This is a genomic window from Texcoconibacillus texcoconensis (genome assembly GCF_014202575.1).
GTDB classification, from domain to species: Bacteria; Bacillota; Bacilli; order Bacillales; family Salisediminibacteriaceae; genus Texcoconibacillus; species Texcoconibacillus texcoconensis.
Window position 1 is genome coordinate 57,672 of sequence record NZ_JACHHB010000014.1, and the last position, 41,837, is coordinate 99,508.

At 44.3% G+C, this 41,837-nt stretch carries 37 protein-coding genes (1 of these 37 only partly in view); 10 read left to right on the top strand and 27 right to left on the bottom strand.

All coding sequences use genetic code 11. From position 1 onward, the window contains the following. On the bottom strand, positions 1-1,981 hold the 5' portion of the coding sequence (locus tag HNQ41_RS13695) for an S-layer homology domain-containing protein (protein ID WP_184664996.1). Its footprint begins 1,571 nt before the window's first position; only the first 1,981 of its 3,552 coding nucleotides appear in the window; the start codon lies at positions 1,979-1,981; its stop codon lies off the left edge, out of view. A 567-nt stretch (positions 1,982-2,548) separates the two neighbouring features. Here HNQ41_RS13695 and HNQ41_RS13700 point away from each other — a divergent pair. Next, positions 2,549-3,601, top strand: coding sequence for an NlpC/P60 family protein (locus HNQ41_RS13700; protein ID WP_184664997.1), 1,053 nt, complete (start codon positions 2,549-2,551; stop codon positions 3,599-3,601). 111 nt (positions 3,602-3,712) lie between these two features. Here the strand turns inward: HNQ41_RS13700 and HNQ41_RS13705 are convergent, their stop codons facing one another. Both HNQ41_RS13705 and HNQ41_RS13710 read right to left on the bottom strand, forming a co-directional pair. Next, positions 3,713-5,722 (bottom strand): S8 family peptidase, encoded by a 2,010-nt coding sequence (locus tag HNQ41_RS13705; protein WP_184664998.1) that lies wholly within the window; start codon positions 5,720-5,722, stop codon positions 3,713-3,715. A 369-nt stretch (positions 5,723-6,091) separates the two neighbouring features. Further along, positions 6,092-7,546, bottom strand: coding sequence for an N-acetylmuramoyl-L-alanine amidase (locus HNQ41_RS13710; RefSeq protein WP_184664999.1), 1,455 nt, complete (start codon positions 7,544-7,546; stop codon positions 6,092-6,094). A 247-nt stretch (positions 7,547-7,793) separates the two neighbouring features. On the opposite strand from HNQ41_RS13710, the gene HNQ41_RS13715 reads away from it, so the two are divergent. Further along, the gene (locus tag HNQ41_RS13715; RefSeq protein ID WP_184665000.1) at positions 7,794-9,140 is read left to right on the top strand and encodes a hypothetical protein; all 1,347 of its coding nucleotides are present in this window, start codon (positions 7,794-7,796) and stop codon (positions 9,138-9,140) included. A 120-nt stretch (positions 9,141-9,260) separates the two neighbouring features. Here HNQ41_RS13715 and HNQ41_RS13720 read toward each other — a convergent pair whose 3' ends face one another. Then, positions 9,261-10,280, bottom strand: a complete 1,020-nt coding sequence (locus HNQ41_RS13720) for a C40 family peptidase (protein ID WP_184665001.1) — start codon at positions 10,278-10,280, stop codon at positions 9,261-9,263. Positions 10,281-10,865: 585 nt separating this feature from the next. Between HNQ41_RS13720 and HNQ41_RS13725 the strand changes: the two genes are divergently transcribed. Then, positions 10,866-11,123, top strand: coding sequence for a YuzB family protein (locus HNQ41_RS13725; RefSeq protein WP_425506989.1), 258 nt, complete (start codon positions 10,866-10,868; stop codon positions 11,121-11,123). A gap of 91 nt (positions 11,124-11,214) precedes the next feature. Here the strand turns inward: HNQ41_RS13725 and HNQ41_RS13730 are convergent, their stop codons facing one another. Genes HNQ41_RS13730 through HNQ41_RS13740 form a run of 3 tightly spaced genes read right to left on the bottom strand, consistent with a single transcriptional unit; the run spans position 11,215 to position 13,563 of the window. Then, a complete protein-coding gene (locus HNQ41_RS13730) occupies positions 11,215-11,826 on the bottom strand; it encodes a hypothetical protein (RefSeq protein WP_184665002.1) in 612 nt (203 codons plus the stop codon). 54 nt (positions 11,827-11,880) lie between these two features. After that, entirely contained in the window at positions 11,881-12,858 is a 978-nt protein-coding gene (locus HNQ41_RS13735; protein ID WP_184665003.1) for an NERD domain-containing protein, read from the bottom strand. A gap of 42 nt (positions 12,859-12,900) precedes the next feature. Further along, positions 12,901-13,563, bottom strand: a complete 663-nt coding sequence (locus HNQ41_RS13740) for a ribosomal eL19 family protein (protein WP_184665004.1) — start codon at positions 13,561-13,563, stop codon at positions 12,901-12,903. Positions 13,564-13,681: 118 nt separating this feature from the next. Here HNQ41_RS13740 and HNQ41_RS13745 point away from each other — a divergent pair, with 118 nt between their 5' ends. From HNQ41_RS13745 to HNQ41_RS13760, 4 genes are all read left to right on the top strand, one after another. Continuing rightward, positions 13,682-14,638, top strand: a complete 957-nt coding sequence (locus HNQ41_RS13745; protein WP_184665005.1) for a calcium/sodium antiporter — start codon at positions 13,682-13,684, stop codon at positions 14,636-14,638. 264 nt (positions 14,639-14,902) lie between these two features. Next, a complete protein-coding gene (locus tag HNQ41_RS13750; protein ID WP_221301950.1) occupies positions 14,903-17,155 on the top strand; it encodes a BCCT family transporter in 2,253 nt (750 codons plus the stop codon). A gap of 203 nt (positions 17,156-17,358) precedes the next feature. Next, the gene (locus tag HNQ41_RS13755; protein WP_184665006.1) at positions 17,359-18,300 is read left to right on the top strand and encodes a hypothetical protein; all 942 of its coding nucleotides are present in this window, start codon (positions 17,359-17,361) and stop codon (positions 18,298-18,300) included. A 233-nt stretch (positions 18,301-18,533) separates the two neighbouring features. Beyond that, positions 18,534-18,995 (top strand): hypothetical protein, encoded by a 462-nt coding sequence (locus HNQ41_RS13760; protein WP_184665007.1) that lies wholly within the window; start codon positions 18,534-18,536, stop codon positions 18,993-18,995. A gap of 65 nt (positions 18,996-19,060) precedes the next feature. On the opposite strand, the gene HNQ41_RS13765 is transcribed toward HNQ41_RS13760, so the two are convergent. Together HNQ41_RS13765 and HNQ41_RS13770 are read right to left on the bottom strand one after the other, a co-directional pair. Beyond that, positions 19,061-19,861 carry a C40 family peptidase gene (locus HNQ41_RS13765; protein ID WP_184665008.1) on the bottom strand — a complete coding sequence of 267 codons (801 nt, stop codon included), beginning with the start codon at positions 19,859-19,861 and terminating at the stop codon, positions 19,061-19,063. A 508-nt stretch (positions 19,862-20,369) separates the two neighbouring features. After that, entirely contained in the window at positions 20,370-20,948 is a 579-nt protein-coding gene (locus tag HNQ41_RS13770; RefSeq protein ID WP_184665009.1) for a hypothetical protein, read from the bottom strand. Between the two features lie 54 nt (positions 20,949-21,002). On the opposite strand from HNQ41_RS13770, the gene HNQ41_RS13775 reads away from it, so the two are divergent. After that, a complete protein-coding gene (locus HNQ41_RS13775; RefSeq protein WP_184665010.1) occupies positions 21,003-21,194 on the top strand; it encodes a hypothetical protein in 192 nt (63 codons plus the stop codon). Positions 21,195-21,400: 206 nt separating this feature from the next. Continuing rightward, a complete protein-coding gene (locus HNQ41_RS13780; RefSeq protein ID WP_184665011.1) occupies positions 21,401-22,018 on the top strand; it encodes a hypothetical protein in 618 nt (205 codons plus the stop codon). A gap of 43 nt (positions 22,019-22,061) precedes the next feature. Here the strand turns inward: HNQ41_RS13780 and HNQ41_RS13785 are convergent, their stop codons facing one another. Continuing rightward, the gene (locus HNQ41_RS13785; RefSeq protein ID WP_184665012.1) at positions 22,062-22,622 is read right to left on the bottom strand and encodes a WxL domain-containing protein; all 561 of its coding nucleotides are present in this window, start codon (positions 22,620-22,622) and stop codon (positions 22,062-22,064) included. A 102-nt stretch (positions 22,623-22,724) separates the two neighbouring features. Then, a complete protein-coding gene (locus HNQ41_RS13790; RefSeq protein WP_184665013.1) occupies positions 22,725-23,744 on the bottom strand; it encodes a WxL protein peptidoglycan domain-containing protein in 1,020 nt (339 codons plus the stop codon). A 100-nt stretch (positions 23,745-23,844) separates the two neighbouring features. On the opposite strand from HNQ41_RS13790, the gene HNQ41_RS13795 reads away from it, so the two are divergent. Then, the gene (locus HNQ41_RS13795; RefSeq protein WP_184665014.1) at positions 23,845-24,618 is read left to right on the top strand and encodes a WxL domain-containing protein; all 774 of its coding nucleotides are present in this window, start codon (positions 23,845-23,847) and stop codon (positions 24,616-24,618) included. Positions 24,619-24,888: 270 nt separating this feature from the next. Here the strand turns inward: HNQ41_RS13795 and uvsE are convergent, their stop codons facing one another. From uvsE to spoIID, 16 genes are all read right to left on the bottom strand, one after another. Further along, positions 24,889-25,842 carry a UV DNA damage repair endonuclease UvsE gene (gene uvsE, locus HNQ41_RS13800; protein WP_184665015.1) on the bottom strand — a complete coding sequence of 318 codons (954 nt, stop codon included), beginning with the start codon at positions 25,840-25,842 and terminating at the stop codon, positions 24,889-24,891. Between the two features lie 270 nt (positions 25,843-26,112). Continuing rightward, on the bottom strand, positions 26,113-26,721 hold the full coding sequence (locus HNQ41_RS13805) for a hypothetical protein (RefSeq protein WP_184665016.1): 609 nt from the start codon (positions 26,719-26,721) through the stop codon (positions 26,113-26,115). Between the two features lie 119 nt (positions 26,722-26,840). Further along, a complete protein-coding gene (cypC, locus tag HNQ41_RS13810; RefSeq protein WP_184665017.1) occupies positions 26,841-28,097 on the bottom strand; it encodes a CYP152 family fatty-acid peroxygenase CypC in 1,257 nt (418 codons plus the stop codon). A gap of 538 nt (positions 28,098-28,635) precedes the next feature. Beyond that, positions 28,636-28,770, bottom strand: a complete 135-nt coding sequence (locus HNQ41_RS16835; protein ID WP_281394032.1) for a hypothetical protein — start codon at positions 28,768-28,770, stop codon at positions 28,636-28,638. An 84-nt stretch (positions 28,771-28,854) separates the two neighbouring features. Continuing rightward, positions 28,855-28,995: a hypothetical protein gene (locus tag HNQ41_RS13815; protein ID WP_184665018.1), complete on the bottom strand. Its 141-nt coding sequence runs from the start codon at positions 28,993-28,995 to the stop codon at positions 28,855-28,857. Between the two features lie 490 nt (positions 28,996-29,485). Further along, positions 29,486-29,806: a DNA primase gene (locus tag HNQ41_RS13820; RefSeq protein ID WP_184665019.1), complete on the bottom strand. Its 321-nt coding sequence runs from the start codon at positions 29,804-29,806 to the stop codon at positions 29,486-29,488. 289 nt (positions 29,807-30,095) lie between these two features. Beyond that, on the bottom strand, positions 30,096-31,805 hold the full coding sequence (locus tag HNQ41_RS13825) for a putative bifunctional diguanylate cyclase/phosphodiesterase (protein WP_184665020.1): 1,710 nt from the start codon (positions 31,803-31,805) through the stop codon (positions 30,096-30,098). A 159-nt stretch (positions 31,806-31,964) separates the two neighbouring features. Further along, on the bottom strand, positions 31,965-33,668 hold the full coding sequence (locus tag HNQ41_RS13830; RefSeq protein ID WP_184665021.1) for a putative bifunctional diguanylate cyclase/phosphodiesterase: 1,704 nt from the start codon (positions 33,666-33,668) through the stop codon (positions 31,965-31,967). 197 nt (positions 33,669-33,865) lie between these two features. Continuing rightward, positions 33,866-34,297 carry a 3-hydroxyacyl-ACP dehydratase FabZ gene (gene fabZ / locus HNQ41_RS13835; protein ID WP_184665022.1) on the bottom strand — a complete coding sequence of 144 codons (432 nt, stop codon included), beginning with the start codon at positions 34,295-34,297 and terminating at the stop codon, positions 33,866-33,868. Between the two features lie 121 nt (positions 34,298-34,418). Next, entirely contained in the window at positions 34,419-34,739 is a 321-nt protein-coding gene (locus HNQ41_RS13840; RefSeq protein ID WP_184665023.1) for a DNA-directed RNA polymerase subunit beta, read from the bottom strand. Between the two features lie 45 nt (positions 34,740-34,784). After that, complete coding sequence (locus HNQ41_RS13845; RefSeq protein WP_343043372.1) at positions 34,785-35,627, bottom strand: flagellar hook-basal body protein; 843 nt, start codon at positions 35,625-35,627, stop codon at positions 34,785-34,787. A gap of 176 nt (positions 35,628-35,803) precedes the next feature. Beyond that, positions 35,804-36,628, bottom strand: a complete 825-nt coding sequence (locus HNQ41_RS13850; protein ID WP_184665024.1) for a flagellar hook-basal body protein — start codon at positions 36,626-36,628, stop codon at positions 35,804-35,806. A 507-nt stretch (positions 36,629-37,135) separates the two neighbouring features. Further along, positions 37,136-38,140 (bottom strand): rod shape-determining protein, encoded by a 1,005-nt coding sequence (mreB, locus tag HNQ41_RS13855; RefSeq protein WP_184665025.1) that lies wholly within the window; start codon positions 38,138-38,140, stop codon positions 37,136-37,138. Between the two features lie 249 nt (positions 38,141-38,389). Continuing rightward, positions 38,390-38,674 carry a sporulation transcriptional regulator SpoIIID gene (gene spoIIID / locus HNQ41_RS13860; protein WP_184665026.1) on the bottom strand — a complete coding sequence of 95 codons (285 nt, stop codon included), beginning with the start codon at positions 38,672-38,674 and terminating at the stop codon, positions 38,390-38,392. Positions 38,675-39,206: 532 nt separating this feature from the next. Further along, positions 39,207-40,139: a stage II sporulation protein SpoIIQ gene (gene spoIIQ, locus HNQ41_RS13865; protein ID WP_184665027.1), complete on the bottom strand. Its 933-nt coding sequence runs from the start codon at positions 40,137-40,139 to the stop codon at positions 39,207-39,209. 347 nt (positions 40,140-40,486) lie between these two features. Next, positions 40,487-41,521 (bottom strand): stage II sporulation protein D, encoded by a 1,035-nt coding sequence (gene spoIID, locus HNQ41_RS13870; protein ID WP_184665028.1) that lies wholly within the window; start codon positions 41,519-41,521, stop codon positions 40,487-40,489. Between the last annotated feature and the right edge of the window lie 316 nt (positions 41,522-41,837).

Genomic DNA, 41,837 nt, shown 5'->3' on the forward strand with positions numbered 1-41,837 from the left:
TGTCATCAAATTCAACGACAATTGTTACGTCGTCTCCATCTTGATAGTACTTAACGTCAAAGTTGCTTGCATCTGGAGCTGTCACATCTTGCATTTCAAATGTAAAGTCCTCTTCGTCAAGCTCGTTACCAAGAGTGTCTTCTACATCTTCTACAGTGAGGACATGGTCACCATATGCATCATTATCGACCGTAACAACAACTGTGTCATAATGTGTATCTCCATCATCATCAACGTAGAAATCAACACTGTTGATAGATACATCGTCTCCATCTTCATCCACTAAAGAGTAGTTACTACGGTTGTCTCCAGCTTCATCTCCTGAATCAGCTAGATCTTTATCAAATTCAACTTTGAAGCTGTCCTGAGAATCTTCCTCTTGTTCAACAGAAGCAATTGTTGGCGCATCTTCATCAACAGTTACTTCAAAGCTAGTTGTAAGTTCATCTTCTTGAACGTTACCCCAGTTGTCCTCTAGAACCTCTTCTTCAATTGTTAGGTTTGCGGAACCTGATGGAAGAGTGTGGTCAGCATCAAACCATACATGAAGTTCTGAACCATCAATTTCTACTTTATCTGCTGTGTTTGAACTATTAGTGTGGTAGATTTTATCTAGAATACTAGCGTCTGCATCACCAGTCTCAATCTCTTCCTCACTAGAATCTTCAAAACTGATGTTTTCGTTGAATTGAACAACTACATACTGTTGATTTTCAGCATAAGCTTCTTCAATCACAGGAGGGTTCTCATCAATTGTTACATCAAGGTCAAATGTTGTAGATGGAACGTTAAGGCCTGCATAGTCAACTAGTTCCCCTCGTTCTACACTTACTTCATATTCACCATCTTCAAGTGAAGAAAGAAGTTCGATCGTTGCTACACGTTCACTATCATCAAAGCTCACGCTATCGATGATAAGTGTTGTGCCATTGTTAGTTTCAACAGTGAATGCATCGCCTTCGTCACTATTATCAACATCGATTGGCTCACTAAATACAACTTCGATTTCGTTTGTTCCAGTAACTTCAACTTCTTCAGCTGTTGGAACAGTTGTATCGAATAACTCGATCGTCGTTTCATACTCTTCTTCAAGAACCTCATCAGAAACTTTAACTGTTACTTGATCTTGGTTCTCTTTTGCATCATCAAGCGTCAAGCGAACATGATTACCGTCAACGACAGGATCAACATCGTCGTCAAGGTCTAATTCACTTCCATCTTCATCAAGAAGCTCGATCTCGTCTTCGATATCTTCAACATCTTCAACATCTTGGTTGAAGTAGATGTCAATTTCTTTAAGGTTAGTCGCACTTACTTCCGCAACTTCTAAAACGTCTACTTCTACATCAAGGCGCTCTTCTGGAGCTTCTGTTCTGTGGAAGAATGTAGCTGCTTCAGCGCGGTTTACTTCAGCGTCTGGTTTAAATTCTCCATCGCCATAACCTTGAACAATACCTAGGGAAGCTAGTGCTTTAACTGCTGCCTCTCCCCAGTGACCGTCAACGTCGTTTAGGTCTAGAATTGCAGCTTCGTTTTCCTCAAGCTCGTATGCTGCGACAACGATGTCAGCAAGCTCAGCACGAGTGATGTTGTTATCTGGACGGAATGTTCCGTCTTCGTAACCTTGGATATATCCAGCTTCAGCGACTGCTGCAACTTCTGCAGCAAACCACTCGTCGTCAACGTCAGAGAAGTCTGCATCTGCGTCTTCTTGAATGTCTAAGTTGAATGCACCAGCGATCATTGAAGCCGCTTGCGCACGAGTAAGTTGCTCATCTGGACGGAATGTTCCGTCTTCGTAACCTTCAATAATTCCTTTTTCTGCTGTGTAGTTTACACTATCCGCGAACCAGTCGCTTACTTGAACGTCAGAAATTTGTGCATCTGCTGCAGTCACTGCACCAGCACCTGTTGTTGCTACCAATGCCGTTGCGACAGAAGTAGCCAAAAACTTACGATAAGATTTTGGTTGATAAGCCATGTAACCATTTCCTCCTTTTAGGTATGTACGTTCTTTTACGTACGATATTCTATTTTCAGCATTACTAGACTGAGAGATTTCAGTCAAAATAATGCTAAAACTATTACAGTCCAATAATCACCTGCAAGATTAGTATAATTTCCTCAAAATGTATTGTCAACCTGAAGTGTAACAACGCACCCTTCTTTTACTAGTTGAGGAAATCAACTGTCCTGGTTCATGATATTGGAAACTAGTTATTTGCCATTCTACATTAATCGTCATTGTTTTCAAAGTGCTGTTGTAAAAAAATTAAATCACTTTTCATTCTTTATGACTTGAACTGACAGTGATGGCAAACGCTACTTCCTCGTTGTTTTACCTGCACTACTAATATCGGTTTCTTAACTGAAAGATTCATAGTACTTTCGTCTTGTTAATAAATGATAACTTCTGTTACACATTTGTAATCTCAATCACGTCCTCTCTATGGTAAACTATTCAAGGAAAACTGTTTCGATCATTTATACATAGAAAAATAGAAAACGCTTAAATTTCGACAATTCTACATAAGAAAGTGGGGATATTGTGAAAAAGGCTGCAACAGGGCTTATGGTGTCTGCCCTTCTTTTGACGACATTTCCTGAAGAAGGTTTCAGTGCTTCCCATGAAGTTGAAGACATCAGTGTCATTATCGATGAAGCAAAAACACACATTGGTACCCCCTATTCGTTCGGAGGTACTTCACCTAGTGGCTTTGATTGTTCAGGGTTTCTTTACTACACCTTCCAACAAGAAGGAATCACCATACCAAGAACAACATCCACCCAATATAACTATGGTGAAACCGTAAATCGTGATTCACTAGAAATTGGAGACATCGTCTTTTTTGAAACATACAAACCAGGTCCATCCCACTCAGGAATATATGTAGGCGGAAATGAATTTATTCATGCCTCTTCTTCAAATGGGATTACGATTAATAATTTAAATGAATCGTATTATAACCAACGCTACATAGGGGCTAAGCGCTTCGTTGAGGAAGTGGAAGTGGAAGTGGAAGAAGAGGAAGAACCAGAAGTTCTTGCTGACCTTCCGACAGGTGAGTACCACGACATCGACGAGGACCATTGGGCCCAAGAAAAAATTTATGAATTGAGTCAAGAAGGGATCATCCAAGGAACGTCGGATAGCTTTTTCCTCCCAGACGAAAACATCTCACGCGACCAAGCGGCTACGATATTTGACAAAGCGCTCGAGCTTGACGACGTAGATGTGGACGAGCTATCTTACAGTGACCTTGACGAAGATTACTGGGCTTTTGATCAGATTGCTACTGTAACGGAAGCGAGTATTCTTGAAGTATCAGAAGAAAATTTCCAGCCATTAGAACTTCTAACTCGTGAAGAAACAGCGATGGCGATCGACAACGCTTTCGACCTTCCTGAAGTCGAGAGTGAAGTGACGTTTACTGACCTTAACGAAGATGCTGATTCCTATGATGCAATTCAACGCGCAGCTGAAGCTGGCATCATCTCTGGTTATGTAGATCAAACATTTAAACCAGAAGAAGACGTGACACGTGCAGAGTTTGTTTCGTTAATCTATGAAGCTTGGAATCTCGATACTTCTAATGAATAAATAGTAGAATTACGAGTTTCTACATATTATATATTGTTTTTTGGTTACATTTACCACTGATGTTTTTAACCCCGCATGGCTCGAGGGCAATGCGGGGTTTTTTTATGTCCGTTATTCAGTTTTTTCACTCGTCATACGAGAAAATAAGGCACTCAATTCACTTCTACTCACTGAGCGTTCGGGACGATACGTGTCATCTTCGTACCCTTCCGCATAACCGTAAGCTGTGAGCATAGCGACTGCACCGGCGTAAAATTCATCGCCGTCGACATCTGTAAAGGAGTGTTGTTCAGCTGAGGTTACCTCTTCTAGTTCGAAAAACCTCATTAATAGTACAGCGAATTCACCACGACGAATCTCTTCATCAGGTCGAAACGTTTCATCTTCGTAGCCTGTAATGACTTCTTCATCGAAAGCCGCTTCAATCCAGCCTGATGCGTAATGCGTGTCTGCGACATCGTCAAAAGATGTCGCACGTGGGTCAATGTCTCCGTGCTTGTCGCGCATAAGGGTGACGGCTGCTTCCGCTCTCGTCATCGATTCATGTGGACGAAACGTTTCATCTTCATAACCTGTAATCGTGCCCGCATCAACGAGTGGTGCGAGTTCAGAGACATACCAATCATCGAGGTCGACGTCGATAAATTGTTTTGCGATATGTTCTCCGTTGGCATAGTCATAGACGATCGCTTCTTCTTCTGCTAATACCTTTTCTGAGACAACGTCTTTATCAGAATAGGCAGCGACTTCGTATTGGTAGGTACCAGATTCGACGCGTTCGCTATAGGATGGGTCTTTAATATTAGCGACCTCCTCTCCATCACGATAGATGTAATAACCAGCAACCTCGTTATCGTTCGGGTCGTCCCACTCGATTGTCACCTCATATTTGTTGGTTTTTCCATCCTCAGTTTCCCCATCAGATTTGTTTTCTTCTCCAGAAGGGTTGGTGTCGACCGTCACTGTGACATTTTCTACTTTCACTAGTGGTTGGGCGCCGAGTTCGATTGTTTCAGGGAATTCGATCACCCCATAACCGAGTTCATCATCGCGCGTATCTCCGTCTGGGTGCACGGCGTAGTCATGTAGTAAGGCGCGAATCTCGTCGCGTTCTTTTAACGGGTGCGCTTCTTGTAAAATCGCAAGCATGCCTGTGACGTGGGGTGCTGCGAGTGAGGTCCCGCTCGTCGTTTTGTAACCGGTGCCTTTGTCGATGCTATGAATGTGCTCTCCGGGAGCGGCGACTTCAATTTCTGGGCCGTGGGCCGAAAACGGTGAGCGTTCGCTCGTTTGTCCGATACTCGCCACTGCGATCACATCTTCATAAGCGGCTGGGTACTCAACCGTGTCGCCGAGCGCTGTCTCGTGGCCGTCATTTCCGCCTGCTGCGACGAGGAGTGATCCTTCTTCAGCTGCTGCTTCGATGGCAGCTTGAAAACTATTTGAGGTCATATTGCCTCCAACACTTAAATTGATGACGTCGACTTCTTGCTCAACAGCCCATTCGATGCCTTCAATAATGTGCGAGTAAAATCCATCTCCGTCATCATCCAATGCTTTGATTGCGTAGATGCTCGCTTCCGGGGCGATGCCGCGCATCCCTTCTCCCCTGTTTCCTGCAATGACCCCCGCGACATGGGAGCCGTGACCGTGGTCATCATTATAATCTTCGGTATAGTCGACTACGGAGATGCCCTTTTCGATATCGATATCAGGGTGTTCGGTGCTGATGCCTGTATCAATGACCGCGACGTCGATCCCCTCTCCTCGTAGATCGTGTTCCCAAGCGTGGTGGGCTTGGATGCGCTCAACACCCCAATCCGACCAATTTTCCGATACTTTTAGCGACTCATCACGCTCTACAGTCGTCACATCGTCTATTTGCGCGACTTGATCGGCTGCGGATGCTGTCATCGAAACGACGAGTGTATTAATGGAAGATAATTCGCTGTGAACAACCGCATCCAGCTCATGAAATATCGTTTCGTCTGGCTCTTCATGAAACATGACGAGAAAACGATCCGTCTCTGTATCGTCTGCGCTTACGAACAAAGTTGGTATTATTAGTGCAATAAAAATAAAAGCGATCAATATGTAGGAACGATCAGGTGGTTTCTGCAAATTTTTCCCTCCTTAAGGTTGCATAAAAGCTCCTCCACATTGGAGGAGCTTTTTTAAGGCTACAAGTTCTATTTAAGCTACGATTTAAATATTACAGCGATTCATTTAAAAAGGCAATCGCTAACTCCATTCCATTGTAAACCATAGTTTTTGAAAAAATCTTCCTTTAATATCGTTGCTTTTAATATAGAAATCAAGAAGATTTTAGTAAGACCAGCAGTTGAAATACACGAAGACTCCTGCGGGAAGTGAGACCCCGCAGAACAAAACAGTAGTGAAGTTCAAGGAGGCTCACTGGTCGCCCGCGGAAAGCGAAGTGTATTTCAACTGCGGTTCAGGTAGCAACAATTTATACGTAATAACCCTTCATTAATTGTGGTAATTGATGAACCCATCGAGCATCGCTTGGGCTGAATTTTCACGGAAGTCGCGGGTCTTCATGAGTTCAGCGTCACTAGGGCTTGTCATGAATCCGAGCTCAACGAGGATACTTGGCATCGTCGTTTCACGAATGACTTTGAAGTTCCCTTCTTTAACTCCGCGGTCATTTGTACCGAGTTTAGCTAGTAACTCTGTTTGCACATCGGTTGCTAATTGTTTACTGCCACTACTTGCATATGTTGCATTCCAGTATGTCTCCGTGCCGTTAGCATCTGGGTTTCCAGCTGCATTGGCGTGCACACTGACAAACGAATCCGCATTGTTATGATTCGTGAGCTCTACGCGGTCATCGAGGCTCGGGTACGTGTCACTTGTACGGGTCATGATCACATCGGCCCCTGCGTACGCCAGTTGTGCTTCGAGTCTGAGACTCACATCAAGAGCAATCTCTTTTTCTTCAAGTCCGTTAGCGATTGCGCCAGGGTCTCTTCCCCCATGACCTGCATCAACGACGATCGAAGTACCGTCGAGTTCGTCACCTGATAGGGCTGGGTCGTGGACGGTTACGTATTGTTTTGATATGTAGCCTTCGATGTCATCGATACGAATCTGTGCCCAACCGTCTTCAGTGTCGTGGATATCAACGCGATCATGGGTATTGATTTGCCCCACTGGCGTATGATTTGTCGACGGGTCTGGGCGGACGTTTAAGACGCTAGCACGGACGACGGTTCCTTCTGCGATCACGTCTTCGTTAACTTCTTCATTCTTCTCTTCTTCCTCTTTACTTTCCTCTTCTTCATTTTCATCATCGTTACTTCCTGAATCAGAGATATATTCCGCACGGTACTCTGGATACAACGTACGCGCAACGAATAATGAAAATTCTTCGCGCGTAATCGAGCGCTCAGGACGGTACGTCCCGTCTGGATAACCGATTGTAATACCACTTCCAGCGATAACATCTACCGCATCGGAAAAATAGTCGTCTTCATGAACATCATTAAATGAAAGTTCTTGCGTTTGTTCATAATCAAAGGCATCGTTTAAAATCTCCGCCATATCTCCACGCGTCAGTGAGTCATTGGGGGCAAAGCTTCCATTTGTGTGCCCTTGGATAATATCCATCTCAGCAATCGATGCGATGTAACCGGATGCATAATGACTTTCACTTACGTCTGGAAATGACGTATCTCGCTCTTCTCCATCAACGTCGTGTGCTCGTCCGATCATGACAGCTGCTTCCGCGCGGGTCACTTCATCACGGGGATAAAAGTAACCATCTGGATAGCCAGAGACGATCTCATCTTCTACAAGTGTATCTACTTCATCTATATCTATATCTGGAAACGTCGAATCTGCATGAACGGTTTCTGTATTGATGTTAAAAACGAGACTCAAAGCTAAGGGGACTGACAACGAAACGCTTGCAAATTTCTTCATAGTTCGCCTCCGAATGCTAAAATTTTTCTCTACCTTTCATAGTTTACCATATAATGAATAAAATCCTATGATACGTTTCGATCATTTTTTATATTTTCCTATTTAATTAGGGAATAACGGGTCTTCAGCTCAATCTATGTATGATTTTGTCGTAATATTTTAGCGGATTTTACTGGTGGTTTCCTTGACTTGATAGATTCGTACAGATATTGTAAGTAGCGGTACATTCACGTATGAGGGGGATTGGATGGTTTTAAAGTGGAGCGATCAAGGTTATCAAAAAGACGTTTATGATTTGGTCAAGGATTTTTGTTCCTCGGAAGATGCCCATGCGTTAAGTGAAGGGACAAAACGACCTGATGTTTACATATATGGAAAATGGTTGTTACAAACTTCATCTCAGATTGATGAGTACACATGGCGGCTTGGGCAGTTTGCGCTCATGCTCGGGATGTGGCGGGATATGATTAGTTCACGTGATGATGATGAGGCAAAGCGGCTTTATGATGAGGTGGCATCTATGAAAGATGACATTGATGATGAGCGGTTATTGTTGATTGCTGATTTGATTGAGGCGCGTTATTTATTGATGCTTAAAGAGACGGATCGGGCAATGGCGATTTTAAGCGACCGCGAGGTCGATGTGTTTGGGGAAGCTGCTACGCAACAGGGGGAGGTATACCCTACGGTCTACAGGTTGCACGAGGCAACGGGCGTGGGAGCGGACGAATTTCGGTCGAATGTGGATGTGGAAGCGGTTTATTATTTTTATAAGTATAGGGCTCTTGGCTACCAGTTATCGAATAACTTCACGCTTAGTTATGACGGATTCCTACGTGCGCAAGACGTTAGCCATCTTTTCTTATCCTCGGGGGTTGAGAAGGGGGATTTGAATTATTCTGTTGGTGTGACGGGGATGCGGAATCATGATTTGGTGCGGTGTGTGGAGTGTGGTGAGGTGGCTGTTGAGTTGTTTCGGCGTGCGCAGGTTTGGAGGCGTGTTGCGGATTCGTATGTTTTGCTTGGGTTGGTGTATAAGCGGTTGAATCGGTTTTTGGATGCGCATCGGGCGTTTGATTGGGCGCGTTCGTCTGGTGAGTGGCTTTGTGATCGTGATTTGTTGGGTCGTGTTTTTAATAATTTGGGTGAGTTGTATGAGAAGATGTTCAATGATGATGAGGCGGTTCGTTATTATATGAAGGCGTTTCATTTTAAGCGGAAGCAGGATCGGTTGGTGTCGGTATATTCGATTTTGTCGTTGTTGCGGCGGCAGGAGGAGTTTGCGAAGATGCGGCCGTGGGTTGATGTTGGTTTGCAGTTGTATGCGGAGTTGGGTGAGCATGATGTGTTGTATCCTTATTATTTGCACATCAAGTCATATGATTACCTGATTGCGGGGGATGAAGAGGTGTTTGTTGATTTTGTGGCGGATGTGGTGATTCCGTATTTTGAGGAGAAGTTGGATTATTATAATGTGGGTGTTTATGCGCGTGTGATTGGGCTTCGTTTTATGGAGATGGGTGATGCGGAGCGTGGTGCGCGTTATTTGATTTTGTCTCAGGAGTCTTTGGATAAGGTGAGTCATTTTCGTTAGTTTTGAGGCTGCAGATTGGTGCGGTCTTTTTTTTTGTGTTTTTTGAATGGTTTTTGAAGGCGAGTCTCGAAGAGGGTGATGCGTTAAAGACCCGGCTTTGTGGCCGGGTCTTTTTTGGGTTTATTCGATTTTGGAGGCGCGGTCGAGCATGGTTGCGAACTGGGCGCGTGTCGTGTCGTCTGCTGGGCCGAATGTTCCGTTCTGGTAGCCGAGGATGATTTCATTTTGTGAGACCGTGTTGATTTCGTCGATGGACCATTGGTCTTCGTCGAGGTCTGAGAATGATTCGCTCATGTCGATGGTTTCGTCGATTTCTAGTTCGGGCATCGCGCGGTATAGGATCGCGGCGATTTCTTCGCGGTTGATGTCTTCTTCGGGTCTGAAGGTTTCGTCTTTATACCCTTGCATGATGCCGGATTCTGTAACAGCTGCAATGGCTGATGCGCCTGAACGATCGGTGTCGACGTCACTGTAAGGCTGGTGTGGTGATCCTTCAAGATCGAAGTACCGGTCGATCATCATGGCTGCTTGTTCTCTTGTAATAGCGTCTCTTGGGGCGAATGTGCCGTCTGTTTTGCCTAGGATGATTTCTTGGTTGCTTAAGTTTTCGATTGCGTTTTGTGCCCAGTGGTCATTTGGGACGTCGATGTAAATGTATGATTCGCGGATTGCGATTTCTTTTTGTGTTGGTTCGTTGATGACGCGGCGTGTTGAGTGGTATTTTGGTCCCCAGTATGGGTTGTCGAGTGATGCGATGGACACGCCTGTGCTTGATTTTGCGCTGATGAATTGGTTGCCGCCGATGTACATGCCGGTGTGTGAGATGCCGGGTCTGTATGTGCCTGCGAATACGATGATGTCGCCTTTTTGTAGGTCGGCGCGGCTAACGTGTTCGCCGACGTTGGCTTGTTCGATTGTTGTGCGTGGCAGGTCGATGCCGATGCTGCTGTATATGTGTTGGAGGTAGCTTGAGCAGTCAAAGGCGGATGTTGTGTTTGTTGATGCGCCCATTTGGTATGGGGTGCCTATGTAGTTTTGGCTGTAGTTGACGATGTCGGTTTGGTCTACGGCGGCTGCGTGTGTTGTTAGTTGTGGGGCGAGGATGGCTGCGCCGACGATGCTGAGTACCCACTTTTTCATGGTGTGTCACCTCTTTGTTGGTTTTCGTGAGTAGGGTCTGACTGGGTTGGGTGTTGGGATTGATGGATTGTTTGGTTGTGATCGCTTGGTAGAATGGTAGATTTTGGTTGATAGATTGTGATTAGGTTGTGATTTATGTGATGTTCGGTATTGTTGATCTTTTAGTCATAGCGTGTTCCCTATCTTCACTATGGATATCCTATCATAATATGAGGGATTGTCCGATTACGTTTAAGTTACAAGTATGTAACAGGGTGACATGATTGTCACAACCTCGTTACGGGCAGGAAGGTGAGGTTTGTCGGGGTGCGGCTTGGTGTGGGTACTTCGGACATGTGTTCCGTTATTTTGTGAAAAATGGGGATTTTTTAAGGGGAAGCGGACATGAGTTCCGCTATTCGGTAATTTGAGGGTCTTTTTAGGGGGAATTTTAGCAAATAGCGGAATGTATGTCCGCATCATGCTCAAAAAAAGGCTTTTTTATACATATAACGGAACGTCTGTCCGTTCGGTTTAGTATTTGAATAATGAATGATGAGTTATGCGAAAATAGTGGATAGGTAAACTGATGTAAGGATGATTTGTATGGGCATGGGCATGGGTATGGTGATCGTTGAAATTTGTGAGAATAATGCGATGGCCGCGGTGGAGCTCGAGGAGCGGTTGGAAGAGCGGTTTCCTGAAGTTGCGGTGATGCAGTATGAGTGTTTGAATTTGTGTGGACTGTGCAGGATGCGACCGTATGCGCTTGTGAATGGTGAGCGTGTGTTCGGTAAGACGGTTGAGGATAGTTTTGAGGCGATTGCGTCGAAAATTGAGGATGAATTGAAGCAATTTGAATGAAGGACGTCGCGGATGCGGCGTTTTTTTTGTTTGAGTGGAGTGAGTGGATGGGGGTGGGCGGTTTTTCGGTGAGGTGGAGTGATTTTTTTGTTCAGCTGAGACGGTTTCCTTCAGGTGAACCGTTTTTTCGTTCAGGTGAGACGGTTTTTCCTTCAGGTGAGTCGATTTTTCCTTCAGGTGAACTGGTTTTTCCGTCAGGTAACCACTTTTTTCGTTCAGGTGAACCAATTTTTCGTTCAGGTGAACTACTTTTTCCTTCAGGTGAACTGATTTTTCCTTCAGGTGAACCGGTTTTTCCGTCAGGTGAGTCATTTTTTCCTTCAGGTGAGACGGTTTTTCCGTCAGGTGAATCATTTTTTCCTTCAGGTGAGACGGTTTTTCCGTCAGGTAGACTGTTTTTTCGTTCAGGTGAACTGTTTTTTCCTTCAGGTGAACCGGTTTTTCCTTCAGGTAGAGCGATTTTTCCTTCAGGTGAACGTTTTTCCGTCAGGTGAGACGGTTTTTCCGTCAGGTAGACTGTTTTTTCGTTCAGGTGAACTGTTTTTTCCTTCAGGTGAACCGGTTTTTCCGTCAGGTGAATCGTTTTTTCCTTCAGGTGAATCATTTTTTCCTTCAGGTAGACTGTTTTTTCGTTCAGGTGAACTGTTTTTTCCTTCAGGTGGAGCGATTTTTCCTTCAGGTGAACTGGTTCTCCGTCTTTCACTTACATAATAAAACCCCCGCGGTGGCGGGGATTCTGCATTGGTCTCTTCCTATTTTAATGTAGCAAATATTGTTGGAGGATTGGCGATGTGAGGAGGTCGTATGTTGCTCCTTTGGTGGTGCCTTGTTTGTGTGCCCCCAAAGAACGCATGATTCTGCGAGCGTGCTGAGTGTGTTTTATTCTCAAGAAGTCTTTGATTTGTCTTGAGGTGGTGATGCGGCCGTGGATCAGGGTGTAGTCTTGGATGGCTTGGATGTGGGCGGTGCGGGAGTGTTGGCGGCAGTGGGGGCAGATCCAGTGTTTGTTGGGTTTGCGCATGGCGGTGGTGCTGCAGGCTGGGCAGTGGACGCCGGTGATGATGTCGGGTGGTTGGATGTCATATGTGTGGAGGTTGTTGGTGTTGTATGTTGGTGTGAGGTGTTCGTTTTTTAGGTGGGTGGCGATGGTGTTGGGTTGGGGTTGGTTGTTGGCGTGGGCGGCGATGAGTTGATGGATGGTGTCGATGAAGTGGGTGTGGCGGATGATTTTTGGGTGCAGGACGCTGGCGTTGGAGATGATTGCGTTTTGGTGTGTGAGCACGACGAGGTGGTCGACGGCGGTGAGTGCGTGGCCGCGTTGTTTGAGCCAGGCTTGCAGTTGCCATTGTTGGTGCTTGGCTTGTTGGATCGGGTCTTGGAGCAGTTTTTCTGATGGTAGGTCGGTGCGGAGGAAATCGCCTGTTTCGGTGACTTGCAGTTTCCCGGTCCAGTTTTTGATTTCGATGATGAGGGCGAATTTTGGGAAGAGGATCAGTGTGTCGATTTGAAATTTGTTTCCGTTGTATCGGAGGGTGAGACCGTGGAGGATGCTGCAATCTTGGGGTTGGAGGAAGCGTAGGTAGTAGTCCATGGATTGTTCGCCGCGGTATCCGGAGGTGCGTCGTTGGTAATCGTCGTGGATGCGTTTGTAATCGGGGTGGTTTTCTGGGAGGCGGCGTGTCAATGTTTCGAGGACGCGGTTTGGGTGTGGGATTTGGCGTTGGAGAACGATCATTTTTGGGTGGCTCCTTTCGTTTGAGGTTTTGGTTGGTGGAGTCTATTGGGGGTACTGTTTATATTCGTTTTGACCTTGGGGATTCCTTGTGAACAATTTGTGACGGTTTGGGGTTTGGGGTTGAGGGTTTGAGTTAATCGGAACGGCGCGGATGCGGCGTTTCTTTTTTGGTGGGGTGGTTTTTCGGTGTGTTGAGATGATTTTTGGGTCAGGTGGAGCGATTTTTCGATGAGGTGAAGATGTTTTTCCTTCAGGTGAGACGTTTTTTCCTTCAGGTGAATCATTTTTTCGATCAGGTGGACTGTTTTTTCCTTCAGGTGAATCGGTTTTTCCTTCAGGTGAACTACTTTTTCCTTCAGGTGAGACGGTTTTTCCGTCAGGTGAGACGGCTTTTCCGTCAGGTGAGACGGCTTTTCCTTCAGGTGAACTGATTTTTCCGTCAGGTGAACTACTTTTTCCTTCAGGTGAGCTACTTTTTCCTTCAGGTGAGCTACTTTTTCCTTCAGGTGAGACAGTTTTTCCTTCAGGTGAGACGATTTTTCCTTCAGGTGAACTGGTTTTTCCTTCAGGTGAGACGATTTTTCCTTCAGGTGAACTGGTTTTTCCTTCAGGTGAGACGATTTTTCCTTCAGGTGAACTGTTTTTTCGGTCAGGTGAGACGATTTTTCCTTCAGGTGAACTATTTTTTCCTTCAGGTAAACTCATTTTTCCTTCAGGTTCGTTCTTTTTCTCTATTCATGTCTGGTTGACATAGTTTGTTGTTGTTTTGTGCACCTTATCGAATGATATTGATTTTATTTCATTTTAGTCGGGGTGTTTAATGATGGTTTATGTACTTTTGATTCTTGGGTTTGGGTTGTTGATGAAGGGTGCGGATTATTTTGTTGATGGGTCGGCGAATGTTGCGAAGTTGTTGAAGATATCGCCGCTTCTAGTTGGGTTGACGATTGTTGCTTTTGGAACGGGGGCGCCTGAGGCGACGGTGAGTATTATTGCTGCGTTGGAAGGCAATGTGGAGATGACGCTTGGGAATGTTGTTGGGAGTAATATTTTGAATATGGCGCTCGTTGTTGGTGTGACGGCGGCGATTTTTCCGTTGCAGGTGGAGAGTTCGACGATTAGAAAGGAGATTCCGTTTACGTTTTTGGCGTCGCTGGCGTTGCTCGTTTTGATAAACGATCAGTTTTTCCATCAGGATGCTGAGAATTTGTTGACGCCTGGGGATGGAATTATTCTTTTGTTATTTTTCTCGATCTTTCTTTATTACGTGATTGAGGCGGCGAGAAATAGTCGGGATGAGATCGATGAGCCTGAGATTGAGCCGGAGGCAACGACTTGGGGTAAAAACATTTTGCTTACGGTTGGTGGTTTGGCGGCGATTGTGTTGGGTGGTTTTTTAGTTGTCGAGAGTAGTACGGAGATTGCGATTCGGTTTGGGATGAGTGAGACGTTGGTTGGTTTGACGATTGTGGCGATTGGTGGGTCGTTGCCTGAGTTGATGATTGCTGTAACGGCGGCGTTGAAAAAGCAGAGTGAAATTGCGCTTGGTAATATTGTTGGGAGTTCGATTTTTAATATTTTGGTTGTTTTAGGGATTACATCGATGATTACGCCGCTCATTGTGAATTCAAAAATTTTCCTTGATATTGGTTATATGATTGCTCTGACCGTTGTGCTATTTATCTTTTCACGGACTGGGTGCCGTGTGGCGAAGCTTGAGGGTTGGGCTTTGTTTCTTTCTTATACGGTGTATCTAACATACATTATTATAAGAAATTAATTCTTATTAGGAAGCGCGAGAACCGTCCCCGTGCTTCCCGTGCTTCCTCAAATCATCTATTGTCAGAAAAGTTTGAAAGTGTTATGGTGTAAAAATATTTTACTTAGACAGCGTTTTAATTTGTGTGTAAAGTAATGGAAAAGGTTTTTATTCGAATAGTAAAATGGTGTGAGGGGTGATCGTGAAGGGCGTGTGATGTAGTGGGAACGAATACTTACATGTTTCTATAAAAAAGATTTTACATAATAGAGGAGGACGTTTCCATTGGGTGATGGTGGCAATGGGAAGTATCGTTATGAGACGAAGCCGTCGGGTGTGGTGTTTTATGTTTCGGCGTTTTTGGTGGCGTTGTTTGTTTTGTGGGGTGCTGTGAGTCCGGGGTCGTTGGAGGTGGTTTCGGATTCGGCGCTTGGGGCGACGCTTGATAATTTTGGTTGGTTTTATATGTTGGTGACGGCTTCGTTTATTGTGTTTGTGTTGTTTTTGGCGTTGAGTCCGTATGGGCGTCTGCGGTTGGGGAAGGCGAATGAGGAGCCGGAGTATGGTTTTTATGCTTGGTTAGGGATGCTTTTCTCTGCGGGGATTGGTGTTGGTTTTGTGTTTTGGGGTGTGGCGGAGCCTGCGTTGTATTTTTTGGATCCGCATCCTGATTTTGCTGGTGAGTCTGAGGCGGTGCGTGCGCGTGGTGGTTTGTTGTATGGTGTGTTCCACTGGGCGTTGCATCCGTGGGCGATTTTTTCGGTTGTGGCGTTGACGCTTGCGTATGTGCAGTATCGGAAGGATCAGCCGGCGTTGATTAGTTCGGCGTTTCAGCCGTTGCTTGGTCGGAAGGTGCATGGGCCGCTTGGTAAGGGGATTGATACGTTGGCGGTGCTTGCGACGTCGACGGGTGTGGCGACGACGTTTGGTTTGAGTGCGATGCAGATTTCGGGAGGTTTGTCTCACCTGACTGGTTTTATTCCTAACAATGTGATCACGCAAATGGTTGTGATTGGTGTGGTCACGGTGTTGTTTATTTTTTCTGCGGCTACGGGTGTGGATAAAGGGATTAAGTATTTGAGTACGATTAATTTAACGATTGCGGCGATTTTGTTTGGGTTTATGATTATTGTTGGGCCGACGTTGTTTATTGCGGAGAATATCGTGACGACGATTGGTCATTATATTGCGAACGTCACGCAGATGAGTCTTGATTTGGATCCGTTTGGTGATGGTGATTGGCTCGGGATGTACACGATTTTCTTCTGGGCTTGGCATATTTCTTGGGCGCCGTTTGTCGGGATGTTTATTGCGCGGATTTCGCGTGGCCGTACGATTCGTGAGTTTGTGGCGGGTGTGTTGATTGTGCCGTCTTTGCTTGCGGTGATTTGGTTTACGGCGTTTGGCGGTACGGCTTTGGATATGATTATGGGTGGTAATGACTACCTTGGTGACCTTGTGATGAATAATGTTGAGGTTGCGTTGTTTGTGACGTTAGGTGAGTTGCCTTTGGCGGCGATTACGAGTGTGTTGGCGCTGATTTTAATTTTAATCTTTTTTATTACGTCTGCCGATTCTGCTTCTTATGTGCTGGCGACGCTGTCTAGTAATGGTTGTCTTGATCCTAAGCTTCATATTAAGGTGATTTGGGGGTTCTTGATTGCTGGTACGGCGAGTGTGTTGTTAGTCAGTGGTGGTTTGGAAGGTTTGCAGACGGCGTCGATTGTGGCGGCTTTGCCGTTTGCGGTGATTATGATTGTGATGGTGGCGTCGTTGTTTATTATGATGACGGGGGATATGAAGAAGGAGCAAAAGTTCCGCTTCCGTCGTCGTAAAAAAGAAGTGAAGCAGGAAGTTCATGATGAGATGTACGATCAGATGAAGGATCGTGTGTATGATGATGTTCGTGAGGAAGTGTATGAGGACATCAAGGATGAAGTGTATGAGCAAGTGAAAGAAGATGTGTATGAGGATTTGAAGGAAGAAGTTTATGATGAGTTTAAAGAGGATGTCTACGCGGAGATCAAAGAGGAAGTGTACGATCAGTTTAAGGAAGGCGTCTATAGTGAGTTGAAAGAGGAAGTGTATGATGAATTCAAGGAAGATGTCTATGGTGACATTCGTGAGGAAGTGTACGATCAGTTTAAGGAAAAAGTGTATGAGGATTTGCGTGATGACTTAGGTGAGCAGTTGAATGTTGAGTTGGACGTGCCATTATCGGATGATGATGATGGTGAGCGTGATGATGGGCGGAAAGGTTCTAGTGATGAGGCTGAGGCTGAGACGGCGTCCGCGCATGAATCCGTGAGTGATGCGAATGGTCAGGGTGATGCTGCTGGTGCGGTGCAGGATGATTCGAAGGGTCAGGAGATTGCTGCCTCGACTGAATTGGCGGATGCTTTGAAACGTCAGGAGGGCTCTGACTCGACTGCGGATGCTTCGGCGGATGATGTGAACTGCCGCGGGACAGATCGCAAGCAGAGTGATGAGAAAGGTGAGTCAGCGCATGATGCAAAGAATGATAAAAAGAATGATTAGTAGAAGATTAACGCGAGAATTGATGCGGTTACTTCGGCGCGGGTTGAAGAGATAAGGATCGTGTATATGTGAGTTGTAAGTTGTGAGCGCCGATTTGTGCCGGCGCTTTTTTGTTTGTTCGTTTAATTAAATGGTAAACTCCGCGGTCGCGGAGTTTCATTTGAGGTATTAAGGTTGGGAATTGGTTTTTCGTTTAGGAGGAGTTGGTTTTTCGGTCAGGTGAGATGGTTTTTCCTTCAGGTGGACGAATTTTTCCTTCAGGTAAACTGATTTTTCCTTCAGGTGAGCTGATTTTTCCTTCAGGTGAACTACTTTTTCCTTCAGGTGAAGCGGTTTTTCCTTCAGGTGAACTGGTTTTTCCTTCAGGTGGACCAATTTTTCCTTCAGGTGGACGAATTTTTCCTTCAGGTGAACTGATTTTTCCTTCAGGTGAAGCGGTTTTTCCTTCAGGTGGACCAATTTTTCCTTCAGGTGAACTACTTTTTCCTTCAGGTGAAGCGGTTTTTCCTTCAGGTGAACTGATTTTTCCTTCAGGTGAACTGATTTTTCGGTCAGGTGAGGCGATTTTTCCTTCAGGTGTGCGTATCGGCTTCTCTTTTTTGAATAAAAATTTTTTTAGAAAGAGACAATATCGTTACACCATGAATTCAGGAGGAAATTTAATGTTTAACGTGGTTGTTTTGTGGGGGTCCTTCATCATTCCTTGGCTTTCTCTCTTGTTACTGAATGGTGATGTGATTCGGCGCTATATGCCAGTTGCGATTTTCGGTTCGCTGCTCGTTAGTATTCAAAATGAGCTTGCTTATACATATGAGTGGTGGGTTGTGAAAGAAACGCTCTTTCCGCAAATTATTACATATGTGCCCTTTGTATTCGGTGCGTTTTTAATTGGAACGATATGGATTTTTCATTTAACAGGTTGGAACTTTTGGCTATTTATGCTTGCAAATGTGGTCATGGATTTGATTTTTGCTTTTCCTTTGAACAATTGGATACAAAGCCTAGGTCTTTATGAGTTAGTCAATTATACAAATTGGGATGTTTTTTATACGTTTATCTTTATTGCGATGTTGCTTTACGTTTATCAAAAATGGCAAGAGAAGATTATGGTTCCGAAAAGCGAATCCCCTGTGAAATTTCAATGAGCGATCTTTAAGAGGTTACAAGCTTGGATGAAGCATCTAATGTGCCGAAAAATCCATTTTAAGATGCGTAGTGGATGGACATTTTCTGGTGTCAGGTGGAAGGTCTAGAAACGTTGAGGAGACTGGTGATTGAACGACTCCTATTTTGTGGAGGCTGCCTCCACTTGTTGTACTGGAGATGTGAACGAAAGCTTTAATGTTAATAAAAAGGGGGGTTGTTTGGAAGGAAATCCTTGATTTATTATGCGATTCGGTCGGTTGCTGAGGAGCGGCGGAATGATCGGCAGGCGGATTATATTGAGAAGTATGTGTCGTTTGAGAGGGTGAGTGATGTTGAGGGGGTTTTGCGAACGAAGGATCGGCAAATTTGGACGTATGAGATAGGGACGCTGTATCTTCAACATCATGTGGCAATCGATTTTTTTGATGAGAATGGGCGGGATATTCGGATTGTTGATATGACTTATTGTGGTGATTCACTTTTTGCTAGGGCGCCTGCTGGGCTTGGGTATCGGGAAAAGGTGGATTATGCGGTTCGTTTGTTAAAACGTGAGGTGGAAAAGGAAGTGTGGAAGCGGCATATGGTGAGGCGGGTTGAGACGATTGTTCATGAGGTTGATGAGTTAAATGAGCTGATTGATCGTGGGAAGGTTCATAAAACGCGGAAAGGTAAGTTTGTTTGGTTGATTGATTAGTTTTGTGGGGGATGACTCCGCCTTGGGGTAAAAAAGGATGTTGAGTGGTCTCAACATCCTCATTTTTAACGAAATCTTTTTGTGCCTATGTATCTTGGTTCCCAGTAAGGGTTGTCCATTTTTGTAATGATTACGCCTTGTGACGAGCTGCTATGGATAAATTCATTATTTCCAAGGTAGATTCCTGCGTGTGATGGGCCGTTTTTATAAGTTTCAAAGAATACGACGTCGCCGATTTGGCGGTGGTTGACGGTCTCTCCTTGATGATAATAATCTGTGTGCGTTCTTTCTAGTGAAACGCCGTTTTGTTGAAAGGTGTAAACGATGAATCCGCTGCTGTCAAAGGCTCCCGGACTCATGCTCCCCCATACATAAGGTGTTCCTAAATGTGATTTTGCTTCGGATATGAGGGAATCAACAAAGCCTGTGTCTTGATTGGTATTTATATCTGCATCGCGTGAGCTTGATTGAGTTATTGATAATGTTTGTCCGATTTGAATAGAATTGCCTGAAAGGTCGTTCATCGATTTGATCTCATCAACGCTCATTTGATGTTTTTGGCTAATCCCCCACAAGGTATCTCCTGATTGAACCGTATAAGAAGCTTGCTCGGACTCTGCGAGAATTTCAGCCGTTTCGGATGTTTCGCTCGTGATTAATGTTTGTCCTGGCTGGATGTTCGTGCTTGATAAATTGTTCAATGACTTCAGGTCAGACACGTCGATGTTGTAATCTTGAGAAATACCCCAGAGTGTGTCACCGCTATTTACGGTCACATCATCTGCGGATGCTAGGTTCGGTTGAAACGTAAAAAGAGCAAATCCTAGTGCACCTGCGACTATGAATCTTCGGACAAATTTTTGCATTCTCGTACACTCCCTGTTTATGTAAATTGTTTGTTTGATTGATTGTTTTGTTTGGCGGAGGTGAGGGGTCTTATCTGAGTTGTAACGGATGGTTTTGTGATGGTACCCCTTCCCCCTATATGTAATGTACATGTCGTATTATATCACAAGGTGTCTAATTTTCAGATTACTATTAGATTACAAGTTTATGACTTGTGTAATGTGGAACTTTTTGAATTATTAACTATCTGAATGTGGTTTTGCAGGAGCGGTGGCGTGGTTGCAGTTGTTTGGCTTAAGAGTTAGGGGTATGGTGGAGGGATTTTTGATGAGGTGAATTCGTTTTTCGGTCAGGTAAGGCGGTTTTTCCTTCAGGTGAGACTGGTTTTCCTTCAGGTGAGCGGATTTTTCGGTCAGGTAAGCGGATTTTTCCTTCAGGTAAGCGGATTTTTCCTTCAGGTGAGCTGATTTTTCCTTCAGGTGGAGCGATTTTTCCTTTCAGGTGAGACGGTTTTTCCTTCAGGTGAGCTCATTTTTCCTTCAGGTAAGCGGATTTTTCCTTCAGGTAAGCGGATTTTTCCTTCAGGTGGAGCAGTTTTTCCTTCAGGTGAGACGTTTTTTCCTTCAGGTGAATCAGTTTTTCCTTCAGGTAAGCGGATTTTTCCTTCAGGTGAGCTGCTTTTTCCTTCAGGTGGAGCGATTTTTCCTTCAGGTAAGCGGATTTTTCCTTCAGGTGGAGCGATTTTTCCTTCAGGTGAGACGGTTTTTCCTTCAGGTAAACTGGTTTTTCCTTCAGGTAAACTGGTTTTTCCTTCAGGTAAACTGGTTTTTCCTTCAGGTGAACTGGTTTTCCTTCAGGTGGAGCGGTTTTTCCTTCAGGTAAACTGATTTTTCCTTCAGGTAAACTGCTTTTTCCTTCAGGTAAACTGCTTTTTCCTTCAGGTGAACTGGTTTTTCCTTCAGGTGAACTCATTTTTCCTTCAGGTGAGCTCATTTTTCCTTCAGGTGGAGCGATTTTTCCTTCAGGTGAGACTGTTTTTCCTTCAGGTGAGCTCATTTTTCGGTCAGGTGAACTGATTTTTCCTTCAGGTGGTCGTTTTTGTTTCATATATCATCTGGAAGTTGTTCATACTTTTACTAGATCATTGTGAGGAGGGTTAATATGAGTCGAGTTCGTGTTCGTTTACATGGTGAGGTTGCTTCGGAGGGTGATGCGGATGTGGCGTACAATGAGTTTTTGGATGGGTTTGTTCAGTTTTTGGAGGAGAAGGGTTGGTCGTATTCTGGTGTGAGTTTTCAGGTTGATGATGAGGGCAATGAGGTCGCAGCGATTGATGGGGGACCTGATGATTGAGTTTGTATCGGATGCGTTGTCCGCATTCGAGTAGAAGCGCCGTTCTGACGGCGCTTTTTTTGTGTTTGGGCGCTTCGGGGACTGGGGTGAGCTGGAGAGTGATGTTGGGGTCGGAGGAAAATGGAGAGCTTTGTTGTGTGGTGAAAATTGTACGTTCTATTACATAGGGGTTGGGGTTTTGTCATAGTTATGTAGGAACGAGGGGGGTGCTCGTTCTGCAGATTGTGGAGGATTTGCTGTTTATGGATGGGCGTTCGCGGTTTATTTATGAGCGGTTTGGGATTGAGAAGGGGCATATGGTGGCGGTGCTTGATGGGGTTCGTGGGGTGATTGATTGGTTGCGGGGGTCGGTTTTTTGCAATTTGGTGCGGGATGTGACGTTTTATATTTCGGATGAGCCGATAAATTTTCCGGCGGAGTTGGCTTTGGAGGAGGATGGTCAGGGGGATGATGATTGTGAGGTGGTTGTTTATTTGAATGTGATGTCTATTGCGGAGGATTATAAGAATGGTGAGTACATGTTGGATTTGAAGAGAAGTGATGTTGCTTGTTTTGAGTATGCGGCGTTTATTGTTTTGCATGAGGTTGGGCATTTTGTGCATGCGAATTTGGGGTGTTCTGGGCGGTCGATGCGGGATCGGTTGTATGCGTATTTGGATCAGGGGGCGTATTTTTATGATCGGTATGAGGCGTGGATGGATCGGGGGTATTCGGTTGTTGAGAAGAAGCGGTATCGGCGGATTCCGCAGGAGAAGGCGGCGGATGCGTTTGCGAAGCAGTGGTTGGATGTGATGATGGGGCGGATTGGTGAGGGGATGGATTGATATTGGGTTGGAAGCACGAGCACGAGGGTCGCGCGTGTGCTTCCTATGGTCCTTTGTTAATGGTCCATGTCATGGTGCTTTGGTATGTTGTCTGGTCATTGAACTCTTCATCTTCTGGAAGGTCTAAGATCAGTGATTCGTCACTAAATTGAATGTGATATGTACCCATGCCGCGGTTTGGTTCGGCGGCGAGGATTTTGACGGGTTCTTGGTCGATGGCCGTTGGATGGTCGATCGTCCATGAAGGTCTTTGTCCGGCGCCTGCCTCCTCTTTAATAGTAGCTTCGGCGTGTGTTAGATGCAGGGATCCGGGTGGCAAGGTTTCTTCGGGATTTCCCTCTTCTTTTAGTTGGCTTGCTTGGACAGTGACATTCCACCCTTCCCATGATCCTGTTGCATCGACGACGGTGATTTCACCGACGCTATCAGTAACCTCTTCTTCGTCTTCGTTGACGTCGAATACGATTTCATTTTCAGCGGGTGAAATGCTCAACGGCCCTGATTCAATCGTAACCTTGGTTTGGTCGTTACTTTGTTCGGCGTTTAGTGATTGTGGAAATGTAAAAACAATCAACGTCATACAAAATATAAGGCTTTTTTTCATGTTTACACCTACCTTTTATTCCCATAGGTGAATTTTATCTGAAGATGTTCATGCTATCCATTGGTAATATTACCCTATGTTGTCGTGTCGTAGTTTGTTTTCCTATTTTCTTCTAAAGACCAAGAACATAACGGTTCCTATGATAAGAGCGCCTCCTAGTGATCCGAGGAAGACCCAGAGCCATGGTTGGTCATTCGTTTGGGTGGCCACTTCGGGCATGTTTCGTTCGACGTATTCTTCGACTTGTTGTTCTTCGATGGTGAAGGTTCGTTCTTCTGTGATTTGTTGGCCGTTGATGTCTGTGTCTACTGCGACGGTGTAGGTGCCTGGGTCGAGTGTTGGGTGATCCCAACGAAACGGGAAGGTCATTTGGGACATGGGTGCCATGTTGAATGAGCCGAATTCACCTTCCATAAGCATGTCGTCTGCATCATCATAAACTTCATATTCTCCTGAAACGTTATTTTGGATAAAGGGTGCTTCGTTTGTCATTTCTAAATAGATTTGTGCGTTATTGGGCAAAAAGCCCGCTTCGCCAAAGGAAAAATTTTGTTCTGTTTCAAATGGGAGGTTTAATTGAACAGCCATTGCGATGGCAACTTCTGTTTCTACGACGAAATTGGACTCTTCACCTTCTGTCTCAACTTCTTCTCCGGCAATTCCTTCTGAGGTAAATAAAATTCCACCTAGTAGGTTTTCTGCTTCCACATCAGGTACGGTCAGGTCAATTGATACATCAACGCTCGACTCTGCCGGGATCGTAACACTTCCTTCTTCAACAGACATGTTTGACGCAATTGCAAAGTCATCATCTAACAAAAATGCATTTTCAGAGGCGTCTTCACTGTAAATTATACCGCCTGAGGGATGGGTGTAAGCATTGACTGGCTCCATGGTAACGGTAAGGTCATCTGTTAATCTGTTGTTGATCGTGACTTCTAGTTCTTGTTCATGTTCTGGCTCTACTTCTAGGCTAAAATATCCACCAACATTGTCGACTTGATTATTTGGTAAGTGGGGGTCGACTGTAAACGGAACTTGGCTTACATCTTGTGCTTGAACGGTGGATGAAACAGTTGTGATCAGAATGAAAAATGTTGTTATGTATTTCAGAATGCTCATCGTAAAACTCCTTTCTACTTCGCTATTCAGTATGGCCGGTGAATGAAAAATTATGTTTTTCAACACAATACGTGTGAGAAAAAGAAAGGAGTCAATAGAGATGACAACATTTAAGCACCATGAAGTGAAGAAGGATAATAGTGGACAAAATTATGTCATTCTATATTTAGACCCTCGACAAGGATTAGAAGAGTTTTCTGCTGAATTAGGGGAACCTAGTAATGGTGATCCTAAATCATCCATTGATAATCGGGCGATTCGATATGTAAAAGAAAAGTTACCGGATTTAAGGGTCAAAGGAATTAAAGTAATGGTTGGGACATTGTTAGTTTCTTCTATTGTGGCAACACCTTTAGTCGTTGGTGCTGAGGAACCGACGAATGATACAGAAACCACAGCGGAAGTCCAAGGTGGCGAATATGAGCTAGGTGATCTGATTGTCGGAGATTTTACAACTGTGGTCTTGGAAGGTAAACAACAAATGACTCATGCAGACCTTGAATCATTCCCTGTCGTCGACCCTACTGGTACAGGAAATGGATGGACTGTAAATATGAAAGCTACACCGTTTACCTTAGTTGGAGACGGAGGCGAAAACGAAACACTTCCTCAAGGGTCTCTCAGAGTCGTGGAACCAACTGTCAATTATGACGACCCTCACTCTTCAGAGTTGGATACTATATCAAGGAACTCTGGGGCGATTGATACGGATACAGGTTTAAATATCGTCAGTGCTGAACGAGGTGGGGGCATGGGATCATATGTCGTGTCATTTGGCGACGATCCTCTAGAACTAACATTAAATCCAGCTGACGTTCGTTCTGGGACTTATACTTCGACGATTTCTGTCACACTTGGAATCGGCCCTTCTTAATCGATTCTCCCGCGACTAGCCATTCGCGGGATTTTATTTTGTTCGTCTATTTATTTTTTGATGGTGAGGGACCTATAGGAAGCGCGAGAACCGCGCGGGGTCAGTGAAAATGTATTAATAAAATTCTGTGGTACATCATTTAGTAGTTGATCGACCTAAAAATCCGCACACATTGTGTTCGATGTGCAATTTCTCAATTGAAAATTGACTTTTTCACCGGTCTCGAACCGCGCCTGTGCTTCTCCTCCCTTGTGCTTGCCAAAGATGCCGCTACATTTTAATTGTTGCGCCGTCAATTCGTTTGTAGCCGCGGGTTTTGGATAGGTCTTCGACAAATTTGAGGGCGGCTAGGTCTTTCGCCTTGGCTTCGATCATGATGTCAGCGGATTGTCCGTACGTTTTCAAGGTTTTGATGAATGGCTGGGCGAAGTCTTGGTCGATGTATTGGGCATGGGCTCTGTATTCGTTTTTTGACTTTGGGGAGGATAGGTGAAATTTTGGGCGTTGATTGGTGTGTTCCCAAGTGGCGAAAATGCGTGGGAGGAGATCTTCGAGGTTGGTGGTTCCTAGGTTGGCTTGGTGATGATGGTAGTCAAAAACGAACGGGATGTTGTGACGCTCGCACGCGTGAAGCGTTTCGTCTGCTGTGTACGTTTTATCGTCGTTTTCAAGGGTCATCTGTTGGCGGATCGTTGGGTCAAGTTTGCTGATATTATCGTTGAAACGGATGAGCGTCTCCTGTTTGTTTCCGTAAGCGCCGCCGATGTGAATGTTGATGATGGCCGATTTGTGAAGGTCCATCGCTTCGAGCATATCGTAATGGTAAGCCATATTGGTCAGCGAGTTGTCGGTAACGTGCGGTTTTGGACTTGTGAACAATGTGAATTGGTCCGGATGAAAGCTGACGCGTAGGTTGTGCCGCTTAACAAGTTCGCCGATTTCTTGGAACAAGTGACGAAAAGGTGTGATGTAATCCCACTTTACTTCTGGATGTGTGGCGAGTGGAACGAGCGCTGATGACATTCGATATAGATGGATCCCGTGAGCGATGTTGTAATGCAGCGCGCGGAGCGTGTTATTCAAGTTTTCTTCTGTTGCGGCGTGCAGTTTTTCGGTGCGCGTTGTCTTGTCGAGTTTGCTCCAATTTGTGTAGGTTAATGTGCGTGATGGTGTTGCTTCCCACAGTGCTAACGCTGTGGAGACGTAGCCGAAGCGCAGGATCATTGTTGATTCCACCTTTTACGTTGTTTTGTGGTTAGTTTGTTCATTTTCAGGGATTTTATAGGTGGATTTAGTTGGAGGTACGTTTGAGTGGCGTGGTTTTCGTTCAGGTGAAGCGGGTTTTCCTTCAGGTGAGGCGATTTTTCCTTCAGGTGAAGCAGTTTTTCCTTCAGGTGAAGTGGTTTTCCTTCAGGTGAGGCGATTTTTCCTTCAGGTGAGGCGGTTTTTCCTTCAGGTGAAGCAGTTTTTCCTTCAGGTGAGGCGATTTTTCCTTCAGGTGAGGCAGTTTTCCTTCAGGTGAGGCGATTTTTCCTTCAGGTGAGGCGATTTTTCCTTCAGGTGAAGCAGTTTTTCCTTCAGGTGAGGCGATTTTTCCTTCAGGTGAGGCGGTTTTTCCTTCAGGTGAACTGATTTTTCCTTCAGGTAAACTGATTTTTCCTTCAGGTAAACTGATTTTTCCTTCAGGTGAAGCAGTTTTTCCTTCAGGTGGAGCAGTTTTTCCTTCAGGTGAGGCAGTTTTTCCTTCAGGTAAACTGCTTTTTCCTTCAGGTGAAGCAGTTTTTCCTTCAGGTGAGGCAGTTTTTCCTTCAGGTAAACTGCTTTTTCCTTCAGGTAAACTGATTTTTCCTTCAGGTGAAGCAGTTTTTCCTTCAGGTGAGGCGATTTTTCCTTCAGGTGAGGCGATTTTTCCTTCAGGTGAAGCAGTTTTTCCTTCAGGTGAACTGCTTTTTCCTTCAGGTAAACTGCTTTTTCCTTCAGGTGAGGCGGCTTTTCCTTCAGGTAAACTGCTTTTTCCTTCAGGTAAACTGCTTTTTCCTTCAGGTAAACTGATTTTTCCTTCAGGTGAACTAATTTTTCCTTCAGGTGAGGCGATCTGATCACGGGAATATGTTCACTAAGTTTTTAAGAGCTCTCACAATTGAGAGCTCTCTTTTTTCTGTGCTTTTGATTACATTTTCATTACAGATTTTGCTAACGAGAACCGTCCCTGTGCTTCCCCGTTAATCAAGCGGTTGGGGGTTTTGCATGATGAAGCCGCTTTTTGGGAGGGTAGGCATTTTTGCTAGGCTGTAGCTCATGTCTTGTTCGGGGATGTCGTATGTGATTTTGTTGGCTAGGAAGTCGGCGCTTGCTTTCATGACTTCGATGGTGATGCCTTCGCCTGGGCAGCGATGGCCTTTTTTAGGATCGCCGCCGCCTTGGGGAATGAAGTCGTATAAGCTTTCTTTTCGTGTGTCGAAGCGGTGTGGGCGGAATTGTTCTGGGTTGTCCCACAGGTTCGGGTCGTGATTGGTCCCGTATACGTCGAGAAAAACGAGCATGCCTTGTTTAAATTTGACGTCATTCCATATGAAGCCTGTTTTCACTTGGGCCCCGAGAAGTGGCGTAAAAGGGTAATAGCGGCGCACTTCTTGGACGAACATTTCTAAGTATTTCGGGTCGCCCGATTGTAGTTCTTCTCGGCATGGTCGATGTTGGGCTAGCGCCACCGCTTCAAAGGTGATGTAGATGGCGATGGCTACGATGGGTCTGACGACGTTGATGAGTTCGATCGCTGCCATTTGTGCGGATAATTCGTTGCCATCTTCATCTTTGTACTGGGCCATTTCGTAGAGTGGTGACCCTTCTTTGGCTTGCCGTTTTCCGGATCGTACGTCTTCAATCACCTCTGTGATCCAGGCTTCGGCTCGCTTTCGGGCGCGTCTACCTTTTCTGTGACGGGGGCCGACTGCGCCAAATGCGTCGACCATGTCGCTAAAGTCATTTGCTCGTTCGCTAACTTCGGATTCTTCGAGTGGCACGCCAGCCCATTTGCAAGCTGCGCGGCAGAGTACGTCTTTCGCTTCGTCAAAGAGGACAATTTCTTCTTCTTTCGCCCATTTTTTGGCGGCTTTGGTCCATTCGTCTGTGACGAGCTCAGCGACGCTTTTTTGTTTGTTCGATGCGGCCATTAACGACATGAACAGGCGCTTGCGGTCGATGTGCTCGGGCCCGTCTAACGTTTGAATCGCGTTTTCGCCGAATAGTGATTTTTGGATTCGCTTTGGAACAGCGCCGTTACGCTGGAATTTTTCCGTGTCGTAGAACATTTTTGCCGCTTCTTTTCCTGACATACATATGACTTTTTTTCCAAGGACGCGGGCGATAAATAGGTCGGATTGATAGCGCTCAGTCCGATTTTTGATAAATAAGTAGCCTTCCTCCAGTAAGTTCACGCTGTTATCTAACGTTTTATCGTGCGGAATTCGTTCATTCATCGTCTTTGTCACCTCTACTTCATCTGCTCGATATGTATCCCTAATTTATGTTTTACAGAAATAGGATTTTGATGCGGAAGCAGGCGGATTTGTTTGTCGGTAGGTAGGTGCTTTAGTATGATGAAGGGTAGGTGCTACGCTGGTAGCACCTACTCTTTACTGGGGTAAAGCTCTTTTTTGAGAAGAACACAAGCATCTGCCCCCTTTTTAGGCCGTTTTCCTGGACTGGTCCTTTGTTTCACGGTTCCCGAGCGCCCTTTTGCTTTAGCACGCTAAACGGTAGGTGCTACTTTGGTAGCACCTACCGTGCATTGTGTTAAAGTATTAAAGCGTTAGTGCTTATATCTGTGACTTCCCATTGAAAAAAGCTGCCCTTAGTGGACAGCTTGGTTTTTCTTATGTGATAAAAAGGGGGGTGGGGCCGTTTACTATAAATCTTGCCCCTTGGTGTGTGATTTCTTCATATGTGTGGATAGCGTGATGTTTATGTTTCTCATGATACGCTAATCCCTTATCCTTACCCTTTAAAGCAAAAAACTTAAAGGTCTAATTCCTCTTCTACTTCAGTCTCTTCATCTAGACCTGGCTCTTCTTCAATGTCTCCGCCACATGCGCCTAGTACGCCTACCGTGAATACACCTGCTAAAATGCTCATTAATAGTTTCTTTTTCATTGTCGATCATCCTCCTCGAGAAATTTGAATTGATTGTCTTCTTTTTTTATGACAATAACATGTTGTGAAAAATCTAAATTAAACTTAAAGGTCTTCGTCTACATCCTCTTCCATTTCTGGGGCTTCATCTAGACCTGGATCTTCTTCAATGTCTCCACCACATGCGCCTAGTACACCTACTGTGAATACACCTGCTAATAAGCTCATTAAAAGTTTCTTTTTCATTGTTCATCGGCCTCCTTCAGTCATCGTTTATTTTTTCAATGTGAACCATCGTTGTACAGCCTTGACCGAATTTTAAGAAATGGACTTTAAGGAAAGTTTCGCTCCATTAATTTTGATTCTAACAAGGGATTTTCGTGACAACAATGGAATTAAACATCTTTAGAGATGGTTTCACATTTTTTCACAGTTATTTAATATTTTCTCAAATTTCCAATGTGATTTTTCGAGCAACTGACATTGTTTTGAAAACGTGATAAATCATGTTGGACTTTTCACTAGCTAATTAATCACTCTAAAAAAAACATATTCACTCCCCAGACAATCATGCAATATTTTCTAACGAAATGTTCGCTTTCTCTATAACAAAAGCTGACTCGTATGCGAAAAACATTCGCATGAGCCAGCCTTCTTTTATTTAAAAAAAAGGGGGGGTATTGTGCTATCAGGCGCTCACTATATGAGTGATTTTGTATTAGCAGCTGCGTGTTGCTTAAAATTCAATCTCCATTTCTTCATCTTCGTCTAACTCATCTTCAATAGGCACTTCGATTTCTGCGCCTTCTTCATAGTCGTCTTCGAATTCACCGTCTTCAAAATCTTCATCTTCCGCAAGACCGTCTTCCTCTTCAAGACCGTCTTCTTCAAACCCTTCATCTAGGCTATCGCCTTCGTCACCATTTAAGTCGAGGTCTTCGCTCTGTTGTTCTATTGGCTCTCCACCATCAACATCATCGACTTCATCGCCACATGCAGCGAGAACGCCTAATGATAGTGTTCCTGCTAAAAGGCTTAACAGTAGTTTTTTCTTCATTTCATGTTCCTCCTTCTTTGTTAAGAAGTTTTTTGTATATCGATACGGCCTCTCCCGAATCAACAATTGCAATTCTACAAGCAACCTTTTAACGTCTCAATCCTATCCACGAACTTTTGACGCTTTCTCACATCGTCATACATTTGTAGATGTTTCTTTGACATTATCCATGACTTACGCGCCACACTCACATCGCCAATTAGGCATAAAGGACGGTTATCCCGACAAGAAAACACCCCTCTTTTTTTAGAAGAGCGGTGCGGAAATTTTTATTCGGATTTGTTCAACATCACTCAGTGAGCCGCTTTGTGACATCGTTGGCAGGTTGGGGCCGGTTAAAAAGGTAGCCTTGCGCATAATCACAGTTTTCGTTTTTAATGAACGTCAGCTGCTCGTTTGTTTCAACGCCTTCACAAATGACTTGGCAATCAAGGTTGTTTGCTAGATTGATAATCGTTCGCACCATGGAAGCATCATGGTCTTGTCCGTCGCTGTCTTTGACAAAAGAGCGATCGATTTTTAATATGTCGATCGGCAATAATTGTAGTTGGCGTAAGGATGAGTAGCCTGTGCCGAAGTCATCGATAGCAATGTTGACGCCGAGTTCTTTCAATGCCTCTAATTTTTCTGTAGCATAGTGGACTTGTGTGAGCATCGTTGTTTCTGTGATTTCTAATGTGACATATGTTGGGTCGATTCTTGATTTCTCAAGTGCGTCGGCGACGATTTCCATAAAGTTGTAGCGTTCAAACTGTTGTTGTGAAACATTAACGGAAAGTTGTAAATGGCCGTGTCCATCTTCGCGCCACTGTTGGACTTGCTGCAGCGATTTTTGCAACACATACTCGTCAATATCTGCTATGACCCCGACTGCTTCGGCAGTGCTAAGGAACTCACCTGGTGGAACATTTCCTTTTTCAGGGTGGCTCCAACGTACGAGTGCTTCGACCCCATATGGTTCGCCACTTTTTACATCGCATTGCAATTGATAATAGACTTGAAATTCTTCGTTTTTTAATGCGCGACGCAATTCATTTCCCAAAACAAACTCATGGTATGTTCCATCACGCATCGTATCACGATAATATTCATGGCGATTTTGTTGATCGTCTTTGGCGTATGTCAACGCGATATCAGCATATTTAATCAACGCTTGTCCGTCCGTTGTGTGATCCGGGAATAAGCTAATCCCCATACTTACATTTAAATAAATCCATTGATCGTCAATATTAACAGGGTATTTGCTGATGGCATCAAAAATCGTTTGCACATATTCCTCAATATGACGATCGAGATCTTTAATCAAGATTAAAAATTCGTCTCCGCCAAAGCGCCCGATTATTGCCTCTTCGCCCAGTGCTTCACAAAGTCTCTTAGCGAGCAACTGAATGATTACATCACCACGATGGTGACCGAGGCTATCGTTAATTAACTTAAAACGGTTAATGTCTAGAAATAACAACGCCATATTTCCGTTTTGTTCTTGTTTTTTAGCGATTTCTATGTTCAGGAACTCTTCAAATTTTTCACGTTTCGGCAACTCCGTTAAAGAATCATAATAGGCGAGTCGAGTTACTTTATTTTCAAACTTTTTTCGTTCTGTCACATCACGGATGATTGCAATATAAAAGCAACCTTTGCAATCGTGCATATCGATTCGGGTAATCGTCATGAAAGAATAGTAAATATCAGCATTTTTACGTCGGTTGATTAACTCCCCTGTCCAAGTCCCTTTCTCCCTTAAACTTTGCCACATCTCATCATAGACGTGCTTTGGTGTCATCCCTGACTTAAGAATACGAGGCGTCTTTTCTTCAACTTCTTCAAATTGATAACCGGTTATTTCCTCAAAAGCTGAATTAACGACGAGAATCCGCTGCTGTTCATCTGCAATCATAAACGCGTCATTCATATCCTCCATGAGCTTCCATACATTTTCTTTATATGACGCAAACTTCATAAAATTCTCTTTCATTCGACACTTTGCTCCGTTCGACATCACTTCCACCCACGTTTCTCTGTATAATCCCATTCATGTTTAATTGTACCAAATTTTTTCTGGGACTTGGTGCATCGTTGTATGTCGAATTTGTAAACAAAAAACACCCCTCTTTTTTAGAAGAGCGGTGCGAGATTTTTTTTTCGGATTTGTTCAACATCAACTAGTGAGCAGCTTTGTGACATCGTTGGCAGGTTGGGGACGGTTGAACAGGTAACCTTGCGCATAATCACAGCGTTCGTTTTTAATGAACGTCAACTGCTCGTTCTCCTCAATGCCTTCGCATGTCACTTGACAGCCTAAGTTGTTGGCAAGTGCGATAATTGTACGTACGATTGCGGCGTCTTGGTCTTGGCCGTTGCTTTCTTTGATGAATGAGCGGTCGATTTTGATCATGTCGATCGGTAGTGATTTGATTTGGTGCAGGGATGAGTAGCCTGTACCGAAGTCGTCGATGGCAATGTTGACGCCGAGTTGTCTTAATTGTTGGAGTTTTTCGTCGGCGTCGTTTACGTGTGTTAATGCGACTGATTCGGTGACTTCAAGTATGACGGCGGATGGGTCGATCCCTGTCTCATTCAGTGCTTGGGTAATAGTGTTTGTAAATTGTTTTTGTTCGAATTGTTGTTGTGAGATATTGACAGAGACATGTAAATCGGGTGCGATTGTTTGCCGCCATGTTTGAGCTTGGTGTAAGGCTTTTTTTAGAACCATACTATCAATGTCGGCGATGAGTCCGGTTGCTTCGGCAATTGAGATGAAGTCTTTCGGCGAGAGCATGCCGCGCTTTGGGTGCTCCCAGCGAACAAGGGCTTCGACGCCATATGTTTTGTTGTTTTTGATATCATATTTTATTTGATAGAAAGGGATTAACTCATCATTTTCTATTGCATCGTGCAACTCGTTGGCGATGGTAAATTGTTCGTATGCGTCACCGCTCATGATTTGATCGAAATATCGGTAGTCGTTTTGATTATCCGATTTTGCATGGGACAGAGCGATGTGCGCGTGCTTCATGAGCGTTTTCACTTCGATTGCGTGATACGGGTAGATGCTGATGCCGATGTTGAATTTCACATGTACGGATTGGTTCGCGATGTTTATCGGTCCTTCGCTAATTTCTGCGTGTATTTGGTCAATCCGGGGTGTGATATCTTCTTTTTTATGAATATTCGTTAGTAGAATTAAAAATTCGTCGCCTGAAAAGCGAGCAATAACCCCGTCATCACCGACTATTTCTTGAAGTTTTTGCGCAACGATCTGGAGGAGAACGTCCCCGTGGTGATGACCGATACTGTCATTAATGACTTTAAAACTATCGATGTTTAGAAATAAAAGGGCGATTGGACGATTTTGTTTTTTTGCTTCTTCGCTTTCATTTGTCGCAATCATTTCAAAGTGGCGGCGATTTGGTAGTCTTGTTAATTCGTCGTAATGCGTAAGTTCATTAGCGGTTTGTTCGATTTTTTTGCGTTCGGTAATGTCGCGGACGATTCCGATATAAAAGATTTCATTTTCGTTGACGTTTTCAATGCGCGTCATCGTCATAAACGAATGATATATATCGCCGTTTTTACGGCGGTTCACGAGTTCGCCGGTCCATGTTCCCTTTTCCTTAAGCGTTTGCCACATATCTTGATAGACAGTTGATGGGGTCAAACCAGACTGTAAAATCCTCGGTGTGAAGTACTGAACCTCTTCCGACGAATAACCTGTAATCCTTTCGAAAGCAGGGTTAATGGCAATGATTCGTTCTTTTCCATCCGTCACGATGAGACCATCGTTCATGTTATGTAACATTTGATAGATATTATCTTTTTCATTAATAAGGTTCAGGATGTTTTTACGGAGATTTTTTTTCATCGTCTCCCCCTACATTCTATATTTATTAATACGTTAATGTGAAAAAGTTGGTATTTGTATGTATACGCTTTAATTATAGCAAAAAGTTTAGTATTTAAAAATGAATTTGAACAATTGCGTCAATATTAGGATGTAAAAAAAACACTTTCGAATGACGAAAGTGTTCTTTTACATCTTCACGTATGTCTAGTTCAAGATTATTCTTTATCTCCTAACGCAAACATGAGCTCTGCTTCTGCGACAACTTCGCCGTCAACGGACGCTTTGGCTTGCCCTTTGCCTATTTTTCCACGCAGACGGGTTAACTCGACTTCTAAATGAAGTTGATCGCCTGGGCGAACTTGTCCTTTAAAGCGGCAGTTATCGATACCTGCAAAAAATGCAAGTTTTCCTTGGTTTTCTTCTTTTTTCAAGATGGCAACCGCACCGACTTGAGCTAGTGCTTCGATAATCAGTACACCAGGCATGACTGAGTAGGATGGGAAGTGACCGTTAAAGTATTCTTCGTTTGCGGTGACGTTTTTTATCCCAGCAGCGTGCTTTCCTTCTTCGACATCGACGATTTTATCGACGAGTAAAAACGGATAGCGGTGGGGGATGATTGCTTGAATTTGTTCGGTATCTAACATCGTTGTATGCACTCCTTTTTGATTTGTTTATTGGTTGGCGAATCGGTAAACGTAAAACAAAACGAAGCGCTGTTTCGTTTAGCATCGCTTCGTTCATGAGCCATCATTTCATATTGTCTAGTTAGTCTATGCCGTCATAAATGATGTCATAAATGTGTCTCCACGTATCGGGGTTTAAGGCTTCTATTGGGTTTTCACCGCCTAGAATACCATATCCGAACATTGCACCAAAAATTAAACCCACAAACGCCAAACCAACAATGATGACAATGCGTAGCCATATCGGAACCATTCGAATACGAGGTTTCTTTTTATCTTCTATTTTTGCATTCTCTTCTGTGTTTGTTGATGTAGATTGGCGTTTTCTATCTTTGCCTTGTTCGCGCTCTACTTTTTTGCGTTCGCGCCTTGAGCGCGGCTCGTTTTGTTCATCTTTACTCATGACGTTCTCCTCTTCGTTTGGGTAGCGTTTACCGCCATTTTAGCTTTAACGAAGGTTGTTGACAAGTCCCTGCATTTCATCGGTCATTTCAAGAGCTCGGGAATTGAATTGGTATGCGCGCTGTGCGTTGAGCATATCCGTCATTTCTTTTCCAAGATCCACATTAGACATTTCTAAGGCCCCTTGTTGGAAAATGTCCGTTCCTGCTGCTTCTTCAAGCACATCTCCTATGCCCAGTTCTAGCTCGTCCAAATCGGCAAATTGGAGCACATTTTCGCTATTTGCTTCTAATAGTTCAGGACGGGTGATTTCGACGAGTTGCAGCTGACCGAGATCTTCGGCTTCTGTCTCGCCATCTTCATCTGCTACGGTCACTTCGATTGTTCCATTACTAGAGATTGAAAATTCTTCGTAATTATTCGGAACAGCAATCGGGCCACCTTCTACAGATTCCACGTATTCTCCGTTTTGATTGACGATGAAGGATTCGTCTTCGTTATCAGGGTTAGGGCTAAAATAAAATGCACCATCGCGGGTGAATCGACGTTCACCGTCTTCGTCAGGGGCTAATTCGAAAAAGTGTCCTTCTTCCGTTAAAGCAATATCCAATTCGCGGTCAGTTTGTTGTATGGATCCTTGTTCCATTTGCTTGTTGATTTGATCAACGGCGGAACCGGATCCGACGCGGATGCCATTTGGCGTTTGGCGGCCGACTTCGTATTCATCGGCGCTTTGGTTGTTTACTTGTTGGGTAAGTAGGTCACGAAACGTGACTTCGCTTCGTTTGAAACCTGTTGTACCTGAATTGGCAATGTTATTTCCCGTTGTATCGAGTTGATGTTGCAGTTGTCCAAGCGATACTGCTGAGTTGATCATCGATTGGTTCACGGCTGTTTCCTCCTGGCTTTACAAACGTTCTTTTTGTTGTTCGGAAAGGTGCGCGGTTCTTGTTGATCTGGCTTTCCTTTGAGGGCACTGGGTGGAAAGCTGTGTAACTGTACGGTGACTGTACGTTTTCCGTGAGAGTCATGGGCTTGTCCATTCTTGTGCCTTGTGCTTTTTTATTACGTGATGCGGCCGATGTCGTTAACGGCGCGTTCCATGCTTTGGTCGTACATTTGTAGGGCGCGTTGGTTGGCTTCGAAGTTTCTGAAGCCTTGCATCATGTTGGTCATTGTTTGTTGGAGGTCGACGTTTGATCCTTCGATAAATCCTTGTTGGATTTGGTAAGGGAGTGCGTCGTCTCCGATGGCGCTTACGATGTCTCCGTCGCCTTCGTAGTTATGCAGTCCGTCTCCTTCTTTGACGAGTTGGGCTGGGTCTGGGACGTGGGAGACTTCTAGTTGGGCGATGGGTGCGCCGTCTTCGGTGAGGATTTCGCCGTCTCTTGTGACGTTGAATGCTTCGTCACCGACGTTGATTGTGTCTCCTGCGTCATCTAGGATGTAGTATCCTTGACCGGTTGTTAGGAAGCCTGCGCCATCAACGGTGAAGTTGCTGTTTCGGGTGTAGCGTAAGTCACCGTCTTCGTTTTGGACGTTATAGAATAGGGCCCCTTGTTCTCCTGTTTCCTCGTCTTCTGGCATTTCGCCTTGTAAGAGGGCGAGGTCGGTGTTGTTTCCTGTTTCTTCGATGTCACCTTGCCTGAAGTTTGGGGTGGCTTCTTGCATGTATACGCCTGTGCTGATTTCGCCGATTTCGTTTGTTCCGTAACGTTGGGCGTGATCAGTACCCATGGCTTGTAGGACCATGTTTGGGAATGCGCGCATGGAAGCGCGGTCGGCTTTATAACCTGGTGTATTGGCGTTTGATAAGTTGTTTGTTAGCATTTCTTGGTTTCGCTGCTGTGCGATCATACCGGCAGCTGCTGCGTTGTAACCACGTAACATTTTATTCACCTCGTGGATATTTGCTCGCTGTGCTCATGGACAGGGAGTTGGTTAAGTTCTTTGCTGATTTATTTGTATTGAGGCGCGTTAGGCGGACATTGAGTCCGTTATTTTGTTGAAATGCGCCATTTTTAGCGGTTGGACGGACATATATTCCGTTATTGCGTGATTTTACTGTTTTTTTTGGTGTTCGTTTGGTCAATAGCGGAACTGATGTCCGCTAGATCTTGATAAATCGTGTTTTTTGACATGATAACGGAATGAGTGTCCGCTTGCGGAGAGAAAGAGACACTGTGTCGCTCGTGCCCAAGGCGTTTCCGCTTTTGTCCAGCTACAGGTGCCATCGGCTCGAGGTCGCTTCAGAACTTTTCAGAAGACGAAAAGCGTCTTCTTGCAAAGTTCCTCCAGCGCTTGCTCCTGCGCCACTTCGTTTGCTCGTCGCAGATAAACCATTGTCGCCGATATTCAGGCACCTTCCGCTTTTCTATTTATATCGGTATTAGTTGCTTAAAGTTTTAGCTTTTTTTTGGAGATGTTATCGAGACTTTGAAGTAATTTTCCTGTGCCTGATACGACGCTCTCCATTGGGTTTTCAGCGAGAAAAACGGGAACTTTTAGTTCCTCTGTAAATAATTGGTCCATACCGTCAATATAAGCACCGCCACCGGTTAAGATCACACCGCGGTCAATGATGTCCGCAGAAAGTTCAGGTGGTGTTTTTTCGAGGACGTTTTTCGATGTCTGCACAATTTGGTACATCGCTTCTTCCAACGCTTTTCGGACTTCTTCTGACGTGATCGTAATTGTTCGGGGGAGTCCATTGACTAAGTCACGGCCACGAATATCCATTTCCTCATATTTTGAACCTTCAAAAACAGTGCCGATATTTATTTTTACTTCTTCCGCCGTACGTTCCCCAACCAATAGCTTGTACTGTTTTTTTATGTAATTTAATATTTCTTGGTTAAAGAGGTCTCCTGCAATTTTAATTGAGGAGGCGGTGACGATATCGCCCATGGATATGACGGCGACATCGGTCGTTCCACCGCCGATATCAATGACCATGTTTCCACAAGGTTGGTAAATATCCATTCCTGTACCAACCGCAGCTACTTTCGGTTCTTCTTCTAAAAACACTTGCTTACCTCCACTTTTTTCAACCGCTTCACGAATCGCTTTTTGTTCGACAGATGTAATGTTTGTCGGACAGCAAATTAAAATTCTCGGCTTTGCTAGCAATCCTTTTACATTAATTTGACTTAAGAAGTGCCTTAGCATGGCTTCTGTCATGTCAAAGTCCGCGATCACGCCATCCTGCATAGGGCGTATAGCCACGATATTTCCAGGGGTTCGACCAACCATCCGAAATGCCTCGTCGCCGACGGCCATGACCTTTTTTGTGTTCGTGTCGATTGCAACGACGGAAGGTTGGTTTAATACCACTCCCTGTCCTTTTACATGGATGAGAACGTTCGCAGTTCCTAGGTCGATTCCGATATCCCTTCCAAACATAATTGGGTCCTCCTAATGTGATTTTTGCTTCATTTATCTTTATTTCGTGCTGCATCTCTTGATTGTTTGGATCATCGTGTATATGGTCTACATCTAATGTACCATTTTATCACATGTATGGAAGCGGATTCGCTTTTTTGAGAATTTTTCATTTCATTTTCTTGATACATACTATTCATTAGCTCATGCAGTGGTATATGTCTTTTTGTCTTCGTTCACCGAGAAATGAAATGGTTGATCATTTGTTGGCTACACTTTCGATTTAACTGGGTCTTCTGATTCATCTTGATCGCCAGTGTACTTTACTTTCGTTGCTTCTCCTCCACGTAGATGACGAATCGACTTATGGTAGTCGAGCACTTGTTTGACTTCTTTCGATAATTCTGGATTAATATCTGGAAGCCGTTCTGTTAAATCTTTATGAACCGTACTCTTAGAAACCCCGAACTCTTTTGCGATCGTGCGGACTGTTTTCTTCGTCTCTACGATGTACCTGCCAATCTTGATGGTTCTTTCTTTGATGTAATCGTGCACATCTCTCGCCTCCCTAAATATTTCGGGTTCAAAAAGACGGAGAAAGACAGCGCACCTTTTATAGATGACTGACTAGGGTGTTGTCGATGCGGTCTATTTTGTCATGCAGGTTGACTGTCAACACTCGCGTTCTCCCTGAACTTCCCTTCTTTAGTGATCCGGATTTGTTAAAGCTTATTAGCGGACAGTCAGGGTTATGCATAATAAAGTCTTGAGAGCGTTGGGTGGTTTCTTATGAAAGTTTGTCATCGCCTTCGCTTAAGTTGTCTTTATTAGGGAGAGGGAGCGTGTTTGTTTCGGTTAGGCTTTGTCGATTTGCTTTGGAAAATCAATGGTTAAAATAAAAACGAACCGACGCCAAGCTCCTCATTGAGAAGCTGGCGCCGGTTTTATGAAGGGGGAATAACAAGGGGAGGGGATCCTTGTTTGGTTTTCGGCTTATCATCTTATCGTTTATGTTTCGGTTGTTTTGACAGTGAAAAAACTTAACTAAAACTGACTGAACGCGTGAGGAAGTCAAAATGTGCGCGAATTATTCGTCGCTTTCTTCTCCGTCTTCCTCTTCTTCATCATCGTCTGATTCTTCGCCTTCTAACTCATCGTCTTCTTCTTCACCATTTGGTTCATCTAAACGGTCATGAAGCTCATCCAATTCTTCGTCAAAATTTTCTTCTGGCATATCTGTTTCTTCTTCAGGTAAAGATGGTAAATCTTGTTCTAGCAAACTAGACTCTTCTTCTACCTCTGGAAGTGCTGCTAGAGGCTCGTCAAAGTACTCATAAGGGTCAACCGCTACACCATTACGGCGGATTTCAAAGTGTGCATGAACACCTGCGTCACTATTAAATAGATTTTCGCCAGCGCTTGCAATCATGTCACCTTGTTCTACGGTATCTCCTTTTTCAACTTGAAGGTCTGCTAAACTTTGATAGACGGTTTTTACTTCATCGTCATGTTGGATTTCAACAACTTTTCCAAACAGATCATCTTCTTCTGCCTTTACAACATTCCCACTCATCGCAGACACAACGTCAAATGATTCGTTGTCTTCTGAAGATAAGTCAATACCTTGGTTTTGGTAATAGTAGTTGTTGTAACGAACGAGTGAATCTTTTTGTTCATCTTCTGAAGCTTCATAGTCGAAGAAAGTACCGACGATGTCAATACTATGTTCATCTAGTACTGGCATCTTGAAGACTTCATCTTGCACCGCGGCTGTCAATGCATCTTGTTCGGCATCATCGGCATCTGGATCATCAACCCCATCGATTGGACCTTCTATATCAAATTCTGATTCTTGAGGGTCCTCTTCAGTGAGTTGATCTCCGTCGCCTGCCATCCAAATGAATGCAGTAATGACGAGTGCAGCTAAACTTAGGTAGACTGCAGGCAAAGCCCACTTCTTCTTCATTAGGCGTTTGAGATTCGCCTTTAAAGTTTCGAACTTAGATTGTTCTTCTCTCATTTGATCATCACCTCAGCAACAAGTCTGATCAAATGTTGGAAACCTTATACATTATTTTGAAAATTCTTTGATAGAAAATAGGGGTGATTTTCCATTGGCGGAGTCAGCTTTTAAGGATGGGGGCTGTTAAAATATTCCGTTTTGTGCATAGTGGCTCGTTTTTTGCGCTTGAAATGATTCGTTTTGCGCAAAAACCAACAAGTTTTGTGCATCGTAAGAATATTTTTGTGCATGACCACGCACAATCACCATTACTTGGATTAGAGTGATGTAAAAATGGACAATCTGTACGTTTTTTTAAAGCATAAAAAGGGCTCGCTTACGGTAAGCGATACCCTAGGAAATCATTATTCATCGAGTAATGCGTAGCTTTCTTCTGGTTCTTTAATGTCGACACCTTCATAGTAGTAGTGGATGATGTCTTGATATGAGTGACCTTCTTTTGCCATACCATCGGCTCCGTATTGGCTCATTCCGACGCCGTGGCCCCATCCTTTTGTTGTGATTGTGATTTCGTCACCATCTCGAACCCAGGTGAAGTCACTGGAATCTAACTCTAATGCTTCGCGAACGTCTCTTCCGGAGAATGTTTGGCCGCTGATAACGACTTCATCGACTCGTTCACCTGATGTTTGTGAGCGAATTTCTCCTATCGTGTTGCCTTCGGGGAGGCGCACACCAAGCGCTTCTTCTATTTCGGTGCGGTGGATGGTTTGTTCGTTTTCAAATCGCGGTGATTCAGTATCCCAAGGGCTTTCTACTGTTTGTAGGTACGGAATTTCATTTTCCCAATATTCATGGGCGTTTTCTGTGTATCCATTACTTGTAGAGAAAAAGGATGCTGTGATCGGTTCTCCTTCGTAAGTGATGACTTCTCCTCCAGTTTCAAAAACGGCTTGTTTTATACGGGCGATTTTCCAGTTGTAATCATCTTCCCATTCTTCTTTTAATTCTTCTTTACTTTTATAAACTTGATGGGTTACTGTATCAGTGACATCTGCTCCGTTAGGTAAGTGAATATCTCCTGAGTTGAGCAGTTGTTCATATATGTATGTACGCGCTGTTAATGCTTGGGCTTTTAGTGCTTCCATTTCAAAGCTAGCAGGCATTTCTGAGGCGACAACGCCAACGATGTATGATTCGAGTGGCACTTCATCAATACCTTCTGTTTGTGAGCGGTAGACAGAAACAGTCATTCCATCTTCGGTGTATTCTTCTAATTCGAGCTTTTCAACTTTACCATTGACGGCTTCTGATGATTGGACGGTCGCTTCTGGCGTAACAAACATTTCCTCGTCATCGGAAAATACAGTTACGAGAATTGAAGGAATAAAGAGAATAACACCTGCTAATGCGACGGACGATAAAACGGCTTTTTTCATCATTTGGCCTCCTTGAGGTCATCAGGTTTGATCCCTTCATCGGTTATGTTCTAGCTTATTCAATGTTGGAACAGTAATATGAAACAAAATAGCAAATGTATCCCATACAATGATTCAAACCTTTGGAATCATAGTAGAATCATATGTGATTTAGTAGGCTTTAGAACTGAAAATTCCTTTTCTATGAACTCTATTATTAGCTAATAGAAGAAATATTAAACAATCGAGTAGGAGGAGGGTTCGCCCCTCCGTCCTCTCACACCACCGTACGTACGGATCTCGTATACGGCGGTTCAATAAGTTGAGTGATGTTTTT

Excerpts from the sequence above, each read along its gene's own strand:
- HNQ41_RS13825 (WP_184665020.1), bottom strand. The coding sequence starts at position 31,805 with ATGTCGAACGGAGCAAAGTGTCGAATGAAAGAGAATTTTATGAAGTTT.
- HNQ41_RS13715 (WP_184665000.1), top strand. The coding sequence starts at position 7,794 with ATGGTTTTAAAGTGGAGCGATCAAGGTTATCAAAAAGACGTTTATGAT.
- HNQ41_RS13840 (WP_184665023.1), bottom strand. The coding sequence starts at position 34,739 with ATGAGTAAAGATGAACAAAACGAGCCGCGCTCAAGGCGCGAACGCAAA.
- spoIIQ (WP_184665027.1), bottom strand. The coding sequence starts at position 40,139 with ATGAGAGAAGAACAATCTAAGTTCGAAACTTTAAAGGCGAATCTCAAA.
- fabZ (WP_184665022.1), bottom strand. The coding sequence starts at position 34,297 with ATGTTAGATACCGAACAAATTCAAGCAATCATCCCCCACCGCTATCCG.
- HNQ41_RS13710 (WP_184664999.1), bottom strand. The coding sequence starts at position 7,546 with ATGAAGAAATTTGCAAGCGTTTCGTTGTCAGTCCCCTTAGCTTTGAGT.
- mreB (WP_184665025.1), bottom strand. The coding sequence starts at position 38,140 with ATGTTTGGAAGGGATATCGGAATCGACCTAGGAACTGCGAACGTTCTC.
- HNQ41_RS13785 (WP_184665012.1), bottom strand. The coding sequence starts at position 22,622 with ATGAAAAAAAGCCTTATATTTTGTATGACGTTGATTGTTTTTACATTT.
- HNQ41_RS13745 (WP_184665005.1), top strand. The coding sequence starts at position 13,682 with ATGGTTTATGTACTTTTGATTCTTGGGTTTGGGTTGTTGATGAAGGGT.
- HNQ41_RS13820 (WP_184665019.1), bottom strand. The coding sequence starts at position 29,806 with ATGAAGAAAAAACTACTGTTAAGCCTTTTAGCAGGAACACTATCATTA.
- HNQ41_RS13740 (WP_184665004.1), bottom strand. The coding sequence starts at position 13,563 with ATGAGTTTACCTGAAGGAAAAAATAGTTCACCTGAAGGAAAAATCGTC.
- HNQ41_RS16835 (WP_281394032.1), bottom strand. The coding sequence starts at position 28,770 with ATGAAAAAGAAACTATTAATGAGCATTTTAGCAGGTGTATTCACGGTA.
- HNQ41_RS13765 (WP_184665008.1), bottom strand. The coding sequence starts at position 19,861 with ATGCAAAAATTTGTCCGAAGATTCATAGTCGCAGGTGCACTAGGATTT.
- HNQ41_RS13735 (WP_184665003.1), bottom strand. The coding sequence starts at position 12,858 with ATGATCGTTCTCCAACGCCAAATCCCACACCCAAACCGCGTCCTCGAA.
- HNQ41_RS13795 (WP_184665014.1), top strand. The coding sequence starts at position 23,845 with ATGACAACATTTAAGCACCATGAAGTGAAGAAGGATAATAGTGGACAA.
- HNQ41_RS13725 (WP_425506989.1), top strand. The coding sequence starts at position 10,866 with ATGGGCATGGGCATGGGTATGGTGATCGTTGAAATTTGTGAGAATAAT.
- HNQ41_RS13815 (WP_184665018.1), bottom strand. The coding sequence starts at position 28,995 with ATGAAAAAGAAACTTTTAATGAGCTTATTAGCAGGTGTATTCACAGTA.
- spoIID (WP_184665028.1), bottom strand. The coding sequence starts at position 41,521 with ATGAAAAAAGCCGTTTTATCGTCCGTCGCATTAGCAGGTGTTATTCTC.
- uvsE (WP_184665015.1), bottom strand. The coding sequence starts at position 25,842 with ATGATCCTGCGCTTCGGCTACGTCTCCACAGCGTTAGCACTGTGGGAA.
- HNQ41_RS13830 (WP_184665021.1), bottom strand. The coding sequence starts at position 33,668 with ATGAAAAAAAATCTCCGTAAAAACATCCTGAACCTTATTAATGAAAAA.
- HNQ41_RS13775 (WP_184665010.1), top strand. The coding sequence starts at position 21,003 with ATGAGTCGAGTTCGTGTTCGTTTACATGGTGAGGTTGCTTCGGAGGGT.
- HNQ41_RS13720 (WP_184665001.1), bottom strand. The coding sequence starts at position 10,280 with ATGAAAAAGTGGGTACTCAGCATCGTCGGCGCAGCCATCCTCGCCCCA.
- HNQ41_RS13850 (WP_184665024.1), bottom strand. The coding sequence starts at position 36,628 with ATGTTACGTGGTTACAACGCAGCAGCTGCCGGTATGATCGCACAGCAG.
- cypC (WP_184665017.1), bottom strand. The coding sequence starts at position 28,097 with ATGAATGAACGAATTCCGCACGATAAAACGTTAGATAACAGCGTGAAC.
- HNQ41_RS13770 (WP_184665009.1), bottom strand. The coding sequence starts at position 20,948 with ATGAAACAAAAACGACCACCTGAAGGAAAAATCAGTTCACCTGACCGA.
- HNQ41_RS13790 (WP_184665013.1), bottom strand. The coding sequence starts at position 23,744 with ATGAGCATTCTGAAATACATAACAACATTTTTCATTCTGATCACAACT.